We start from the raw sequence: 55,060 nt of genomic DNA, 5'->3' as shown, positions 1-55,060 counted from the left end.
CCGTCAGCTCGTTTGGCCGGTAGGCAGTACCAATCGTTCAGCCGGTAGCCCTCGGGTGCCATTGGGTCACCGATGGAGTGCCCGCAGAAGTGCCGATAGGGGATTTTGATGCGCGTCTTGTTCGTCACCTCCGAATGTCATCCGCTGGTTAAGACCGGCGGGCTTGCCGACGTGTCCGCGGCCCTGCCGGCCACCTTGGCCGCACTCGGGGTCGACATTCGCCTGATGATGCCTGGCTATTCGGAGGTGCTGGACCGGGTTGAGCATGTAGGACCCGCGATACCGCTTGAGGAATTGGCGGGCGCGGGTCGCGCCCGGCTTCTGCCAGCTCGATCTCCGGATTCTGGCGTGCCCCTATGGCTGGTCGATTGTCCTAGGCTCTATTGCAGGGACGGCGGCCCCTATCAGGATCCGGATGGCAACGACTGGCAGGACAACGGTCGCCGTTTTGCTGTGCTGTGCCAGACTGCTGCGCGGGTCGCGCGCGCCGCAGCGGGACTCAATTGGCAGCCGCATCTGGTTCACACGAATGACTGGCACACTGGACCAGTGTCGCTGTTGCTCGCCGACACCGCGGGATCGCGTCCAGCGACTATCTTCACCGTTCACAATCTAGCCTTCCAGGGCCTGTTCCCCGCGGAGGAAATGCCGAAACTGGGCCTCCCCGCAGACAGCCTCTCGCCCGAGGGAATTGAATTCTATGGTCGCATCTCCTTCCTGAAAGCTGGGCTTCGCTATGCCGATCGCCTGACCACGGTCGGCCGAACCTACGCACGCGAAATACAAACGCCAGAGTTCGGCTGCGGGCTGGACGGGCTGCTCCGCCAGCGCTCCGAGCATCTGTTGGGAATTCCTAATGGCGCCGATTATGGTCTCTGGGATCCCAAGACGGACCCGAACCTCCCGGCGCCGTATAGTTTGGGCAACATCAGCGGCAAGCGAGATTGTAAGGCGACGTTGCAACGCGATGTCGGTCTTGACGTGGAGCCGGAAACAGCCGTCCTCGCGTTTGTCAGCCGCCTGACAGAGCAAAAGATGGCTGACATAGTCGCTGAGGCCGTCCCGTGGCTGATTGCAGAGGGGGCCCAGTTTGCGTTGCACGGACAAGGCGACCGTGCCTTGGAAAAGCGGTTCAAGACATTGGCTGATCAGTATCCGGGCCGCGTCTCTGTACGGATTGGCTACGAAGAGCGATCCACGCGTCGCCTGCTTGCGGGCGCCGACATCCTGCTCCACCCTTCGCGTTTTGAACCATTCGGCTTGGTTCCGATCTACGCTCTGCGCTACGGGACGCTACCGCTTGTGCGAAAGGTCGGCGGGCTGGCCGATAGCATTGTCGATTGTTCCGCGCAGCGGGCCGATAGTGAAGCGACAGGGTTCGCATTTTCAGGCGTCGCCCTCGATAACCTTTTGGTCTGCTTGAGAAGGGCCCTCAACAAATTCCAGCAGCCGGTGGTGTGGCGCCGGATGCAACATCACGCGATGCGGCAGGACTTCGGCTGGCGAAACCCGGCTGACGAATATTTCAAGCTCTATCAGTCGCTGACCGAATCTCGCGCAGGGCAAGACTTCTCGGAGTCAAGGTTTGGGAATGACGAGTCGCTCGACCTGACTGTCCTGCCGTCTCCCTCGCCGATGCAAGGACGGACAGCGAGGGGCTGAACTTGCCACCCACTCAGAAAAGGAGACACATCATGAGTGACGATATGAACGCGAAAATCCAGGAGCGCGCATACGCAATCTGGGAGCGGGAGGACCGGCCCGAAGGCAAACACCTCGACCATTGGTTCTGCGCACAGTCGGAGATAGAGGTGGAAAGTGCGTCGGACGGGGGACAGTCGGCGTCCGCAGATGCCGCGGAGTCCAATTCCGGAGGGAGTGGCCGCGAGAAGAAGCGGTCAAGCTGAGCCGTTGAGGTACCGGTCGCTCCTTAAAGCCTGCCTCTTGATCGATCAAAGAGCAAGGATCGGGTTGGTGTGACCGGGCCTTAGGAAGCTTTTGGTCGGGGTTAGAGGCGCTAGGGTCTGTACCCAATAGGGATTCACATAGGGATTCACGCGCGGCGTGAGTTGTGATTCAAGGTTTCGGCGCAGGAGGTCTTGATGAAGCAACGGCAGTTGACGCGTGGGCGCAAGGGCGCGCATCGTGTCGATGACCGGCGCGTGATCTCAGGTATTGTTCATATGCTCAAGAGTGGGGCGCGCTGGCGCGACTGTCCGCCGGAATACGGGCCTTACACGACGATCTACAATCGCTTCAACCGCTGGAGCCGGCAGGGTGTCTGGCTGGCCATGTTCGAGGTGCTGACCGGCCATAAGGGGATCTGGGGCACGGTCGCGATCGACGCCACCCACATCAAGGCGCACCGCTCGGCGGGCGGCGCAAAAAGGGGGGCCTTTGCGCAAGCCATCGGCGTCTCGCGCGGCGGCCGCACCAGCAAGCTCCACGGACTGACCGACAGCCGGGGCCGGCCGCGCCTGCTCATGGTCTCGGCCGGCAACATCAATGACATGACCATGGCCGGAGCCCTGATCGAAAAGGCCGAGGGACGATACGACCGGCTCATCGCCGACCGCGGCTACGACACCAACGCCATCCGCGCCGCCATCGCGGCCCAGGGCGCCGAGGTCGTCATCCCATCCACGACAAGCCGACGCGCCCCAATCCCCTACGACCGCGATGCCTACAAGGTCCGAAACCTCGTCGAGCGTCTCTGGTGTCGCCTAAAAGACTGGCGGCGCATCGCAACACGATACGACAAGCTCGCCAGAAACTTCCTCGCCGCAGCCCCTCATCGCTGCAACTATCATATACTGGTGCAATTGAGTCCGGACCCTAGTCAGCCACGCCCCTCGCCGATCTCGTGCCGTAACGGGAGACGAGACCAACCGCGAGGATGACGAGGACAATGCCCGCCAGTTGCGTCCACTCCAGGGTTTCATCAAAAAATAGTGCACCGATCGTAAGCCCGAAAATCGGGATCAATAAGCTAAAGGCATTGGCCCCGTTGAGCGGCGTTTTCTCAAGCACTGAGAACCATAGCCAGTAGACGAGCGCAGTTCCGAGGAGGCTGAGGGCGAGCAGTATGCCAACGAAGGTAAGCGACCATGTGACCGCTGTCGGCTCCTCCGTTCCACAGGCGATAAGAATGAGGGGGATGCTGCCAATCAGCATCTGCAATCCCATGGCCATCAGGGGATCGACCTGGCCGGCGATGCGTTTTATCACGACGTTGCTTATGGTGACGCCCAGCGCGGCAAGGATGATGTAGGCAACGCCGAAGATATAGGTCTGCTGACCTGTGGCAACAACCTGAGGCGCGGCAATGATGAGAATGCCAATAAAGCCCAACAGAAGCCCGATTTTTCCGATTATTGTGAGTCGCTCATGAAGGATCAGACTTGCCAGAATTGCAGCTAGCATTGGCTGGGTGTTAGCGATCACCGTGGCGATGCCGGGCGAGACGAACTCAGCGGCATGAAACATCCCAAGGAAGCCGAGGCTTGTCGCTCCAAATCCTACGACGGCGACCATCACCCAGTGCGCCAATCGCTTCGGCAGCGGCCGGTGCAGCGCCAGCGCGAGCAGTGTCAGGGTAAGGCCCGCTAGTAGTGCCCGCATTGCGGCGAAGGTTAGATGCGGAGCGAGGTCCAGGCCGGCAGTGATGAGCGGAAAGCAGGCAGCCCAAAGTAGCATGACCAGAATGATCTGCGCGATCGTTAGGGCGGTCATCCCTGATGACTCGGTTGTTCTTGCCGTCCGCCGAGAAGCTGCCTGACGATATCATATGCAGGAGTCATGATTCCATAATGATCGGCGCTTCGCTGCCGAGGACAACTAGCCTGCGGCCCTGGATATTCAGTAGCGCCCGCCGGCTTGATGGTTTGTTCAGTTTTTTGCAGCAGCGGTGAACGCCTTTTTCGACATTCTTTCATGGCGCGAGTACACCGCTCTTCGCATAGGTGTCATGGTATTGGAGGACAATGTCTGGGTTGACGAGAAGCGCCGAATTATCTTTGTCGTCGTAGTGTAGGCGCACCAACAGATCTTTGATGAGATTGGTGCGTGCCAAGTGCTTATCATCTGCGCGCACGATGGTCCAAGGTGTGACCGGGTTATGAGTGCGCGCGAACATCTCGTTCCGAGCTTGGCTGTAAGCAGCCCAGTTCTCGATGGCCTTGGAGTCGATGGGACTGATTTTCCACTGCTTAAGCGGATCATCGCGGCGGTCTTTCAGTCGCCGCTTTTGTTCGGCCCTGCTAATGTCGAGATAATATTTGAAAAGCTTGATGCCGGATTTGACAAGCATATGCTCGAACTCGAGCACTGTCTGCATAAACTCTTCATACTGATCTTCGGTGCAAAAGCCCATCACGCGCTCAACTCCAGCGCGATTGTACCAGCTTCTATTGAAGAGTACGAACTCCTGTTGGGATGGCAGATGTGGGACGTAACGCTCAAAATACCATCCGCCACGCTCACGGTCAGACGGTTTGCCCAAAGCGACGACACGGGTCTCACGCGGACTCAGATGGCGGACAATGCGCTTGATCACACCATCTTTTCCTGCGGTGTCACGACCTTCGATCAAAACGAGGATCTTATCGTTGCAACTGATGAGGTGCTTCTGAAGCTTTACGAGTTCGACTTGCAGGCCGTGGATGGTGGTTCGGTAGTCGCCCTCCGCATTTCGGTCGCTGGCAGCTGATGGCACATTCGGCAACGCGCTCTGGATGTTTTTCTTGCTCATGGGAAAGCTCCGTGGCTAGGCAATATAGCGCGGGCCGTATCGTTGGATGGATACGGCCCGCCCCAAGCGTCGATCAATGAGACGCTTCAGCCCAAGCGGTATTACACGCTGATTCGTCTCGCCCGCCCTGAGGGCGGCAGTACGGGTCGAGAACGCAATCGCAGCAACCGGATCCGCTTACGCAACACGCCCCGCAGTGCTGCTCTATCTTTTCTTTCAGTGCGCGGCGCGCGCGATGCAGCCGGACACCGATGTTGTTGGTGGTGAGACCGAGGTCGATTGCGATCCGCTCGCGCGGTTCCCAGTCGAGGTCGGCCCGGCGAATGATCTCTGCATAGTCTGGCCGGAGCGTCAGAACGAGGTTCCGGATGCAGCAGCAAGGATTTTCAGGCTGCACTATTTCCAGTGCAGCCGCCGGTTCAGCTGTCTCTGCTTCGTATGCGATCTCGAGCCGTTGCCGCGTTGCCCGGCGCCGATAGTAATCGGTTAGCGTATTCCGTAAGACTCGACTGAGCCAAGCGTCGATCTTGGCGGTGCTTTGAGGCTTGTCGGCGGCTCGAACCACCTTGAGGCAGAAGTCCTGGAAGGCATCTTCGGCATCCTCCTGACGGCTCAGGCGCCCTCGGAAAAAGCGCATAAATTGTGATCGGCACTCCGTGAGACGCTGAATAGTAGCAACGTCGGGAGCGACGCTTTGGGGCGGAAAGGAATCCGGGCGTGGAAAGGCTGTCATGTTGGTGACTCCATGCGCAATGTTCGGTTAAGGGGTGTTGCGACGCGTGCGGAGGGCATCGAAGCCCGCCAACGCGTCGATCAGATGTGCGCAGGGAGACGAGGTGGACGGAATTGACGGTCGCTATTCGTGGACCGGTGATAACGTGGCGGCCCGGGAAGCCAACTTCCGGACCTCGGTGCGTGGAAGACAGCCGAAGAGCCCACCGGCAAGAAAGTGCAGGAAGCGTGCGAGTGGCAATGGCTTGCGGCAGGCGCCGCGCCAAGCGTTGCATCACTAGATGAATCAGAGCTGAGTAGTATATCGCTCGCCAGAGCCGTCTGCTTCCCGGACTGTGAAGGCTCGGTATGGGCCGTGTGCAAACTCAGACCGGCTAAGATAAGCAAGAGCAGAAGAAGCGTCACCCAAGCTCGGGGCGTGGTTCGTCTGAATCGCTCTTGATTGTTGTGGTACATCGATCTCGCACAGATCATCCGTTCTCGCGTTAGCCTACACCACGAATAGGGCTTCCTTCTTGATCGAGATCAAGTCGGCGATGTCTGTATGGAATTCCTGAGATCGGTGAGGAGCCCTCTTGGATTCCGCCATGTTAGTCTAGTCCGTCAGAATTTCGATCCAATCGCTCGCATTTCGCGACGCATTCCGATGTAGAGTCATTCAACATCCTCTCATCGGAAAGGCCCCGTGCCGAACGACAGGACGGCGGCTGCCCCGGCAGCCATGCCATAGGCAATTTCCGCTTCTGGGTCGCGCGCTTTTGCCAAGCCGAGGGTAATGGCCGCGACGAAGCTGTCGCCGGCGCCAACGGGGCTCTTTGCAACGACCCGAGGCGCGTCGAGACGTAGGGTGCCTTCGCTGGTCGCGAGCAGCGCACCGTCACGGTCCAGAGGACACGTGATCAGCTCCGCCGCTCCCGAACCGATTAGCTCTCGGACCGCTTGTTCCTGCGGGGCTGGGTCGCGAAGTTTTTGTTCCACCAATGTCTCGACTTTGCCGAGATTAGGTTTCACCCGGCGGACGTCGCGTGCGAGCTCCGATCCGGAGGGCACTCCCCGAGGTGTCAAGTACAAGTATGGCGCTCTTGCGGCGGGTCAGTTCCGCGACGGTTGCGTAAAATTCCTCGGGGATCCACGCGGCAGACGGCCGCTTGCGACGAGGTAGCAGTATTCGAGATCCTCCAGTGAGGTGAGGAATGCTTGCCATTCCGACTCCAGTGCCAAGGGCCCGGAGGGGACGAAGCGGGTTGCTGCGGGGGCGATCTCTTATAAACAGCGTGGCTGAGCCGAGTGTGGTTCTGGATCTAGATGCGCTTCCGGGGGATGGGGACTGCGTCGAGCAGGTTGTCGAGTAGGCCGCCTATCGCGCCGCCTGCGAGATAGCCGGCGAGCGTCGGACCACCCAATTCTTGGAGCCGCGCGCGACATTGATGCCGCCGCCACCGGGGTCGCAGTGTACTTCAAGGGTCCTTATATTCTGGATAGGATTCGGCGGTGCCATCGACCGACGGCTTCAACGTCAGTGTGACCGTCTCCATCCCATAACTCTTCAGGTCGAGTATGCTACTGGCTGGCGGGGCAGTTCAAGGGTGCTATGGCGACAGGCTTTCTCGGACGACAAGGCGTCGCGAACCTGTGGTGACAGCCGTGGTGTGGACCTGCGCGGCTATCGGAGAAAGATGGCGCTCGTACGCGTCCGTTAAGCCTCCGCATCACGACATACCCGGTTAGCGCACATGCGCGACACACTTTCTATTCAGGGGGGCGGCGCCATTCCAACGGCGAAGTTTTGGCCGCCTAACTGTAAAGTCAGCGCCATACTCAACGTCCTTATGTTCGACATGCGTGCGCGGACAGGTGGCCGTTTTCTCATGATCAACAAATCTGTAGTCCATGTTTTTGGGTTCTTCGGAAGTGCCTGTGCAGCTTGTTGGCGGAGCATCGAAGCGCCCCTTGTTTTCATGGTTGGTCCGCGACGAACCCAGAATGACTCTGACAGAGCCTATGTCCGCTGCAGGTGAGCAAGGGGAAAGCGAGAGCTTCGAATGCCTATTGACTGGCGAAACCTTCGTCACTTCGTCGCAACCGCCGAGAACGGGAGTTTCCGCAGGGCGGCAAACGTCCTGCATATGCGACAGTCCAGCGTCAGCCGTGCAGTTCGGCAACTTGAAGATGCACTGGGCGTATCGCTGTTCGAACGACGTGTCTCAGGTGCAAAGCTGACTGACGCCGGACATCGCCTGCTTAGGGATGTGCGACCGGCGCTGGAACAGCTCGAGCTTGCGCGCAAGGTAGCGAGTGCCGGTGGACGTGGGGAGATCGGTGTGCTGCGCGTGGGAATTCTCACCTCGCTCGCCGGTGGGTTTCTACGGAAACTAGTTTGTCGCTACGCGGTGCAGCATCCTGAAATCGAGGTCGATATCCGGGATGGAGGTCGTGACGAGCATGTCTATGCGATCAGGAGGCGAGATTTGGATGTGGCGTTTCTATCCGGCGAAGGCGGTCTTGCTGATTGTGAAATCTCTCCGCTTTGGAAAGAGCGTGTACACGTCGCACTTGCTGAGGGACATGAACTGGCTGACAGACGGCAGCTCGACTGGTCTGACTTGCGAAGCGAGCGCTTTATAGTAACTCGGCGTGCACCCGGACCCGAGGTGCATGACTATATCATCCGTCGGGCTGCCGACTACAGCACCTATCCGGAAGTTATGTTTAAAGCGGTGGTGCAGGAGATATAGCGCGACAATCTGGATGAGACGCTGGCGACAATCAGGATGAGATTCTATGTCGCGGCATTGGTGAGGTTATCATCCTGATTGTCGCTTGCAAGATTTTCTTCGCCTGTTGTTTGTCGTTCCGCGTCAATCATGGGGGTGTTGTTGATTGTCGCGTATGAAGCAGGCCTGCCTCTCTTGCGTTTTGCCTCCATTGCGGAGCGCCGTCTGTAGCTTTCCACGTTCATCTCGAAGATGGTCGCATGGTGGACCAGCCTGTCGACGGCGGCGAGCGTCATTGCGGGGTCTGGGAAGACCTTGTTCCATTCGCCGAAGGGCTGATTGGCGGTGATCATGATGGACCGCCTCTCGTATCGCGCCGAGATCAGCTCGAAGAGGACGCTGGTTTCGGCCTGATCCTTGGTGACATAGGCGAGATCGTCGAGGATGATCAGGTCGAACTTGTCCAGTTTTGCAATGGCGGCCTCGAGCTGCAGTTCCCTGCGGGCCACCTGAAGCTTCTGGACGAGATCTGTGGTTCTCGTGAAGAGCACCCGCCAGCCGTTCTCGATCAGTGTCAGGCCAATGGCGGCCGCGAGATGGGATTTGCCGCCGCCGGGCGGTCCGAACATCAGGACATTGGCGCCCTTGGCCAGCCAGCTATCTCCCGCCGCCATGGCCATGACCTGTGCTTTCGAGATCATTGGAACGGCGTCGAAGTCGAAGCTGTCCATTGTCTTTCCGGGCGGCAGGTGCGCTTCGGCAAGATGTCGGGCGATCCTGCGGTGGGCGCGTTCGGCCAGTTCGTGCTCCGCAATAGCGGCCAGGAAGCGGGCGGCCGGCCAGCCCTCCCGGTCAGCCTGTTCGGCAAATTGCGGCCAGAGCATCTTGATGGTCGGCAGCCGCAGGTCGTTCAGCATGATGGAGAGGCGGGCCTCATCGACGGTATGGGCGTTCGTCATGCCGGTACTCCTGCTGCATCCGCCGTTTTGACAAGCGCTTCATAGCTGTCCAGAGACACGGATTGCACGGTGACGGCCGGCAGACTGCCTGCGTGCGGTGTGAACTTCCCTCGCAAGGCGACAAGGTCCGGAAGTCCACCGTCCCCGAGAACCCGGCTCAGCTCTCTGGCCAGTTCCGCCTCACAGCCGCGATCATGCGCCAGGGCAAGCAGTTCGACTGTGATCTTGCAGGCCTGCCGTTCGGGCAGCCGGTCGATGAGCGCTTCGAAGGCCCGGCGGTATTCCTGGCGCGGAAAGAGCTTGTCGCGATAGACCAGCCTCGACAGCGCCATGGGCTTTCTGCGCAGCGAATGGATGACATGGTGATAGTTCACGACCTGGTCATGCTTGCCGTTGGCCCTGGCCCGCCCTCTGGGCAGGGTCAGCAGGAGGGTGCCGCCGGTGAAGACCTCAAGGCGATTGTCGAACAGGCGCACGCGCAGCCTGTGCCCGATCAGGCGGGAGGGCACGGTGTAGAAGACCTTGCGCAAGGTGAAGCCGCCGGTGCTGGAAACGGTGACGATCACCTCCTCGAAGTCCGTGGTGCGGCGCGCGGGCAGCCCCTGCAGATAGGACCGTTCGGCTGCGATACGCTTGCCGCGGGCAGCATTGCGGCGCCCCACGATCTCGTCAATGAAGGCGCGGTAGCCATCGAGATCGTCGAAATCGGCGCAGCCCCGCATCAACAGCGCATCCCGGATCGCGCTCTTGAGATGGCCGTGGGCGCTTTCGATCGAGCCGTTCTCATGCGCCACCCCCTTGTTGTTGCGGGTCGGCGTCATCCGGTAATGGGCGCACAGGGCATCATAGCGCGTCGTGAGATCCGCCCGCGCGTCGGCATCGAGGTTGCGAAAAGCCGCCGACAGACTGTCGCTGCGATGGGAAGACGGCGCGCCGCCCACCGACCAGAGCGCATTCTGCAACCCTTCGGCCAGGGCGACAAAGCTCTCTCCGCCGAGGATGACATGGGCATGCTCGAAGCCCGACCACGGCAGGCGGAAGTGGTAGAGCAGGTGATCCAGGGGCTGACCGGCAATGGTCACGCCGAGCGCCCCCATGTCGGTGAAATCCGACAGTGCGAGCCGGCCGGGCTCGTGAACCTGTCTAAAGATCACCTCCTGTTCCTCGCCATGCACCGCCCGCCAGGCCCGGATCCGCCGTTCCAGCGTCCGGCGGATACCCGGCGACAGGTCAGGGTGGCGGCGCAGCATCTCCTCGAAAATTGCGACCGGCCGAAGACCCGGGGCTGATTGCAAAAGCGGGACGACTTCAGCGTCGAAAATGTGCTCAAGCGGGTCCGGGCGCCGCCGGCTTCGCGGGCGCGCCCTCTGCGATGGCAGTTGGGGATCTTTCGAAATGCGGTATCCGCTCGCCCGGCTCATCCCGGCCCTGGCCGCGGCGACTTCGATGGGGTGGTCCTGTCTCAGCTTCATGAAAAGTCTCGTCTGTTGATCGGTTACATGGCGCCCCGGCACAAAGATGGTTCTCCATTCCTGAAAACCACAAGCCTACCGGGCCGACCGCGATCACAGACCCCAAAAACGAGCGAAGCGTCGTGCGTGTGCCTCCGGTCGGGCTACGCCCTCCCTACGACACACGCACGACGCAACGTCTCATCCTGTTTGTCGCGGAATCTCATCTTGATTGTCGTGCCGCAAGGAGACTCTGATGAATCTGGTTGCCCTTCGACAGGGCATCACATTGGTGTCTGCGGCTTGGGTGGATGTGAAGCTCCCCCATCTCGTACTGCGTCCGTTAACAGATCCTGCCGACATTGTTCCGTTCAGTGCCGTCTGGTCCCGCCATAACGACAATCCCGCGCTACGGCGCTTTATCAGCGTTGCGCACACGCTGGCCGGACGCGTTCGTCGTGGCTCTTCCGATTGGTCTGAGGAAGCACTTGGGCTCACGACGATCGAATCTGGATTTTCCGCAAGCGGGCAAAGGCACGATCCGTCGCCATGAACCGTTGCAGCATAGGCGCAATCAGCTTCGCTGGTTCGGGCGTCGCCTGTCCGGTCTCGCGCGCCATCACGGCGGCATAGTCGAGCAAATCACGATGCACGTCCGGTGCAAGCTCCACAGTCAGCTTGACGGGTTTGTCATCCGGAACGGATGAGAGCTTCAGTTTGGTGGTCATGACTCAGCCTCCATAGGGTTCGAGGACGAGATCGCGGGTAACGATGACGCGCACGGGGAAGCCCGGTCGGATCGTCAGTGTCGGTGCGACCTGCAACTGGCGCTGGACGATCTGCTGGCCTGCGTCGTTGATCGTGTCCTGGGCACCGTTGCGGATCGCCTGGATAAGGCGTTCGTCATCATCCATTGTGAGTTCAGCCCCGACAGCCAACAGTGTCGAAAGGCCGGCGGCCTTAGCCAGATCCCACCAGTGATAATCGACCCCATCCTCGAGTCCCGCATAGCCCTGCGTGTCAGCACCGGGCTGGCGTTCGAGAACAATCGAATGTCCGTTGGGGAAGATCAGCCGATTCCAGGCGAGGAGTACACGCCGGTCGCCGAAACCCACGTCATTACTGTACTCGCCGATGATGCGCGTGCCTTGCGGGATCAGCACCATGCTGCCGGTGGGACTGTCATAGATGTGGTGGGTGACCTGCGCCGTGATTTGACCGGGAAGATCCGAGCGGATGCCGGTAATCAGAACGGCCGGTATGACGGACCCTGCCTGCAGGATGAAGGGAGACGCCGGCGGAATGACGCGGTCGAGCGCCACGGTACGCCGGTCAACCGGGGCGTTGAGGAAGGCGAGATCGTTGTTCTGTGTGGCGCCCGGTTGGTTGCCGAGATTGAGCCCAGCAAGGTTTTGTCCCGAGGTTTCCCGGGTGGCGCCTGGTGCGGTCTGGAAGAAGACCCGGCTGGTGCGCGCGGCTTCTTCCTCGGCTAGGCGGCGCTGTTCCTCCGGATCGACGGCCGGTGCATTGATCGTCGGCGGCGGAACGGGCTGTCCCCGCTCTTGCGCATCGAGGATCGGGCGGCCGAGATCGCCGGGAAGTGGCGGACCGAGCACCGGACCGGTGTAGTCGCTGGGCAGCTCGTTTAATCCATCGGCGGTATTGCGGTTCTCGGTCGAATAAAGTTCGTCGCTGCCAGCGCCATTGTCGGGCGTCTGAAGCGCGTAGATCAGGGCGCCGCCGACCCCGAGCGCTCCGACCAGACCGAGGCCGGCGAGAACCCGGCGCGAGAGCCGCGTGACGCGCGGCGGGGTTCCCCGGAGGCGCATCGGTTCGGTCGTATCGTCGGCCGGTGCCTCGAGCGGCATATCGTCCTCCCTGGTCTTGTCGATGTCACTCATGATCCGGGCCTCCCGTCGGTGCGCACGATCCTGACGGTCTGCTGGCGATCGCCACTGCCGAGCCGCAGTTCGGCCGCCGCGAAGATGCGGTCCACGATCAGGATGTTTTGGTAGATGCGGCTATTGACGATTTCCGGCTCGCCATCCGACCCGAGGACGAAGAGCGGCGGCATCTCGCCCTGCACGATCCCGGCTGGGAAGACGATATAGACACGTCTCCCGTCATCGAAGACCGAGACCGGCCGCCAGGGCGGGCTGTCACCCTGCAATCCGTAGCGGTAGTGGCGGGCCGATGCGGCCGGGATCCTCGGTGTTGTGGGCGTGGCGCGCTGCGTGGCGGGCGGTTGCGGATAGGCCCAGGCGACGGCGGGCATGTAGGGATCGTCGCGCGATCGCAGCTCGATCATGTAGGTGCGTCGATCGGTGGTGATGACGAGGTTGGTCACGATGTCCGGTCGCGTCGGCTTGACGAGGATATGAACGCGCCGGGATGTTCCCGAGCCGCTCTCCGTGTCGCCGATGATCCAGCGGGCGGTATCGCCGGCGGCGATGGGACCGGCGCCGGTCAACGCTTCGCCTGGTTCAAGCGCGATGTTGGTGATCTGGCCGGGCGCGGCATAGACCTGATAGAGCGCCCCCTCGCTCCAGGGATAAATCTGGATGGCGTTGTAATAGCCCTCCCGGCGAGGCTCGACTCGGGCGGCCACATTGGCATTCTCGACTTGTCCCGTTGGTGTGGAAGATGCCTGTCCACCTCGCGCGACCGTCCAGGCCGGCGGCGTATGGAGCGGCCGCGGCCGTTCATCGACCGTGGGTCGCTCGACCGTGGGCAGCGGCGGCACGCTGTCATCGTAGCTGATCTCCGGCGGGCGATAGGTGGCGCATCCGGCGAGCGCCGATGCGGAAATCAGCACAAGCGGCAATGCGGTTTTACGGAGAACCGGAAGCGCGGGCTTGCGGACAATCGTGCTCATTGCCCCATCTCCCGCGACCAGTTGATGGCATTGACGTAGATGCCGAGCGGGTTGGCGCGCAGCCTCTCGGCGTCGCGCGGCGGCTGGATGACGATGGTCAGGATTGCGGTCCATCGCTCTGTCGTAGACAACTGGCCGTTCTCATAGTGTCGCTCCGTCCAGGCGACGCGGAAGGAATTCGGCGAGGCGCGAATGACGCTGGAGACCTCCACCGCGATCTGCTGACGTCCAACCCGTGTGAACGGGTCGTTGGCGCGGGCATAGTCATTGAGGGCGATTGCGCCGCGATCGGTGGTGAACTCGTAAGCGCGCAGCCAGTTCTGGCGCACGATGATTGCGTCAGCGGGGATCGCGCGCACCTGCTCGATAAAGTGTGCGAGATGGAAGGCGATCTGCGGATCGCTTGGCTCGAAGCTGGCGTCCGCGGGGCCGACAGCATGGGCTTCGCCGAGATTGTCGACTTCGACGACCCAGGGCACGACGTTGCCGGTCGTGGACTGCCAGACCAGGGCGCTTGCGAAGCCGCCGGAGAGGATCAGGCAGCCGAACGCCATCAGACGCCAGTTGCGGGCCTGCACGCGGGCGGAACCGATGCGTTCGTCCCAGACCTGGGCCGCACGCTGATACGGAGTCTCAGGCTCAGCGGATTTGCCGTAGTGGGTGGTGGATCGTTTGAAGAAGCTCATGAGCGGTTCCCCTCGGAAAGATTGACAGAACTGGCGCCGCCATGGCTGTCGCCGGAGCGCACGGCATGCGCGGCGGCCTGGACGCCGTGAGAGAGGCGCTGCGAGCGCTTCATGCGCTTCGCCCAGTCAGGCGCACCGTCGGTTGGTGTGGATGGAATGGCGGTGGAATCCGCCGTGTTGGCGGTATCGCCCAGTGTCCCGCCGCTGGTCTCGAAGGCCGACCGGGCGCCCGACTGAAAACTTTGTTTCATGCTGCCGGACGCTCTGGCCGCGGCGCTCCGCAACGGCGATGTCGCGGCCTTCGCGCCGGTGCTCGCCACCGCGCCGAAACCGGAAGCAACGCCGGCCGCGCCGGATTGACCGGCCGATCCGAGACTGTAGGCGGTTGCCGCTCCACCTGCCGCAGCGGCGCCGCCGCGCGCAGCGGCCGCCGTGCCGGAGAGCGCCATGCCGCCGCCTCTGGCGGCGAGACCCGCAGCACCCGCGCCAGCGAGGGCAGCGCCGCCCACGGCAAGGCCGGTGCCGACGGTCGCGCCCGCTCCAAGCTGCGGGCCGCCTGAGACGATACCGTTTGCGATCCCCGGTCCGAAGATGCCGAGGCCGAGCAGCGACAGTGCCGCGAGCACCACGGCCATCGCCTCGTCGATCGTCGGCGTGACGCCGCCGAAGCCGGCGGTGAACTGCGAGAAGAGGGTCGAGCCGATGCCGATGATGACAGCAAGGACCAACACCTTGATGCCCGACGAGATCACGTTGCCGAGCACCCGTTCGGCCATGAAGGCTGTCTTGCCGAAGAGGCCGAATGGAATGAGGACGAAGCCGGCGAGCGTCGTCAGCTTGAACTCGATCAGGGTGATGAAGAGCTGGATAGCGAGGATGAAGAAGGCGAGCAGGACCAGCGCCCAGGCGAAGAGCAGGCAGGCGATCTGGATGAAGTTCTCGAAGAAGGCGACCCAGCCCATCAGGTCCGAAATGGATTCGAGCAGCGGCCGCGCCGCATCGAGCCCGGTTTGGGCGACACGGCCCGGCCGAATCAGATCGGCTGCGGAGAAGCTCGTGCCGGAGGCCATCAGGCCGAGACCAGCAAAACTCTCGAAGACGATGCGGGCGAGATTGTTCCAGTTGCCGATGATGTAGGCGAAGACGCCAACGAAGAGCGTCTTCTTGACGAGCCGTGCGATGATGTCGTCGTCGGCGCCCCAGGACCAGAACAGCGCGGCGAGCGTCACGTCGATGACGATCAATGTCGTCGCGATGAAGGCGACCTCACCGCCGAGCAGGCCGAAACCACTGTCGATATAGCTGGTGAAGACCCCCAGGAAGTTGTCGATGACGCCGGTGCCGCCCATAGATCGTTATTCCTCGTCTCTGGATGCGGCGCCCGACGGTGCGCGGCCGAGGAAACGGTCGCGGGTCTCGGCCCAGACTGCTAGACACTCCGCGTCGCGGACGGCCGCTTCACCGAGTTGCTGGCAGCGGCGCTGTTCCGCGCGCAGCGGATCGACGGCGGGCGCAAACGCTGGCGCGGGAGCCGGCCGTGTCGGCTCGTCTTCCCGCGTCAATTCGATCACCGTCGCCGTCATGGCAAAGGCGACGAAGACGATCGCTCCGATCCGCGCCAGGGTCTTGCCCTCCATCGCTGACTCCTTTCCGGCCTCCTGGCCCAAGTCAGTTGTTGCCGGTGTTGAACATCTGCGCGTTGCCGGGCTGGTAGCCGCTGCCGGGCGTCAGGAAGCGCTCGCGCTGGAAGCGCCCCTGTTCGGCCGCGGCCGCGCGTTCGGCGTCCGTCAGCGCCTGGGCGCGGCCATTGGCGGCGATGACGGCCGTGAGATCGGAGAGCTGCTGCGCCTGCAATGCGAGAAGCTGGTTGCCGGCCTGGGTCGCCTGTAGCGCGCCGGTTGCGCCCTGGCTCCGATCGACCAGCGCTTCCATCTGAGCGCGGTTGGTCTCGATATTGCCCACCACGCCGGCCTGGACACGCATGGCGTCCTGTAGCCCGCCGACTGTGTTCTCCCAGCGGGAGCGCGCATCAGCCACGAGTTGCTGCTCGGAGGCGCTGATGTCGATATTGGCGTATTTCTGCTGGAAGGCCTGGTCGATCTGCTGAACGTCGAAGGCGATGTTCTGCGCCTGCTGAAGCAGGGACTGTGTGCGGCCGACCGCCTGCTGTAATTGCTGCAGCGAGGAGTAAGGCAGGCTTGTCAGGTTGCGCGCCTGGTTGATGAGCATCTGCGCTTCGTTCTGAAGCTGTGTGATCTGATTGTTGATCTGCTCGAGGGCGCGGGCTGCCTGCAGCACGTTCTGCGCATAGTTGGTGGGATCGTAGACGATCCAAGCTGCCGAGGCCGGTGGCGCCAGCACCATCGGCAGCACGGCGACCGGCGCGGCGATAAGCGCGGCGGCAAAGCGGGCCGCGCGCGAGCGGGATTTACGTGTCTTCATGGTCGGTCTCCTTCTGGGCTTGGTGGATGAGATTGCTGAGGTCGGGAATGAGATCGGCCGCCCAGTCAGCACCGCGCTCGCGCAGCCAGGCGGCGAGGAAGTCCGAGCTGCCGTGTTCGGTTAGAATGCGGGCGATCGCGGTCTGATCGGTCTTGGCGGAGGTGGCGCAGAGCGCCAGCGCCACTTCGCTCAAACCGAGCTCGAAGAGCCGGTTTCCGCGCCGCGACTGGCAGTAATAGTCGCGCTTCGGCGTGGCGCGCGCGAGGATCTCGATCTGGCGGTCGTTGAGGCCGAAGCGCCGGTAGATCGCGGTGATCTGTGGTTCGATCGCGCGCTCGTTCGGGAGGAGCAACCGCGTCTGGCAGCTTTCGATGATGGCCGGCGCAATGGCCGAACCGTCGATGTCGCTCAGGCTTTGCGTGGCGAAGACGACGGAGGCGTTCTTCTTCCGGAGCGTCTTCAGCCACTCGCGGAGCCGGCCGGCGAAGCCTTCGTCATCAAGCGCCAGCCAGCCCTCGTCGATGATGATGAGGGTTGGTGAGCCATCGAGCCGGTCCTCGATGCGGTGGAAGAGATAGGCCAGGACCGCGGGCGCCGCGCCGGTGCCGATCAGGCCCTCGGTCTCGAAGGCCTGCACGGTCGCCTCGCCGAGATGCTCGGACTCGGCGTCGAGCAGCCGCCCATAGGCGGCCCCGACGCAATAGGGCCTGAGCGCCTGTTTGAGATCGTTGGACTGGAGCAGGACGGCGAGGCCGGTGATCGTGCGTTCGCCGGCGGGCGCCGAGGCGAGCGAAGTCAGCGCCGTCCAGAGGTGCTCCTTCACCTCCGGCGTGATCTCGACGCCCTCGCGCATCAGGATCGCCACGACCCAGTCGGCGGCCCAGGCCCGCTCGGCCGTCGCTTCAAGACGCGAGAGCGGCTGCAGCGAGACGCTCTGATCATCGCCTTCGGTCAAACCGCCGCCCAGATCATGCCAGTCGCCGCCCATGGCGAGCGCGGCGGCGCGGATCGACCCGCCGAAATCGAAGGCGAAGACCTGCGAACCGGCGTAGCGGCGGAACTGCAGCGCCATCAGCGCGAGCAGCACGGACTTGCCCGCGCCGGTCGGGCCGACGACAAGCGTGTGTCCGACATCGCCGACATGAAGCGAAAACCGGAACGGGGTGGAGCCCTCGGTCTTGCCGAACAGCAGTGGGGGCGCTGCAAGGTGCTCGTCCCGTTCCGGCCCCGCCCACACGGCACTCAGGGGGATCATGTGGGCGAGATTGAGCGTGGAAATCGGCGGCTGTCGGACATTGGCGTAGACATGTCCGGGCAGCGATCCGAGCCACGCATCGACAGCGTTGATGGTTTCGGGCATCGCGGTGAAATCGCGGCCCTGGATGACCTTCTCGACCAGACGCAGCTTCTCGTCGGCAACGCGCGCGTCGGCGTCCCACACCGTCACCGTCGCGGTGACATAGGCGACGCCCGCATAGTCCGCGCCGAGCTCCTGCAGGGCGATGTCCGTATCGGCGGCCTTGTTCGAGGCGTCGGTGTCGACCAGCACCGAGGCCTCGTTGGTCATAACCTCCTTGAGGATAGCGGCGATCGACTTACGCTTGGCGAACCACTGGCGACGGATGCGGGTCAGCAGCTTCGTCGCATCGGTCTTGTCCATCAGGATGGCGCGGGTTGACCAGCGATAGGGAAAGGCGAGCCGGTTGAGCTCGTCGAGCAGTCCGGGCGTAGTCGCCGTAGGGAATCCGGTGATCGTCAGCACACGCAGATGCTCGTCGCCGAGCCGAGGCTCCAGCCCGCCGGCGAGCGGCTGATCGGCGAGCAGCGCGTCGAGATAAATCGGCGTCTCGGGGACTCGGACACGGTGGCGCTTCGTCGAAATGCAGCCGTGGAGGTAGGTCAGCGTCTCGGCGTCATCGAGCCACCGGCATTCGGGCATGAAGGCGTCGACCAGGCGGAGCACGCGATCGGTGCGGTCGGCGAAGCCGGTGAGGACCTGGTGTGGATCGACGCCTTTGGTCTCGCGGCCTTCATAGAGCCAGCTCTCGGCGCGCGCGGCATCCTCGGCCGGCGGCAGATATGTGAAGGTGAGGAAATAGCTCGACTCGAAATGCGCGCCGGCCTCTTCGAAGCTCGCCTTGCGCTCGGCATCGACCAGCGCGGATGCGGCATCGGGAAAGCGGCTGTCGGGATAGAGGTTCGAGGGGTGGCGCTGCGCTTCGACGAAAATCGCCCAACCCGAACCGAGGCGGCGGAAGGCGTTGTTCAGCCTGCCGGCAACAGCGATGAGCTCCGCGGGAACCGCGGAATCGAGGTCCGGCCCCCGGAAGCGCGCCGTGCGCTGAAAGCTGCCGTCCTTGTTGAGGACGGTGCCCTGGCCGACCAGTGCTACCCAAGGCAGGTAATCGGCGAGCCGGGTGTTGCGGTTGCGGTATTCGGCGAGGTTCATCATCGCTGCGCCTTCCCCCTCAGACGGTCAGATGCGCGGGAATGCGCAGATGGCGGCGGCCAACCTCGACGAAGAGCGGATCGCGCTTGGCGGCCCAGACCGCCGCGATGTGTCCGATCGCCCAGATCGCGATGCCGACCAGCCAGAGCCGCAGACCGAGACCGACCGCACCGGCCAGCGTGCCGTTCATGATGGCGATGGCGCGCGGCGCACCGCCCAGCAGGATCGGTTCGGTCAGCGCCCGGTGAACGGGAACTGAGAAGCCGAGCAGTTCCCCGCTGTGCCCTTCGTCGGCGGCCATCAGATCAGCGCCCCGCCGCCGAAGGAGAAGAAGGACAGGAAGAAGGAGCTCGCCGCAAAGGCGATCGAGAGGCCGAAGACAATCTGGATCAGGCGCCGGAACCCGCCGGACGTGTCGCCGAAAGCAAGCGTCAGGCCGGTGATGATAATGATGATAACGGCGATGATCTTGGCGACCGGGCCCTCGATGGATTCGAGGATCGACTGGAGCGGCGCCTCCCAGGGCATGGACGAGCCGGAGGCGTGCGCGGTGGGCGCCGTCATCATGGCGATGACCGCCACCGACGCGGCGGTCGCCAATCGCCGGCGAGTGTTATGCAGGATCTGGTTCATGGGAGCTTTCCTTTGCGGTTGCTGTGGGAAGAGGTGCGTCCGGAGCGGCGATCGCTCCCGCGAGGCGATAATCGCCGTCGGGCGTGAGGCCCTCGACGCGGGCGAGCTCTGGGAGGCGACGGGCGGAGCCGCGTCCGGACAGCACGGCCACGAGATCGATGGTCTCCGCGATCAACGCGCGCGGGACGGTGACGACGGCTTCCTGGATGAGTTGCTCGAGCCGGCGCAGCGCGCCGAGCGCCGATCCCGCGTGGATCGTGCCGACGCCGCCCGGATGGCCGGTGCCCCAGGCTTTGAGGAGATCGAGTGCCTCGCTGCCGCGAACCTCGCCGATGGGAATCCGGTCGGGCCGCAGGCGCAGGGACGATCGGACGAGGTCGGAGAGTGAAGCGACGCCGTCCTTCGTCCGCATGGCGACAAGGTTGGGTGCGGCGCATTGCAGTTCGCGCGTATCCTCGATGATGACAACGCGGTCGGCGGTCTTCGCGACCTCGGCCAGCAGCGCATTGGTGAGCGTGGTCTTGCCGGTCGAGGTGCCGCCCGCGACGAGGATGTTAGCGCGCGCGACGACGCCGGCCCGCAATGCCGACGCCTGATCGGCCGTCATGATGCCGGCGGCGACATAGTCGTCGAGGGAGAACACCGCGACGGCCGGCTTGCGGATCGCGAAAGCCGGCGCAGCCACGACAGGAGGGAGAAGCCCCTCGAACCGCTCCCCCGTTCCGGGCAGTTCCGCCGAGACACGCGGGCTCGCCGCATGGACCTCGGCGCCGACATGGTGAGCGACCAGACGGATGATGCGTTCGCCGTCTTCCGGTGCCAAGCGCTCGCCCGTATCGGATAGACCCTCGGAGAGACGGTCGATCCACAACCGCCCGTCAGGGTTCAGCATCACCTCGACGACGCCGGGATCTTCCAGGAACGTCGCGATGGCCGGACCGAGCGCGGTGCGCAGCATCCGTGCGCCGCGTGCGATCCCTTCCGAATTGTGATGTGAGGCTGCCATCCGATCCCCAATTCCAGCGGGGACAAACGGACGATCCCCATGCGGGGATGATTAAAAGAGCCTGAGTTATGGCTGATTCAACAAGGAATTAGCGGCGTCGTAGTGTAGCGTGTGAAAACAGGAGAACGGCGATCCGTTCCTGCCCGGCTGCTTCCGGAAATTGCGGAAGATTTGCGAGTTGCTCGGTTCTTCGATTGACTGCCGTTGCAGAGTGCGGCTGGATTTACCTCATCTCACACGAAGCCATGTCATCATTCCGCCGGCGGAATGTTCCAGCATGTGGCAGTGAAGCAGCCAATCACCGGGATTATCGGCGACGAAGGCAATCTCGACGCTCTCGTCACGGTCCATCAGCAGTGTATCCCTCAGCGGACCTGTCGTGCCGTCGCGCAAGACCTGTCTGAAATGGTGTCCGTGCAAATGCATGGCATGCGGCCAAGCCGTATCATTGACGATGGCGACCTTGACTGTCTCTCCTGCGCGCGCTTCGAGAAGAGGATTATCGGGCATGTCCGCCATGCCGTTGAATGCCCAGACCTTGCCGGCACTCACCAGTTCGGACATGCCCATCATACGGCCGGACATCGTAGCGCCTCGCATTGATCCCATGGCGCCTCCTTCCATTCGCAATTCGATGCGGCGCGCCTCATTGACCGCACCGAGAGCAGACACCGGATTGGCTGGCAGGGCGTTGGGTGCAGGCAATCGTTCGGCATGCGCTTCGCCGTCGACATCGAAGGTCGCCAGTGCATAGCCGGAATTGCCCTCAAGCCCTACGAGATAGGCCTTCTCGTCAACGGTTGCGGTCACGTCGACAACGAGATCGGCGCGCTGCGCCGGGGCGAGAGTGAGTTGGTCGAAGCGCCGGGGTGCGTCCAGCGGCATGCCGTCGAGCGCGACGATCCAGCCTTCTAGACCCTGAGCGGCGACATTGAAAATTCTGGCATTTGCCGCATTGATGAGGCGAAGGCGTATCCGCGCATTGCGTGCGACCATGCGGCGCCAGCCGCCCGTGCCATTGACGGTCACCCAGTTGCCGATGCGGCCCGCATGGGCCCAGTCATGCATGTCGTTGAAGCCGCCGGCGATCTGCCCGTCTTCGGAGAGGCGCCAGTCGTCGATCAGCAAGACCTCATCGAGATCGACCTCCGGCGCACCGTTGGTCTCTTCCACAATCAGGGCGCCAGACAGGCCGCGCGCCATCTGCTCCCAGGCCCGGTTATGCGGATGGAACCAGTAGGTGCCGGCATCCGGCAGCTCGAAGTCGTAGAGGTAGCTGTCGCCCGGCGCGACGACGGACTGGGTGAGACCGGGGACGCCGTCCATGGCATTGTCGATGCGAATCCCGTGCCAATGAACGGTTCCCGGCTGGTCGAGATCGTTGCGGAACAGCCGGCGCAGACGCTCGCCCTGACGAAGCCGGATCGGAGCACCGGGAACGGCGCCGTTGTAGGACCACACCGCCGTGTCCGGATAGTCGGCTGGCGCGATGCGCGCAGTCGCCGCACGCGCCGTGAGTGTTTCGGCCGCCTCCGTCTGCGCATGCAACGGGCGCGGAAGAGCCGATGCCGCCGCAGTGGCGACCAGGCCGGAGATCATGGTTCGTCTTGTTAGATGCATGTCGTCACTGTCTCCACTACTCGATGCTGTTTGCCCGCTGCAGCGCGCGGACATAGGCAACGATCTTTTCGACCTCGGCTCGGTTCACCCCATCGACGGGCGGCATATTTCCGAACCGCCAATGATGGGCGCGCACGCCATTCTGTACCGCCAGTTGGAAGGCGATGTCGGCATGGTGGTTCGGTTCATAGATGCGATGGACGAATGGTGGGCCTTGATCTGTGCCCGTGGCGTTCTCGCCATGGCAGACGGCGCAGTTGGCTGCAAACAGGTCTGCGCCATCGGCGGCAGCGCCTTCCAGATCGGGCAGGCGCACGGTCGTACTGGCTTGCGACGATCGGGCCGGCTCGTCCTGCGCGGGCAGGAACCAGGCTCCAACACCGGCCACGATCAGGGCGATGGCTCCCACTGCCACGATTTTCTTGTTCACTGCGTCGCCTCGCTTCCCGAAAGATCGTCGAGTATGGGGCAATCGGGACGATCGTCGCCGTGGCAGCGATGGATCAGCGTTTCGAGCGTGCGGCGGAGAGTCTCAAGCTCGGCGATCTTGGACGTGATCCGGTCCAGGTGATCGCTGGCTATGTTTCTCACGTCGGCGCTTGCCCGGTCACGATCCTCGTAGAGCGACATTAGGGAGCGACAGTCTTCGATCGAGAAGCCCAACGATCGCGCGCGCGACAGGAACGCCAGTTTGTACACGTCGGCCTCGCTGAAGGCGCGGTAGCCGTTCTGGCCGCGCTTCGGCCGAACGAGACCTATGTCCTCATAGTAGCGGATCGTCTTTGCGGGCAGGCCGCTCGCTTCGGCGACGTCTCCAATGTTCATGGGCGCATCCTCCTGATGCACGGTAATATAGGGATTCCAGCTACTGGAAGGTCAAGCCCCTTTGCGACTTTGGAACCTTCCTGCGCTGGAAGGTCGTTAATTAGGGAACCGAACAAAACATGGAGGCAAAGCATGCATTACGGCCGCTTCTTCGCGATGATCGCCACATCGACCGTGGTGATGTTCGGATTGATGTATCTGAACACCTATCTTCTCAGCCACGTCTTCTGGTCGGAGACCCGGGCCTATATGGCCCTTGTGATGGGCGCGTCCATGGCGGTCATCATGCTCGCCTTCATGCTGTCCATGTACGCGAACCGTACCGCGAACATCGCCATTTTCGCCGGTTCGGTTGTCGTCTTCGCTGCTGCACTATGGCTGGTGCGCAGCCAGGTTACCGTCGAGGACCGCAGCTACATGAGCGCAATGATCCCGCACCATTCGATCGCGATCATGACGTCGAGCCGCGCCAACATAACCGATCCGCGGGTGCGCACCCTGGCCGACGACATCATCTACGCCCAGGACAAGGAGATCGCCGAGATGCGCTATCTGATCGCCGGCATCGACGCCAACGGGAAGGCCACGCAGCGCGCGGCGACGACTCCGGCGGAGCTTGTCGGCGCTGAGGAAGCGCTCGCCAGTGAAGAACTTTCCAAGGTCGATCCGGAGTTCCTGACCGAGGACGAGATCGCTCGGGTTTTTCCGGATGGCGCAGCCTGCCGCTTCACCTATACCGAGGGCAGCCCGCCCGTTCTGGTCGCGGGCGAGATCGCGGAAGGATCGGCTGCTTTGGTCAAGATCAGCGGCGACCTCGTTCGCCTCGACGCAAGCGAAACCGGCCCCGAAGGGGGCACGTTCACCGCCGAGCCGCTCTCGGCTGAACTGCATGAGACCGACAGCGGCGATCTTTACGATCTGGTAGTGACGGCCGGCGCGGAGTACGAGGCCGGCTTCCGCGGCCAGTACGCCTGCGCGGGCTCCTAGGAGGCGGTGATGGCGAAGCATGGAACCCGGACCGCGCAACTCTATCGCATGGTGATGCCCGATCACCTCTGCCCCTACGGCCTGAAGTCGAAGGATCTTCTCAAGCGTCGGGGCTTTGAGGTTGAGGACCATCACTTGACCACGCGCGAAGAGACCGACTCCTTCATGGAGGACCAAGGTGTGGAGACGACGCCGCAGACCTTCATCGGTGGCGAACGGGTCGGTGGTTACGACGATCTGCGGGTCTATTTCGAGATCGATCCGCCGCCGGAGGCGCAAAGCGACACCTCCTACAGGCCGGTTATCGCCATTTTCGCGGTAGCCGCCCTGCTGGCGCTGGGGTTGTCTTGGAACCAATACGGCACGGTGCTGACGCTGCGGGCGCTTGAGTGGTTCATCTCGCTGTCGATGACCATTCTGGCGATCCAGAAATTGCAGAATGTCGAGAGCTTCTCGACCATGTTCCTGAACTACGACCTGCTGGCGCGCCGGTGGGTGCCCTATGGCACGATCTATCCGTTTGGCGAGGCGCTGGCCGGTATCCTGATGACGGCCGGCATCCTCGCCTGGATATCGGCGCCGGTGGCGCTGTTCATCGGCACGGTCGGCGCTGTCAGCATCTTCAAGGCGGTCTACATCGACAAGCGCGAGCTTAAATGCGCCTGTGTTGGGGGCAGCTCTTCGGTGCCGCTCGGCTTCGTCTCCCTGACCGAAAGCCTCATGATGATGGCCATGGGCATCTGGATGCCGCTCAAGGCATTCCTGATCTGATCCATCCGCCGACCCTTGACCCTCCAGTTGCTGGAACCTTTAAATAGATCAGCGACTCGGCGTCACTCGCCGACACTGGGAAAAGCGATTTCGAGCGGACGATCATGACGGACTACAAAAAAGACAGCATTACTTTGCCTGGCGCCATCGCCATGGGCACCGGGGTCATGATCGGGGCGGGGATCCTCGCTCTGACCGGGCAGATGGCGGAATTGGCCGGACCTCTGTTTCCGCTCTCCTTTATTGCCGGCGCCATCGTCACGGCCTTCAGCGCCTACACCTATGTCAAAATGTCGAACGCCTATCCCTCGGCCGGTGGCATCGGCATGATCCTGGTCAAGGCCTACGGGCCGACGACCGTCGCGGCAGGCGCGGCGCTTTTGATGGCGCTGTCGATGGTCATCAACGAGAGCCTCGTCGCGCGAACCTTCGCCGCCTATGCGCTGCGGGGATTGGGGATTGAGCCCACAGGCTGGCTGGTGCCGACCATCGGCGTCGCCGTCATCGTCTTCGCCTGGCTTGTGAACGTGTCGGGAAACCGGTCGGTCGGGTTGCTGTCTATTGTGATGGCGTTCCTGAAGGTTTTCGGGATCGCATTGTTCGGCGTTGCGGCGCTTTGGGCCGGTGGTTTTTCCTTCGAGGCGACGGGCGGCGAGACCGGGGCGGGAGGGTTTCTGGCTTCAGCTGCGCTCGCTATCCTCGCCTTCAAGGGGTTTACGACGATCACCAACAGCGGCGCCGAGATCACCGAGCCGCACCGCAATGTCGGCCGCGCCATCGTGGTCTCGATCGCGATCTGCGTCGTCGTCTATCTCCTTGTGGCTTTCGCGGTCGGCTCTAGCCTGCCGCTCGATCGTATCATCGCCGCCAAGGATTATGCGCTGGCCGAGGCGGCGGCACCGGCCTTCGGGCAGGTTGGTTTCTATCTGACGGTGGCTCTGGCCCTGATTGCTACGGCGTCCGGCCTGATCGCCAGCGTTTTCGCGGTCTCGCGCATGCTGGCCATGCTGACCGACATGAAGCTCGTGCCGCACAGCCATTTCGGTATGCCAGGGGTGATCCGTGATCATACGCTCGTCTACACTGTGGTGATCGCCAGCCTTCTGACCATCTTCTTCGATCTCGGCCGGATCGCCTCGCTCGGCGCGTTCTTCTATCTGGTGATGGACATGGTCATCCACTGGGGTGTGTACCGGAACCTCAGGCATGACATCGGCGCCCGGTCATGGATCCTGCTGACGGCGATCACGCTCGACGCGGTGGTGCTCGCAGCCTTCGGACTGATGAAGTGGCAGGCGGACCCGGCGATCGTCTTCATTGCCGTCGGCGGGATTGCCGTCGTCTTTGCCTTCGAGGCGGTATTCCTGCGGCTTCGTCCGCCGTCGACCGGTCACATGCATCATTCGGGCTGAGCTGGAAGATAAAAGGACAATCAGGCTCTTGACATTCCAGTTACTGGAAGCACTACCGTGTGCGCCAAGTCAGTCAGGAAGCATTCGAAATGGCGCAGCATTCTCAACAGCATCACGACCAAACGTCGCACAATCACGATGGCCACGATCATGCCGGCCATGATCACCCGGCTCCGAAAGCCGGCGAAACGGCAACCGATCCCGTTTGCGGGATGACGGTGACGATCAAGCCGGAGGCGCGCATGCGAGACTTCGGGGGTGACACCTTCTACTTTTGCTCCGATGGCTGCGGGACGAAGTTCGATGCCGATCCGTATTTTTACGCCTCGGGCAACGCGGCGAAGGTCGGCAAGCGTGCGCCGCAGGGCACGCAGTGGACCTGTCCCATGCATCCGGAGATCGTGCGTGACGAACCCGGCGCCTGCCCGAAATGCGGCATGGCGCTCGAGCCGATGGTGCCGTCCGACGAGCCAAGCGAGGAACTGACCGATTTCACGCGGCGGATGTGGATCAGCGCCGCCGCTGCGGTGCCCCTGGTGATCCTGACGATGGGTGAACTGGTCGGTCTTCCCGTCCGCGACTGGATCGGCCATCAGATCGCGATCTACTTAGAGTTTCTCCTCGCCACGCCGATCGTGCTGTGGGCGGCGCTGCCGTTTTTCCAGCGCGGCTGGGACTCCGTAAAGAACCGATCGCCCAACATGTGGACGCTCATATCGCTCGGTGTCGGCGCGGCCTATCTCTACTCCCTCGTCGCGACCTTCCTGCCCGGCGTCTTTCCCGAGCAGTACCGGATGGGGGGCATGGTCGGCACCTACTACGAGGCCGCGGTCGTCATCATCGCGCTGATCTTCGTCGGTCAGGTGCTGGAGTTGCGTGCCCGCGAGCGCACCGGCGACGCTATCCGGGCGCTGATGGACCTTGCGCCCAAGACCGCGCGACGCATCCTGTCCGACGGCTCCGAATATGACGCGCCGCTGGAGAACATTGTCGAAGGCGACCTGCTACGCGTACGCCCCGGCGACAGCGTGCCGGTCGACGGTGAAGTGGCCGAGGGCCGGTCTTCGATCGACGAGAGTATGATCACCGGCGAGGCCGTCCCCATCGAGAAAACCGAGGGCGACCGGGTGACCGGCGGAACGATCAACAAGAACGGCACGCTGGCGATTCGCGCGACGGCGGTCGGCTCAGACACGGTGCTTGCGCAGATCGTCGACATGGTGGCCGGGGCGCGCCGTTCGCGCGCGCCCATTCAAGGCCTGGCCGATCGGGTCTCGGAAGTCTTCGTACCGACGGTCGTCGGCATCGCCATCCTCGCCTTTGTCGTCTGGCTTTTTGCCGGACCGAGTCCCGCCTTCGTCTTCGCAATCGCGGCGGCAGTGTCGGTCCTGATCATCGCCTGTCCCTGCGCGCTCGGGCTTGCAACGCCGATCTCGATCACCACGGCGGCGGGACGCGGCGCGCAGGCCGGCGTTCTCATCAAGGACGCCGAGGCGCTGGAGCGCATGGCGCGCGTCGACACGCTGATCGTCGACAAGACCGGAACGCTGACCGAGGGACGGCCGAAGCTGACCGATGTGGTCGCCCTTGGGGATATTCCGGAGGACGACGTTCTCGCATTGGCGGCAGCCTTGGAGCGCGGTTCCGAACATCCCTTGGCCGAAGCCATTCTCGAGGGCGCGCGGGAGCGGGGCGTGCCACTCGACAAGGCCACGGACTTTGAAGCCGTCACCGGCAAGGGCGTGACGGGAACAGTGGGCGGCCGCTCCATTGCGCTCGGCAACACCGCGCTAATGCAGGCAATCGGCGGTGACGCCGCTAGCGGTGAGGAGAAGGCCGACGCGCTGAGGACCGAGGGCAAGACCGCCATGTTCGTCGCCGTAGACGGCACCCTTGCCGGTATCGTCGCCGTGGCGGACCCCATCAAGGAAACGACGGCGGCCGCGATTCGTGATCTGCATGCGCAGGGTTTGCGCGTCATCATGGCGACCGGCGACAACCAGCGCACCGCGGAGGCGGTGGCGGCAAAGCTCGGCATTGACGACGTGCGCGCCGGCGTTCTGCCGGAAGGCAAGAAAGCCTTTGTCGACGAATTGCGCGCGGCGGGCCGTTCGGTCGCCATGGCGGGCGACGGCGTCAACGACGCGCCGGCGCTCGCCGCTGCCGATGTCGGCATTGCCATGGGCACGGGCGCCGATGTTGCCGTGGAAAGTGCAGGGCTAACACTGCTGGGCGGCGATCTCACCGGGATCGTACGGGCGCGAAAGCTCGCGAAGGCGACCCTGCGCAACATCAAGCAGAACCTGTTCTTTGCCTTCGTCTACAACACGGCCGGCGTGCCGATCGCAGCCGGTGTGCTTTACCCCGTCTTCGGCCTGTTGCTCTCGCCGATGATCGCGGCCGCCGCCATGTCGCTGTCGTCGGTCTCGGTGATCGCCAACGCGCTCAGACTGCGGCGGCTGGACCTCTGAATTCGGAATTGAACGCGTTTTGCTCAAGGTGTCAAAATGGCTCCACTCTCACGTCGCAGTTTCCTGGCATCCGGCGCTGCCGCCGGCATCATGGCGTCGCTTCCCGGCACCGTGTACGCGCAAGCTTCCACCAAGGCCAATGCGCTCACATTGCGCGCCGTGCGTCGCACGATCGAAGTCGACGGCCGTGCCGCCTCGGTCCTGGGTCTTGTCGACGGCTCCGGAAGGCCCGGACTGATCCTCGATCCCGGTCAGCGCTTTCGTGTCGACCTCACGAACGATCTCGATGTCGAGACCATCGTGCACTGGCATGGTCAGATCCCGCCGAACGCCCAGGACGGCGTGTCGAACACGAGCCCGATGATTCCGGCGGGCGGCAGCCGATCCTTTGATTTTGCGCCCCGTACCGGAACGTTCTGGATGCACAGCCATGTCCCGGCTCAGGAGGTCGATCAGCTCGCAGCGCCCCTGATCGTTCGAAGTGCCGAAGATCTGGCTGCTGACAGGCAGGAGGTCGTTCTCTTCCTGCATGACTTTTCCTTCCGCTCCGGCGAAGAGGTCCTTGAGGAGATCACGTCCGGCCGCGCGATGCCGCATGGCGAGGTGCAAGAAGGAAGCCACTCCATGGGAGAATTCCCTCGGCGGATCGTCGGGCATCACGAATCCGATCCGATGTCCATGCCAATGCCGAACGCGATGTCGGGCGGCATGGCGGGGATGGGCCACGACTCCGGAATGGAGATGGATCTCAACGACTTCGAATTCGATGCCTATCTCGCCAATGACCGGACCCTGGACGATCCCGAGGTGATCGCGGTCGAGCGGGGTGGACGCGTTCTCCTGCGTGCCATCAACGCGGCGTCGATGACGGCATTCTGGATCGATCTCGGATCGGTGGTCGGTCGCCTGGTTGCCGTCGACGGAGATGCCGTAGAGCCCATGGAAGGAACGCGCTTCGGCTTCGCGCAAGGGCAACGGCTCGACATCGAGATTGATATGCCAGCAGACGGATCGGTCTTGCCTGTCCTGGCCTTGCGCGAAGGCGCACCGCAAAGGACCGGTATCGTGCTTGCCCCGCGCGGCGCCGAGGTGCGACGCATCTCTTCCACGGCGGACGCCGAGCATCCGGCCTATTCCGGCGACATGACGACGGAGTTGGCGCTCCGTGCCCTCAATCCTCTCCCGGATCGGCCGGTGGACCGGACGCATATGGTCATGCTGGGCGGGCAGATGAGCCCTTATGTGTGGTCGCTCAACGGGCAACTCTGGGGCAGCCATACGCCGGTCGCGGTCATGTCGGGCGAGCGTGTCGAGATGATGTTCCACAACATGTCGATGATGGCGCACCCGATGCATCTCCACGGACACGCTTTCCAGGTAGTGGACGTCAATGGTCAGCGGATCGCCGGCGCCGTCCGTGATACGGTGCATGTTCCGCCGATGGGGATGGTATCGATTGCCTTCGATGCCGGTGAGGTCGCGCCTTGGATGCTCCATTGTCATCACATGGCGCACATGGCCGCCGGAATGATGAGCGAACTCGATGTCCGGTCGGCCTGATGCGCGCGCGGCCTTCGATCGGATCAAGCGCTGACGATGAGTAATCGGAGTGTCTTGATCGTCGGAGGCTACGGCCAGGTCGGACGCGCCATGGCGGCTCGGTTGCGGCAGATGGGCTGCACTGCCGTGACCATCGGCGGGCGGAGACGTGCGCCCGCCCAAGGCGTCGCGGAGAAGCTGGGCTATCGCTGGACGACGCTCGACCTGAACGACGGGCGAACCTGGTCAGGAGCGCTTGAAGGAATAGACGTTGTCGTCGTTTGCATGGATCAGGATGGGCCGGCCTTCGCCGAAGCGGTTCTGGAGCGGGGTCTTGGCTATATCGATATCACGGCTTCTGACGACCTTTTCCGGCAGATTGAGGCGCTCGAGGCCTTTGCGATTGCGAGCGGTGGATGGGCCGTGCTTTCCGTGGGCCTCGCGCCTGGCCTGACAAATCTCATGGCGCAGGCCTGTGCAGACGGCATGGATCAGGTCGAGAAAATAGAGATCGGTATCCTCCTCGGTCTCGGGGACGCTCATGGAACGGCCGCGTTGAATTGGACATTGGAGAACCTGCGTCCGTATCCCTCATCCGCAATCCGCAGGATCGCGTTCGGAAGCCGATCTGTTCAACGAGCATCTGTCCCGTTCGATTTCGCGGACCAGCACGTCCTGATGCGGCGCCACGGCTATGAGCGCGTGACGACGCGCCTTGCGTTCGATACGCCGCTTGTGACGGCAGGGGGATTGCGTCTTCTCGGTCACCTTGGTCGGATCCAGGGGATGCGCGGCGTTATGAGATGGCTGTTTTCAAAGTTTCGGGTCGGATCGGACCGGGTGGGATTGTCGGTCACCGCCGTTGGTCGAACGCAAGGAAAGCCGTTTCGACGTTTCATGTCATTCGAGGCCAGGAAGGAAGCGGAGATCACTGCGCTGATGGCATCTCAAACAATCGTGCTCATGCTTGATGAGCCGCCGCAGACCGGCATCCATCATCTGGAAGAAATCCGCGGGATTGATGACTTTGCTGATGGTCTGCGAGGCGAGGGTAGCGTCCTTGCCTAAAGGTAGCCCCTAACATGGATACCCGACGGTCGGCAGAAATCCTGTGATGGCCTCATTGGCATGATAGGAAATTGCCAAGGCGTTCCCGTCCGGCCATTTCACACGAGTTCGTTTTGGCCTCACCTGGCCTCTCTCTCCACGTCTTCCGGTATCTCCTGCCGAAGCTTCGGTCCCTTGGCGATACGGCGGCCGAGCGCGGTGATGAAAGACTCGTAGCGCTCTGCGGCCCTGGCGCGAGCTGCCTGGGCGGCCGGTTCCGGAAGTGCCGGCGTTGTGGTGAGCCAGAATCTAACGAAGACGGCCAGCGTTTCGATAGAGATACCGAGATCTCGTTCCAGACGGGAGATGCGCCTGTCGATCTGATCCAGCCGCTTGGCAATGACGGCCTCGCGCCTTTCAGCATCGTCGGGTGAAAGAAAGGAGGCGATCGCCGCCTCCGCGATCATCGACTGCGATTGCTCGCGCCGCGCTGCATAGTCCGACAGCATCGCCATGATGTCCGGGTCAAGATAGACTGAGATCTGCGTCTTTTTCTTTCGAGCAGACATGGGCTAGAGGTCCATCCCGTCTTTGGGGTCGAGCGAAACCTGTCGCGCCACGCGCTGCATCGTGCGGTTCATCCGACTATTGCGCGCGACTTCTTCCTGATCATCATCGAAGGGGTCGATCTCGAATTCGTTTTCGATTGGCTCCTTTTTCTCGACGGGCTGGGCGCGGCCGAGCTCCGGCTGGCGGCGCCGTTCGGAATCGGTGGTGTCCTCCTCGTCGTCAGCGCTGCCAGAGCCGTTGGCGTGTAGGGTCGGCCTGGGTGGCAATGGCAGTGTACTCCATTCGTCTTGTTCGACCTCGACAGGCGCTGCTTTAGTTGGCGGTGGCAGAATGCGATCTTGGAAACGGGGGTCCTGGTAGTAGCGAACTTTCTTCGCGCGGATCGGCGATATGCCCGCGACCATGACGATTTCGTCCGCCGGCGGGAGTTGCATGACCTCGCCAGGCGTCAGAAGCGGCCGAGCCGTTTCCTGCCGCGACACCATCAAATGACCGAGCCAGGGCGAGAGCCTGTGCCCGGCATAGTTTTTCATCGCCCGCATCTCTGTCGCCGTGCCGAGGGCGTCTGATACCCGTTTGGCGGTGCGTTCGTCATTGGTCGCGAAGCTCACCCGGACGTGGCAATTGTCGAGGATCGAATTGTTCGGGCCGTAGGCCTTCTCGATCTGGTTCAGCGACTGGGCGATCAGAAAGCTCTTGAGCCCGTAGCCCGCCATGAAGGCGAGCGCGCTCTCGAAAAAGTCGAGGCGGCCGAGTGCTGGAAACTCGTCTAGCATCAGCAGCAATTTGTGCCGCGCGGTCCTGGCCTGCAGGTCTTCGGTCAGCCGCCGGCCGATCTGATTGAGTATGAGACGGATGAGCGGCTTTGTCCGATTGATGTCGGAGGGCGGCACGACGAGATAGAGCGTCGCCGGACGCTTGGCGCTGACCATGTCGGTGATGCGCCAGTCGCAGCGGCGCGTCACCTTCGCGACGACAGGATCGCGGTAGAGCCCGAGGAACGACATGGCGGTAGAAAGGACGCCGCTGCGTTCGTTGTCCGACTTGTTGAGCAGTTCCCGCGCAGCGCTAGCAATGACTGGATGCGGGCCGACCTCGCCAAGATGCGCCGTCTTCATCATGGCGGCGAGTGTGGATTCGATGGGACGCTTTGGATCGGAGAGGAAGGCGGCGACGCCGGCAAGCGTCTTGTCCTCCTCGGCGTAGAGGACGTGGAGAATGGCGCCGACCAGGAGCGCGTGGCTGGTCTTCTCCCAGTGATTGCGCTTTTCGAGTGAGCCCTCAGGATCAACGAGGATATCAGCGATGTTCTGGACATCGCGGACCTCCCACTCGCCGCGGCGAACCTCAAGCAAAGGATTGTAGGCGGACGAGTTCGGGTTGGTCGGGTCGAACAGGAGCACGCGGCCGTGCCGGACGCGAAAGCCTGCCGTGAGCTGCCAGTTCTCCCCCTTGATGTCGTGGACGATGGCCGAGCCCGGCCAAGTCAGAAGCGACGGAATGACCAGACCGACGCCCTTGCCCGAGCGGGTCGGCGCGAAGCACAACACATGCTCCGGTCCCTCATGCCGAAGATAGTCGTCCTTGAGCTTACCCAGGACGACGCCATCGGGGCCAAGCAGACCGGCAGACTTGATCTCATCAGCTTTCGCCCATCTTGCCGATCCATAGGTGAAAACGTTCGGCGCCTCGCGAGCACGCCAGACCGACATAAGAATGGCTACAGCAATTGCCAGGAAGCCGCCCGAGGCAGCAATGATGGCTCCCTCAATGAAGATCGGAGGGGCATAGGCATCGTAGAAATACCACCACCAGAAGAACGCGGGTGGATAGTAAATCGGCCACCCTCCGACTTCGAACCAGGGCGCGCCGAGTTGCGCCTGAAAGCCTAGGCGCCAGGCGGTCCACTCTGTCGCCGCCCAGGTAGTGGTGAGGACGATGGTGAAAACGACGAGGATCTGCCCCCAGAGGATTTTCGTACCTGACATGGTTCAAGTCTCGCGCAAATATCGGAACGCTGAGCGGCATGATCAGGGACAACAAGTCCATTTTCTCACGGATCGTAAGAACGGCGACCAACGGATAAACAACGGCGGGAGGGACGGAAACTTAAGAAAACAATTCGTCAGTTGAAATGGGGCACCGATTATTGGCTGTGAAATTGGTCAGGTGATCGCAGCGAGGGACCTGCAGCGCGTACAAGGGTCTCCACGGATCAACGAGACGGCTTTTTACCGCAACATGTGGACGCCATGAACGCGCCCGGCCTCCCGCCACTCGCGCGAGGCGTCTCGGAGGATGGTGGCGGCGCCGTGGATCGCGAGCACTGCCATGAGGCTGGCTACGACGAAATCCGGCCAGCCTGTTCCGGTGCCGAACACGCCCAGAGCTGCGAGCAGAACGGCCACATTAGCGACCACGTCGTTTCGGGAACAGATCCACACAGAGCGCATGTTGGCATCCCCTTCTCGAAAGGCCGTCAACAGGAACAGACATGCGACATTCATCACCAATGCAAGCGTGCCGATTATCCCCATCGTAGCCGCATGAGGCACCGAGCCGTTGGCCAAGTGCCAGACAACGGTCGCTAGTACCCAGAGCCCGAAGATCCCCATCGACGCTCCCTTCACCCATGCCGCTCCAGCGCGCCAACGCAGGCTTGACCCGAAAACAGCCAGGCTGATGGCGTAGTTCGCGGCGTCTGCAAAGAAATCCAGCGCATCGGCCTGAAGCGCCGCGGAGCCGGCGACAAGGCCAGCCACGATCTCGGCGATAAACATCCCGGCATTGATGGCGAGGACGATCCAGAGCACACGGCGAAAGCGCGGTGAGCCGTTGTTGGACGACGAGGCACAGGTTTCGGATGAGCAGCAGGCCATAGGCGACTCCCATATTTTCGATTTTGCTCTATTCTCTAGCGTCTATAGTAACTATAGGGTCAAGCGATGCGTGACGACGGCTATCAAATTGGCGATCTTGCGCGGCACACGGGCACGAAGGTCGTGACGATCCGCTACTACGAGAAAATCGGCCTCTTGCCCGAAGCCGGGCGCAGCGCTGGAAACTACCGCGTCTATGGTCAAGCTGAATTGGACCGGCTTCGCTTCATTCGTCGATGCCGGGCGCTGGGCTTCTCTCTGGATCAGGTGAAGGAACTTGTCGCTCTGGCCTCGGACGAGGAACGCCCTTGCGCGGAAGTTGACGCCTTGACCCGAGAGCATCTCGACGAGATCGAGCGCAAGATCGCCGATCTCAAATCTCTTGCCGACCAGCTTCGTCGCATCAGCGCAAGCTGCGACGGTGCGACCCACATCTCGAATTGTCGCATCATCGAGGCGCTCAGCGAAGCGTGAGACTGATGGCGACCTGACAAGCGTCGGCGCGTCTGCGAGTACTACCGCCCCAGCCCCCGCTTGCGGCCGAAGCTCCAATCTACACCACCGTCGCCGCGCGCGACGCCGGAGATATGGCGGCCGAGATGTTTCTCCATCGATGGCGTCCAGGGCACGAGCTGGAAGCCGAGCCCGTCGTCGATCATCGCGAAGCGACCAGAGGCGAGCGTCAGGCGCTGGCGATAGGCGCCGGCGACATGCTCGCCGGCGCCTGCACGCTGGAACGGTTGTCCGGTCTTCGCCGCTAGTTTCTCGCCGACTTCGTCCAACTCGCGCCGGCGGAGCGTGTCGATGAGATTGCGGCTGAAGACGATGCGCCGCCCCTGCCGCTGGGCCAAGCCTTCCCCGATGAGGTGGTCGGCCCGCCTGTCGAGAGCGTCGCGTACTTCCCCGCCAAACCCGTTTTCTGACAGCGCGGCCGGCTCGCGCGCGATGTTCTGCCGGTCGAGCCAGGTCGCACCCGATGCCGTCACCTGCCGTTCGATGTCGAGATCGGAGCGCACCGCGAGCGCGATCCGCCGCTGGCCGCGGGAATCGTCATAGGCGCGCAGCTCGACGATCGAGCCCGGCGCGCTATCGCCGGCGGCGCTGAGATCGGCGAGCTTGAAGTGATGGGATCGACCGTCGATGCCGTCGACCACGGCATAGGCCGTGCCCTTGAGCTCGTCGTCGAGCCCGCGCTCGACCAGACGCCCGACGATGGGCGCGTCGAGGCTTTCGGCTGCCAACACGTAGTCCGCCGATCCACGCTCAATGCCGCGCTCGGTCAACGCGCGGTGCATGCGCCTGATGATGTCGCCGCGCTCCCCGAGTTCACGCAGCGTCGCCTCGGCCTTGTCGCCGATCATCCATTGACCGGGGCCGACCTGCTCGGCCAAGCCGAGTGTTTCCAGCTTGCGCAGGCGCCCGACCTTCAGCGCATGGAATTCATCCGGTTGTTCGCCCGGCGGCGGAGCGAGGTCGATCACTCCGGTGCGCCGGCTGTCGCGGGCAAGCTGACGGTCGAGTTGCGTCCAACGCTCGGTCTCGATCTGGCTTTCGAGGGTGCGGCGGATATCGAGATCGGTGCGCGGGCCAAGCTCCTGGGTGATGAGATCGCGCGCCCGGTCGCGCATGCCTTCCTTGATGTAGTCGCGGGAGATGACGAGGTCTTCACCGTCCTGGCGGCGCACGCCGCGCACGATCAGATGGACATGCGGGTGCTCGGTGTTCCAGTGATCGACGGCCACCCAGTCGAGCTCGGTGCCGAGATCCTTTTCCATCTGGCCAACAAGGTCGCTGGTGAAGGATCGCAGGTCTGACATCTCCAGCGCGTCGTCTGGCGAGACGATGAAGCGGAAATGATGCCGGTCGTCCTCGCAGCGCTCGGTGAAGGCCCTGCCGTCCGCCTCCTCCTCTCCCGGCCCGAACAGTTGCGCCTTTTCTCCGTCCCGAGTGACGCCGTCGCGGCGCAGATAGTCGAGATGGGTGCCGAGCGGCGCGGCGCGTGCCGAATGGCGAACCACGCGCGCCTTGATGACGGCGCCGCGTGAGCGCGCGGTGATGAGACGATTGGCCTGGATGCTGGCCCGCTGCCCATGGCCGAAGCGCGAGCGGTTGCCGGATGTGACGCGGCCGGAGCGCGACACGCCGCCGCCCGCCTTCTTCGCGGCCGCCAGCGCCTGGGCGATGAAGGGGCGAGCCGCCTGCGCACGCGTCGAGCGGATGCGGCCGGGGCGGACGCGGAACTCGCGGTCATCGGCCACGGCATCGCCCCGCAATGTGCGAAAAATCCTGCAAAGCTGGGAAGTAGAGCGCTTGGCGCACATTGCGCCGATGGCGGACAATGTGCGGAACGCGCCAGAAAATCCAAACAAAACAACCGACCGACCGGCGCGCAATGTGCGCCCTTTTATCCTGCCATCGGTCGGTTGTGGTGCCTGCTGCTACCCTTCGCACACTCCATGACACGCCAGAGCCCGAAATCATGCGATGAGAGCTGAAACGCGTCATCGCTCACCCCCCGTGTCATCCTGCGCAATGAAGATGGTCTTCGGGTGGGAATGATCCTCGATGTCCGATTGCACCGGCACGGAAGCGGAGGCGCCGTCCGAGTGCTTGTCCGTGACGCTATCCACGACCGTCCGGTGGTCAACCGAGCGCGGGACGAATAGCGGCGCCTCGCGCCAGTCGGGTGGCGGTGATGGCACAGCCGGAGCGCCGGGCGACGGCACCGTTGCGCCCAGTGCCGGTGCAAGCAGATCGACATAGGCGCGCGTTTCGGTGGGCAACGGACGGCCCGTCGCGAGGTGCTCGTCGTAGCGATCGGGACCGGCATTGTAGGCCGCGAGCATGGCCGGAATCGTACCATAGCGGTCGTACATCTCGCGCAGATAGGCCGCGCCCGCCAGGATGTTGTCGCGCGGGTCGAAGGGATCGGAACTGAGCCGATGTCGAACCCGCAGATCATCCCAAGTCGCTGGCATGACCTGCATCAATCCCTGTGCTCCTGCGCTTGAGAGCGCGCGCGTATTGCCTGCACTTTCGGCACGCATGACCGCGACGATCCAGTGTTCGGGAATGCCGAACCGCTGCGCCGCCTCGGCGATATGCGCGGCAACGGGATCGTCGACTTCATGTCGTCCGGCGGGTGCCGGCTGCGCGGACGCGCTGCCGGTCTCGAGGGTCGCGAGAGACAGGCCGGAAAGGAGAAGGAGGGCAATGCGGCCGCAGGGACCGCACCGCCGCAGTGCTGCTGACGGACCGATGAGCGGCATCGATCAGTCCTGCTCGTCGCGCTTCTTCGGGCGGGTCCAGTGCAGGCCCCAGTCGCGTCCATTCTCGTCCGACTGGAACAGCCGGGCGCGCACCGGAACCGCGAATGCCGGGTCATCGAGGACGACGGAGATGAACGTGCCTGCGCGGTCGCCGGTATGTTTCCAGCCGGCGCCGACTTCGGGGCCGGTCTCGTCGCCGAGATGGACGCGATAGGCCGGCGCATTCTCGCTGTCGGCGTTCTCGGCCGTGACGAAGGTGAGCGCGCAGTCGAAGGACAGCGAGCGGATGCGTCCGCTATAGCCGTCTGCTGTGCGGGTGAACTGACCGATCTGGGGCATGATGATCTCCTGTTTGGATGCGGTGGGATTGCAGGAAGGCGTGCGTCGTCACCGCGTCGGCGCGCGCCAGACGAAGCGGCCATCGCCGTCTTCGTCGGTGTAGAGAGGGACGGCCTGGCCAATGACGGTCGTCGCCGAAAGCGGTCCGAAATAGCGACCGTCGAGGCTGTCGGGGACTTGCCAGTTCATCAGGAAGAACTCGTCTTCGGCGACGGTGCGACAGCCGCTCCAGACCGGCAGCGGGCGGTCCAGGCGATCATGGTCGCGGGCTTCGCCCATGGCGATTCCGTCGACCGTGATGGTGCGGCCGATCCGGCATATGCGCTGTCCCGGCAGGCCGAGAACGCGCTTCAGGATCGGCACGTCACGGCCGATGTAACCGCGCTCGACCATGAAGTCCTCGAGCGGCTCGGGTGGCATGACCGCGACGAGATCGGGAACGTCGAGATGCTCGGCGGGGTCGATCCGATAGAGCCCGATCGGTGCGCTGGCCGACACGTTCCAGACGAGCTTGAGCGAGGTTGGAACGATTGCAGCCGCGGCGACGCACATCGCTGCGAAGCATGTCGCCTTGACGTAGCCGAAGCGGGTCATCGTTCGATCTCCCGCCGCTTGAGCCAGGCCTGATGGCGCTCCCGCGTGTAAGGACGCGGTTCCTGGCCCGCGCTCATCCGGTGGGCCACATGGCGCCAGTGATCGGGGGCGGCGTCGCAGGGATCGACGTCGGCGGCTTCCACCGCGTCGATGTGCTGGAGCACCTTCTCGACCTTCGGCCAGCCTTCGATCTTGAGCAGGATTTCCCCGCCGGGGCGCACGAAAGGCAGCGTCTGATATGCGGCGCCGGGTTCGACGGGGCGCACGATGTCGATGCGGGAGATGACGGTGCCGTAGTCGTTTGCCGCCCAACGCACGAAGGCGAAGACCGCGCCGGGACGGAAGGAGACGACGCGCCGGCGGCGGTCGATGATCCGCTCGCCGGCCGCGCGGCCGAAGCGAATCCAGTATTCGATCCTGCCCTCGATCCAGGTCAGTTCGACATGAGTGAGTGCGTCGGAAGTGTTCGCGGAGTGCGTCGGGCTTTCACCGACGCCGGGAGCCGTGGCGCCGGTCATGATGGATCTCCTTCATCATTGGGGAATTCGCGGGCGAGCAGGTCGCGCAGCATGTCGGCGACGGTGACGCCGCGCCGGAAGGCGGCGATCTTGATGCGCCCGCGCAGCTCGGGCGTGATGTCGATGGTCAGGCGGGCGGTGAATCCGGAGGGCTTGCCGTCACGGGGAGCAGCATCGGCTGATCTGATCCAGTGCTCGGGTTCGCCCGGTCGGGCGGCGAAGGCGCGGCGATTTGGACGGTCGCTCATGGTGCGAGCCTTCCGATCTCTACCGCCAGCGCCGCCACTTCCCGCGCGGCGATGCTGTCCGCGTCGCATTCGCAAGCGAGGCGGCCGGACTGTGCGGCCGACGCAAAGATGACGCGCTGGCCGATCGTCGCTTTGAGCGCGGGCGGGTCCTGGTCGGCGAGCGCATCGCCGGTCTCGCGTGCGATGATGGTTCGTGCCGGACAGCGGTTGAGGACGAAGCGCACGGCGAGCTGCGGACGGAATATCCGCGCCTCCTCGATCAGGCGCAGGATCTCCGCCGAGGCCCAGCCATCGAAGGGTGACGGCTGCACCGGAATGAGGATGACGTCTGCGGCGAGCAGCGCCGAGCGCATCAGCCCCGCGACGCGCGGCGGACCGTCGATGACGACGTGATCGGCATTGCGGGCGAGCTCCGGGGCTTCGTGATGGAGCGTATCACGCGCAAGGCCAATGACGCCGAAGCTTCGCGGCAGGCCCTCACAGCTGCGTCTCTCGGACCAGTCGAGCGCCGATCCCTGCGGGTCGGCATCGATCAGGGTGACGGTGCTTCCGCCTCGCGCCCATTCGCCGGCGAGGTGCAAGGCGAGCGTCGTCTTGCCGACACCGCCCTTCTGGTTGAGGAACGCCGCAATCATGAAGCGTCTCCCGCACCAGTACGGGCCGGATCGTTCTTGGAGACAGCGTCGTCATCGCGTTCAGAGAATGCCGTCTGGCGTCCGCGCTCTTCCTCTTTTCGGTGTGTCGGAGAGTGTTTCTCCCCAGAGTGCCCGCCCCTACAAAAGTTAGATTCTTTGTTAGACTCTAAGTTAAGGGGTCGATTTCCGCTTTCTGCGGAAGAGGTTAGATGCGGTTTGGGTTCCCGATAGCACGATGGGTCGGTTCCCGATGGCACGATAGTCCGGGTTCCCGATAGCACGACGGCTTCCACAGCCTGTCCACAGGGCGCCGGCTCGAAGGCGAGCAGCGTGCGCCCGCCCGCCTCGATCTCGAGAAACAGCGTGTAGCCGGGTAGCGGTTGTCGCTGGATGATCGCGCGCAGTTCGAAGGCGAAGCGCTTGAACGGTGAAAGGCTCCCGGATTTGACGTAGAGATGCCGGAAGTCGAACCGCCAGCCGCGCTTCTGCCTGCCGCCATGCTTGCGCACGATCCGGTACAGCCAACGCTCGATCCCGCCCGTGAGGCCGAAATAGGCGCGGTCGATGGTGAGGACGAGCGCCTCGTCCAGCACCGCCTTGTAGAACCAGTCCGGCACGATGATCTCGATTCCGTCCGGATTGCCGAACGCGTCGGCGCGCTCGGTCCATTCGTTGATCCAGGAGAAGCGGTGCATGCGCCTACCGGTCGTACGACTGCTCGGCGCACCTTCATTTCGGCTGCGTGGATTGGACGGTGGCTGGCGCAGGGTGGTTGCGACCGTGGTCGATTGCAGCCGGTCGAGCGCGGCTCTCAGCCGGCGATAGTCGCGCGCGCCGGTGCCACGTCCGACGAAGGTCAGGATTTCGTATGGGGTGGTGGCGATCAGGCGCGAAGTGCGAAAGCCGTTGTCGCGCGCCTCGACGATCTGGCTGGCCGCCCAGATCAGGATGTCGGCATCCCAGATTGTGGCCATCCCATGCTCTGGCACGGCTTCCACGCGGATGGCGATCTCACCGGTGCGGAAGTCGATCGGCTCGACGCGGTGGGATTTGGATAGGGAGAAAAACGGATAGGCCATGAGGTCCTGCGCATCGCGCGGCGCGAGATCGCTCGGCAGAGCGCGGAACAGCTCAAGCTGCTCCCGTTCCGAATTGCGGGGCCGCGTCGTCATGGGAGTAATCAGCGGCTCTCGGCAGACGACGGATCGTCATGACGTTTGGCCGGAAGGACCGTGCCGACGCCGGGGTCGGAGGTGGATTGCTTGACGCCACGTTCCGCCCAGGCCTGCAGGTCATCGACGGAGTAGACGACACGGCCACCGAGTTTGCGGTAGGCAGGACCGGTTCCGTAGGTGCGGTGCTTTTCGAGGGTGCGGGCGGAAAGGCTGAGCAACCGGGCTGCTTCGGGTGTTCTCAGATAGCGCGGCGGGATGCCGGCGGTGGCTGCGGACATGATCGTGCCTCCATGATCCTTGCTGGCGCCGCCGGATATCGGCGGAGCGTCAGGGTCACCGTGGCGGAGAAGAAGGGGCGTGGGGGAGTGCGAAGTTTCCAGAAAACAATCGCACCCTGGTCGGCGGTTAGCTCAAGTCGGGGCGGTGGCCGAGAAGCAGGCGGCGATAGCCGCCGGAGACGAGGTCGAGGCCAGTGACAGCGCGGCGCATCACCGTGTCGCGCAGCGAAGAGGATTTCCAGGTGATGGCGTTGACTGTGGCGGCGCCGAACACCGCCTCGGCGATCTCCTGATGGGTGGCGCCCGCTTGGCGTCCATCGATCGTGCGGAGCATTTCGATCAGCTGTCGCTGCCTGTGCGGCGTTATCCGCTTGTCGATTGCAGTTCCGCGTCGCAGGGCCACATCGCGGAACCGATTGATCGCATCGATGCGATCCTGAAAGTGCGGGTCGATGAGCGTCACAGCCGCGACCGGACCAGCCGGTGGGTGGCCATCAAGACAGATTGCTACGAACTGCGATGTGCCGAGGGAGAAATGAACGTAGAGGCCCTCATCCGCGGCTCTGGCGTCGGCCGTGACGATGGTGACGTTCATCGTTGGCATGGCGGAGGCATTTTGAGTTGTCAGAATGAGGACGGCCGGGTCGACGGCCGGGCTCCAGAAGATCTTTGCGTCTATGGCGGACAAGTTTGGGGCTATCGGGAAAGCGCAACCCCCAGTGCGCCGTTAGCGCGGCTGCGGCACGGTCGTCCGCTGGGTCGGAGGCTAGCGCCTCCTTCTGGTATTCAGGATTTCGCCTGAGAAACTCCCAAGCGAGTCCTTCGGGATTCAGATCGCTCAGGTATTGGTAGTTCGTCGGATCTCGCCAGTTCCTTTCCGCCACCATGCCGTCTTCCTCCTCCTCAAATCTGCGCGGTGGTACGCATGTGATTGGAAGGTCGCGTCAAAATTGAAATCAGGGAAGCCAGGCAACCGACATATGGTGATGCGTGTAGCGCATCACCCGAAGCTCGGTCAGTCGAGAGTGTTCAATGGTAAGCGGAGCGCAGGAGGTCGCGGTAACCGTTCTCGGTCATCCAATGCGCGCGGGCGAGATGTGTCTGATGAATGTGCTGAGCACGATCGGGTTGTTCTTCGGGATCGAGTCCAAAGATCGTGCGGACAGCTTCGGCCCAATGCGCGGCGTCGGCCTCCGCATCGAGCAAACGAAGATAGGTCTCAAAATGCGCGCGGTCGTAGTCGGTCAAGTGTTCGCTGTGCGGCGGCTCGTCCAGAAAGTCAGCTTGCCCCATCTGTCCCCCGGTCTCTCGGCGCGAGGCCTCGGTGCATATGGTTAACGTAAATTGACAAAATTTGTAGAGGCGCACCGAAAAATCGCTGCGAAAGGTGTGGCGCATTGCGCCTGACACCTCCGTTGTCAGGCCAGCGCTTCTGGCTTGTTAGGTCTCGCGGCATCGACAATCATCACTCCTTCGCCTCGGTCGGAGGACAGGAAGACGATGCCTGCTGCTTCCAGCGCCCGGCGAATCTGGTCGCACGTGCTCTCATGCACCTTGAGTCCGTTGACGGACTCGAGGCGCTTGAGCGCGGTCAGCGAAACCAGGGCCTTTTCAGCGAGCATCTCTTGCGTCCAACCGAGCAATGCGCGCGCGGCCCGTGCCTGTCGGGCGGTGATCATGCATGATCACCTCCTACAGACCCCGGCATTCACGCCACTAAAACGACTATAATAGTCGCCTTTGGTCGATTTGAAAGCAGAAAAACCGTTTTGAATCGGGCAATCGGCGGTTGACGGCGCATCTGATTCGGTCGGCATAAGAAAAGGTCCCGCCCGGACCAGCCGGGCGGGAGCTTGTCGGGCCTCACTCGCCGTTGCGACGGGTGGGGCGCGACCAGATGAGGCTGTAGCCGTCGTCTTCGTCGTCGAAGAGGTTGGCGTAGATCGGAGCGGTGAAACTCGGATCGTCGAGCTTGAGGCCGAGATAGTCGCGGCCCTCGTTCGACTGCTTGGACCAGGCTGCCCCGATCTCGGCGCGACCGACCAGGACGCGGTGGCTGGGAGCGTTCTCGCTGGTCTGGTTGGTTTCAGGGACAATGCGGACGTTCTTGGCCTGCACGTTGAGGGTGACGATTTCGCCGGTGTATTCGTTGCCGGACTTCTTGAAGGTGCCGATGGTTGCCATGGTAGTTCTCCTTGATCGCTGGTTTCGAGCCCGCACCACGCGGCCTCGATGGCGATCGGAGAGGCCGGAGGCGATCGACGGCGCATCGCTTGCGACCGCAGCGTCAGCGGAGGATGGCGATCCGGCGGGTTTCTTGCTGCGCGAGGAATGGCGGCGCAGCCGGCAGGGGAAGAAACTTGACGGGCGCCATTGCGCCATAGGCGATCGAGGCGAAGCCGGCCTTCGGCCAGATCAGTCCATTGAAGAGGCCGTTTGGAGCGGTCGGCTCCCAGGGAAAGGTCAAGGAGAGAGTGGCGATACCGTGCGCTCAAGCTCTTGTCCGGCGAAGAAACGCAATTCGTTCGCTACCCAGCAGGCCACAGCCCGCATCGTATTCGGCGCCATCAGACGCAAACCCCCACCCATTCCCCTGCATTGTCGGTTGCACAGGGATCGGGGCCATTTGCGCCATGCCGCCTGCGGGCGCTGATCCTCGACCGAAATCGTCGGTTCGACACTTACCGCGCGTCCGCCTCGCCCAGACTTCGATACGGGGTGCGGCGGAATCTCGGCCTCCCCTCCCGGTTCGACCGGCGACGACGCTCAGACGCTGGCGGGGGTCTGCCCGGCAGGCCCGGGCGGTGCCATGGAGGTCACGCGCACGAAGGCCGTGATGCCGATGGCCACCGCGCCGATCACGGAGAAGACGGTCTGCCAGGTTTCCGACGGCATGAGATGTTTGACGATGCCGTGAGTGGCGTGGAAACCCGCGATGGCGGCAGGTGCCACGAAGGCGAGCGCGACAGCGAGTTTCACCCACATGGGCCGGGCGAACAGGATGAGGAACTGCGCAAGGCCGAACACAAGGCCAGCGCCAACAAGTCCGATAAGGACGCTGCCCGGCAGGCCGGCTCCGGTCTGATAGGCCCACATTCCGGCCGCCACGCCGCCGAGCGCGGGCAAGGCGTAAATGGCAAGCGTGAACAGCAACCAGCAGAGGACGGCGATTGCGGTGACGGATCCGAGGATGGCAATAATCATGGTGGCGTCTCCGTAAGATGAGGTTCGAACGGTCGCGCCTCCACCACCACCGCGGCGCGATTGAAGCGTATCACATTTTTGAGTCGGGTGCGATTGGGAAGGTCCGCTTCGAGCCCGTGTTTCACCTTCAATTCTATGACGCACACGGCAGCTTTGCGCCGCAGTGAGGCCTACTTTGGTTGGCATACAGCCTGGGTTCAACAACCAAGTGGCATAACTAGCCGCGCGGTACTAACATCGCTGTCGGATCGTGCGGTTGAGGCAAATCACTATGAAAAGAAGCCCGACGATATTTCTTCAGGTAGTCATTGTGCTCATGGGAGTGGGCGCTCTTGCCGTCATGCTCCTCGAGCCTCACGTCGAGGGCGGGAATGTGAACGCGTCCCTCGTCCAGATATATTTCAATGACCCCTTCCTGGCGTGTGCATATGTGGCGTCCGTTCCGTTTTTTGTGGCGCTATACCAAGCGTTCACATTGCTCGGACAAATCGGGCGAAACAAAGTGTTCTCGCCGGGCTCCGTGCGAGCGCTGCGGATCATAAAATACTGTGCGATATCCCTTGTCGCTCCTCTTCTGGCGGCAGAAGCCTACTTCTTTATGATCGTGCGCGGTCATGATGACATTGCGGGCGGGGTTGCCATCGGTCTCTTCCTGATTGTGGTTTCCACCATCGTCGCCGCTGCTGCATACGTGCTTGAATCAACGTTGCAAAACAACTTCGATACGCGATTGAGGACGGCCTGACGGGAGGCGGTTCATTCGAACCGCCACACCGGGATGCCGAGCTTCCTTGCCTTGTCGGCGAGGTTCTCCTGAATGCCGGTGCCGGGGAAGACCATGACCCCGATCGGTAGGACGTCGAGCATCTGATCGTTGCGCTTGAAGGGCGCGGCACGGCCGTGTTTCGTCCAGTCAGGTGCAAATCCGATCTGGGTGACGTCGCGGTGATCGGCCCAGCGGGCGGCGATCTTCTCGGCGCCTTTCGGCGATTTGCCATGCATCAGCACCATGTCCGGATGCTTGGCATGCACCTGGTCGAGCTTGTCCCAGATCACCTTGTGATCGTTGTAGTCGGCCCCGCCGGAGATGGCGACCTTCGGACCGGCGGGCAGCAGCACTTCACGGCTGGCGCGTTTGCGCTCGGAGATGAAGTCCCGGCTGTCGATCATCGCCGATGTCAGGGCGCGATGATTCACCTGCGAGCCGGTGCGCGGGGACCAAGGTGAACCGGTGGTGCGCAGATAATGCTCGGCGGCGCTGTCGCGGAAAACTTCCAGGCTGTCGCGACGTTCGATGAGGCCTTGTCCGGTCTCGATGAGGCGTTCGAGCTCGACGGCCTTGATTTCGGAGCCATCCTGTTCACGCTGCCCGCGCTTCTGCGCCTGCTCGTTGTCGTCGAGCTTGCGTTCGAGCCGGTCGGCGGCGCGGTGGAACATGTTGACGGTCGACCAGAGGAGGTCATCGAGTTCGCCATCGAGGGCGGTATCCGCCATGGTGGCGATCAGGGCGTCGAAGATGTCGGAGACCGCGCCGGCGATGACGTTGTCCTCGGGGACGAGGCGGGGATCCGGACCGTGCCCGTCGTGGCGGTAGCCGTGGAGTTCCAGTTCGTTCAGTGCGTGCTCGGTCGGCGAGGATTCGTGATGGGGTTCGAAGGTGTCGTCGTCGAGTGTCATCGGGTGGCTCCCTTTGTCGGTTGGCCGCGCCCGCCGCGGCCTTCATGGCGCCGAAAGACGGCGGGCGGACCGGGCCTGCATCCTGGAGCGGCAGCGCAAGGACCGGAGCGGCAGCGGAGGATGGCGGAGGCCGGCGATTTTGCTTCGCGATGGAAAGGCCCGCAGGGCCGAGGGAAAATCGTTGGCCGCAGCCATTGCCGGACCGGACCCGCCTGCCGTCCGGTCGCCCTATCAAGAAGGCCGGGGCGCGGCCCTCTCCGACATCCATAGGGAGCCGTTGACGAAGGTTGCGACGTCACCGCCATCTCCCGCACCGCTGCCCCGTTCAGCCTGACAGAACGGATTCCATGAACCTGGCGACATCCTGCGGCGCGAGTTGAACCCGGATGGAGGCCCGGAAGGAGTCGAGACCACGCAAGCGCAGATCCTCGTTGAGATCGCCCAGCATCGGCGAGAGTGGCAGCGCTTCGATGCCGAGCGCATCTGTCCGTTCGACCAGCGTATCCCGCGCGCCGTCGCCCGCCGGATCGTCATCGCGGACGATGTAGAGTCGGCGCAGCGTGTCGGGGAACAGGATGGCGGCAAGATGAGCTGCGGAGAGCGCAGACGCCATCGGCATCTCGGGCAAGACACAGCGCAGTGACAGCATGGTCTCGATGCCTTCGCCTGCCGCCATGACCTCGCCCGCCACGCCGAAACGCACCGCGTGGCCGAGCAGATCGCCCATTGCCCGTCGCGGCGTTTCGATCGGGGCCTTGCCGAGTGTTGCCTCGCTGAACCCGTCCGGATCAAGCCAGGTCCGGTGCGCGCCTGTCTGGTGTCCGTCTAGGTCGGTGACCGATGCGATCAGCGCGGGCCAGGTCTCTGTCGGGCTATGCTCGTCGGGCCGGTAGTAGCAGCGCGGATCAAATCGTAGCGATCCGGTTTCGTGCAAAGCAGTAATGCCGCGCTTACGGAAATACGTTTCCGCGAGTGTGCCCATAATCGGCTGCGCCATCGAGAACAATCGCTTGGCCGCCAGTGGTGAACCCGTTGGTGCGGGCGATTTCCGCTTCGGTGATGATGCCGGCTCCGGCTCGGGATGCGGCAGGCTGAGAAACCGCCGCGCCTCGTCGGCCACGTCTCTGAACTCCGTCAAACCGCAGCTTTCCCGGATGACATCGAGCAAATCACCATGTTCACCCGTTGCGGCGTCGGTCCATTTGCCCACGGCTCCCTTGCCGGACTCGGGGCCGGTCAGGCGCACGAACATCGAGCGCCCCTTGGTGTTGCGCACGTCGCCCACCATCCAGTAGCGGCCCTCGCGCCGCCCGCTGGAAAGATATTCGCGGCACACGGCCTCGGCCTGCCGGCCGAGACGATGTGCGAGGTCTGAAGCGTCGCGGGTCATCAGGCTGCCTCCCGCTCGGCGATGCGTTCGACCGGGAACCGCTCCAGCAGCCTCGCGAGGACCGCTGCGCCGGAGGCGTCGGTCGGGACGAACAGCCGGAACTTCCACGAGATGATCTCGCCGAAGAGGCCATAGGCCTTGAGGCGGTCGCGCATCGTGTCGGTGAAGCCGGTGAGCTCGATGCGGTTCGCACCCATGACGCGGGCGCGGCGAAGCTGAAGCCCCTCGGCGAGGTCGAGGATCGTGCGACCCTCGGTCAGCGCGGCGAAGGCGTCGTCCGCCGAAAGGCTGGTGGTGCCTGTGGTCGCCGCGTTCGCGGCCCAGGCCGGTGAGACCTTGCGGCCGATGATCCGCTCGCCATCGTCGGTCTGGAGCCGGTAGACCCGCGTCGATTCATTGGGCAGGCGCTTCCAGATCGGCAGCAACAGTCCGGAAACGATGTGGACGGTGCTGTCTGTGAATTCCGGTACCGCCGCCACTTCGGTGTCCCAGATGCGGGCAAACGTCTCGCGGTCGGTTTCGACCCAGTGGGTGTCCGCCATCATCGTGAGCGGGACCTTGGAGGATTCCATCGGCCGGATCAGGCGCACCCGGCGTTCGACGACACCGTCGTCGTCGATCACGCTGGTGGTCGGGACACGCACAGCGGCCCGGCCCGATCGCTCGTTGACCAGCAGGGCTGCACGCGAATCGGTGAGATGGTCGAGCGCCTCGTCCAGCGTGACGGGATGGTTGCGCTCGCGCTGCGCGACGGTGAGCAGCGTGGTCTCCGCGCCGGTCGCGGGATGGGTGTGGATTACCTGCCGGTCGGTGACAGTGAACTGTTCGCCCCTGAGCGTTTCCAGCCCGACATCATAGGTGCCGCTGGCAATGGCGCCCTCGATCAGGGCGGTGAGGATCTGCTCGAAATGCGCGAACAGGATGTTCTGCAGATCGATGGTGAGCGCCAGGAGCCGGTTGAGGAAGGTGGTGATCGGCGGCAGGTCATCTTTGATGCCGGTATCATCCATCAGCTTCAGGCCGGTCGAGGCCTCGAAGGTCTGGAGCGGGCAGCCTTCCACCTTGCCGCCGACGATCATCAGGTAGAGCCGGCGCAGCGCATCACGCGCATAGGCGCTTTCGAGATTGTCCTCGGCGCGGAACAGGCCCTGGCCGCCGGTCTGGCGCTGGCCGCGGGTGATCGCGCCAAGCGTGTCGAGGCGGCGGGCGATCGTGGAGAGGAAGCGCTTCTCGGCTTTCACATCGGTGGCGACCGGCCGGAACAGCGGTGGCTGCGCCTGGTTGGTGCGGTTGGTGCGCCCCAGGCCCTGGATCGCCGCATCGGCCTTCCAGCCCGGTTCCAGCAGATAGTGGACGCGCAGCCGCTGGTTCTTCGCCGCGAGGTCGGCATGGTAGGAGCGCCCCGTACCCCCTGCGTCCGAGAAGACGAGGATACGCTTGACGTCATCCATGAAGGCCTGGGTTTCGGCGAGGTTTGCCGAAATTGCTCGGCCCTCGACGGCGAGGCGATCGGCCGTGGCACCGGCACCCGGCTTGCGGACGATGCGGCGCGAGCGACCCGTGACCTCGGCGACCATATCGGTGCCGAAGCGCTGAATGATCTGATCGAGTGCGCCGGGAACCGGCGGCAGCGAAGCGAGCTTCTCGATCAGCCTGTCACGCCTTGCGACGGCCTCGCGGCTTTCGACGGGCTGGCCGTCACGGCTTACCGGTCGGGAGCACAGATTGCCTTCGGAGTCAGTGAACGGCTCGTAGAGCTGCACCGGGAAGGAATGGGCCAGATAGTCGAGCACATATTCGCGGGGCGTGATGTCGACCTGGACGTCGTTCCAGTCTTCGGTCGGAATCTCGGCCAGGCGTCGTTCCATCAGCGCTTCACCGGTCGAGACGATCTGGATGACGGCGGCATGGCAGGCTTCGAGATCGGCGTCGATGGCGCGGATCAGCGACGGCGTCTTCATCGCCGTGATGAGGTGGTTGAAGAAGCGCTGCTTGGCGCTCTCGAACGCGGACCGTGCGGCGGACTTAGCCTGCCGGTTCAGAGTGCCCTCGCTGCCGGTGACGTTGGTCGCCTGCATGGCGGCGTCGAGATTGTTGTGAATGATCGCGAAGGCGCCGGCATAGGCGTCGTAGATGCGCCGCTGCTCGTCGGTGAGCTGGTGCTCGACCAGCTCGTATTCGACGCCTTCATAGGAGAGCGAACGGGCCTGATAGAGGCCGAGCGCCTTGAGATCGCGTGCCAGCACCTCCATGGCGGCGACCCCGCCATCCTCGATCGCCTCGACGAATTCGGCGCGGGTGGCGAAGGGGAAATCCTCACCGCCCCACAGGCCGAGCCGTTGGGCATAGGCCAGATTGTGAACCGTGGTGGCGCCGGTCGCGGAAACATAGACGACACGGGCATCGGGGAGCGCGTGCTGCAGGCGCAGCCCGGCGCGGCCCTGCTGCGAGGCAGCCTGGTCGCCGCGTTCGCCCTTCGATCCGGCGGCGTTCTGCATGGCGTGGCTCTCGTCGAAAATGATCACTCCATCGAAATCCTTTCCCAACCAATCGACGATCTGCTGCACGCGCGAAACCTTCGATCCGCGCTCGTCGTAGCGCAGCGTGGCATAGGTGGTGAATAGGATGCCCTGCGGCAGACGGATGGGCGTGCCCTGGCGAAAACGCGACAGCGGTGAGACCAGCAGCCGTTCCTGACCGAGGGCCGACCAGTCGCGCTGTGCGTCCTCGAGCAGCTTGTCGGATTTGGAGACCCAGACGGCGCGGCGGCGGCCTTTCAGCCAGTTGTCGAGCAGGATGCCGGCGACCTGTCGACCCTTGCCCGCGCCTGTGCCGTCACCGAGGAACCAGCCACGCCGGAAACGGACAGCGTCGGCGGCGTCTTCCGCCGCGGCGGTGACCACATCGCAGGTGTCATCGACGGTCCAGGAGCCGGCGAGATGCTGGGCGTGGGCTTCGCCGGCATAGATCACGCTTTCGAGCTGGGCGTCCGACAGAGTGCCATCGGCCACGAGCTCCGCCGGCAGATGCGGGCGATGGTCCGGCTTCGGCGGCGCGACCGAGGCCATGGCGGCGGACTGGACGAGCCTGGTGGGATGCGCCTGAGAGCCGGGAATACGGATCGACTGAAGCGCGTATTCCTCGTAGATCGCATCGGTGAGATGCCCGCCCTGCGGCGGGATCCAGTCGACCGTCTCATAGGTGAGCTCTTCGCAGGTCGGGTCGGAAATGGACGATGCGATGCTGACACCACCGCGATTGCGAGGCGCGGCTGCGATCGAGCGCGATGGGATGATCGGCCGTCCGGAGATCGCCGCCAAGGAAACCGGTGCGCGGGGCGGCATGTCCGCCTCGATCCAGCCGAGCAGCGACGCGACATCGGGGGCGATACCCCGCGATGGCGGAAAGGCGGTGGGATCATCGGCCGCGATCTTGTCGATCACCGTCAGCCGGGTTTCGATGGTGGTGCCATGGCGCGCATAGACCTTTCCGTCGATCGCAGCGGTGAAGACGACGCGCCCATGCTCCTGCAACCGCATAAAGGCGTCCCGCCAGTTCGGGGTCTCAGGCGCGAAGCTAGCGCCGGTGATGGCAACCAGACGTCCGCCCGCCGCCAGGCGCGCCAGCGCCGAGGTGACATGACGATAGGCGGCGTCGGCCATGCGTCCCGAGACGTTGGCCATCACCGAGAATGGCGGGTTCATCAGCACGACGCTGGGAACGGCACTGGCATCCAGATAGTCGTCGATCTGTGCTGCATCGAAACGTGTGATCGAACGAGCCGGAAAGAGGGACGAGAGAAACGCACCGCGCGTCTCGGCCAGCTCGTTGAGATGGAGCCGGCCTCCGGCGATTTCGGCGAGAATGGCGAGCAGGCCGGTGCCGGCGGACGGTTCCAGCACGACGTCGTCCACGGTGATCGCGGCGGCCGTCGCCGCGGCGAAGCCCAGGGGAATAGGTGTCGAGAATTGCTGGAAGGCTTCGCTCTCTTCGGAGCGGCGGGTGTGCGAGGGCTGAAGGCCTGCGATCCTGGTGAGCAATGGCAACGCGGCCGCCGGAGACCCGGCTTTGCGCAGAAGCGCCTTTCCGTATTTGCGCAGAAACAGGACAGCGGCGCCTTCGCAAACGTCATAGGCGGTCTTCCAGTCCCAGGCGCCATCGGTGTCGGAGCCGCCGAAGGCGGCATCCATCGAGATGCGGAGCGCGGGCGCGTCGATGCGGCGGCCTTGTTCGAGCAGCGGAAGGAGTTGATGGGCGGCGCGGGCGAGCGCCGCCGCGGGAACGATCTCTGTCATGGGGAGAACCTCGGGAGAGCGGAACGGGACAAGCCGGGCAGTGCTCTCTCTGGACCGCACCGGCTCAAACCCGTCCCGGCAACCCTCTCCCTCTCATGGCTCGGGCGGCCGATAGGCCTCGTAGGGATTGCCGTCGGCAAGATGACCGAAAGGCGTGAAGAGGAACTCCTCGTCGTCCCGGCCGACCGCGCAGATCACATAGCGCACCGCTCCAGTCTCGGCGTCGGCGCATTCGAGCAGGGCGAGATTGCCGTCGGCGGCGGCCCGCAACAGCGTCTGGAAATTGGCGCGGGCATGGTCGGGAATGCTCATGGCCGATCTCCCTGGAGCGTGTCGGCGAGCGATTCGCCGGTATAGGTCCACGCCACAGTCTCGCCGGTGGCAAGGTCGAGGACATGGGCGCCGCCGCCGAACGCGTCGATACGGGGCCGTGAACAGGTATTGGCGTATTGGAAGCCCCACCGTCCGGTCAGTGAGAACGCTGTGGCGCAGCGTTTGACGAACTGGATGACATGTTCCGGATCGCCGGTGCCATCGTCGCGTATCCAGAGGCAGGTGCCGCCATGCTCGGGCACGATCGAGAGATCGAAACCTTCGGACGGCGGGTCTTCCGAGGCGTTTTCATCGGACAGGCGATTGTAGAGATCGAGCGCGCGCGCCGCGTTCTCGGGTGTCCTGACGTCGAGGACGCAGGAGAAGTGGGTGAAGTAGTCGGCCATTGACAGGCTCCTGAAACAAAAAGGCCCGGTGCGGTGACCGGGCCGGGTTGGGAATGATGGTGTGAGATGCGGGGCGGCCCTGGCCGCCCCGCAGGAGTGGCTATTCGGCGGCTACGGTTTGCGGCGCGTCGACCGGCTCTTCCTCGCCGTCGTCCTCGTCGGAGAGGAAGGCCGGCAGGGCTTCGGCACCATCGACCTCGGCATCCGAGGTGGTGCCATCGTCGATGACGGGTAGGCGCAGCGGTTCGGGCAACCAGCCGCTGTCGGCGAGCAGCCGTTCGGCCTCCTTCGCCATGTCCGGCTTCTTCAGGTGGTCGATGAGCTGTGCCGTCTCCTCGCCCTTGGCCTCGCGCACCGCTTCGAGGATGCGGGGTTTGGTCACCCGGCCGAAATAGTTGTCGACTGTCGGCCGCCATCCGATTTCGACCATATCGAGCCCGACGGCACGGGCGAGCCGGTCCGCCTCGTGGATGCGCTGCTGAACGCCGCGCGCCGTCGGCCCCGCGCCATAGGGATTGGCCTTCTCGTAGAGCGCGTTGACGCCGAAGGAGACGCAATGGGCGAGGAGCGCCATGCGGCTCGCATCGTCGAGACCGTCGATCTTGGCCCAGAGCGCCGCGTCGTCTTCGAGGGGCAACTCAGCCTTCCAGGCCTCGTGCCGGTCGTCGATTGTCTTCGCGGCGGCGCTGTCTTTCAGGTCATCTCCCTGGACGGGGAAATAGACCTGCCGGACCGACGCCTCCAGGCATCCCGGTGTCGAGACGTGCTGGAAGGTGTCGCGCACCAGCTTTTGGATCAGCGCGGTCATGGCGACCGAGGGATTGTCGGCCAGCGCATCGCGCAGCGCGAGGGACCGATGCGCCGTCAATTCGATCACCAGCCGTTCGGGCAGCGGCTTGATCGCATCGTCCTCCTCGTCGTGCGGCTCGGGTTCGCCGCCGACGGAAATGACGGTGCGCTGCACGGCGCGGGGCTCGGTCGTCCCATCGCCATCGCTTCCCGCATCATCGCCGCCTTCGGACACTTCATCCTCGGGGCGGACATAGCCACGCTCGACGGAGAGATGGCCATCGTGGCGGATGCTGACGAATGAACCGGCGCGGCCGATTTCGGTCGGATCGTACTGCTTCGGTCGATCCTCGAAGGCCTCGAGCACCATCTCGATCTCGCCAAGCCGTTCATCCACCTCGTCGGGCAACTCATCGGCCTCGGCATATTCGGCTTCGAGGCGGTCGAACTCCTCGCGCAGCGCTTCGCGCACGGCCCGTTCCTCGTGGGTCAGATCGACCGGCGTCCCGGTGAGCGCCCGCAAACCGTTGGTGTGGCCATAGGGCAAATCGGTTGCGACCGAGATCCATTTCCAGCCCTCCTCGGCGATGGTCTCCGCCTCGGCGGTGAGCTTTTCGCCGACCAGCCGTTCGAGCAGAGCGACATCCTCGATCCAGCCGCCGTCATCGTCCTGGAACAGATCGCGCAGGACGGTGCCGCCAGCCTCTTCATAGGCTTCGATGGTGACGAAGCGCACGCGCCGATCCGAGGCCCGCACGGTATTCTCGGTCAGCATGCGACGGATCTGATAAGGCTCCTTCGACCAGCTATGCTCGATTGCCTCCCAGACCTGTTCCTGGCGGGCATGGTCGGTGGAAACGGTGAAGGCCATAAGCTGATCGAGCGTCATGGCGTCCTCGGCATAGAGATCGAGGAGTTTCTCCGACACTGAAGCGAGCTTGAGGCGCTGCTTGACGGTGTTGACCGAGACGAAGAACCGCGCGGCGATGTCTTCCTCGCTCATGCCCTGGTCCCGGAATGTCTGGAAGGCGCGGAACTGGTCGAGGGGGTGGAGCGGTTAGGTTATGCGTCAAGTGTCCTTTTGGCTGGATAACGCTGATTCTAAGGACTTC

The 55,060-nt window shown here is 63.5% G+C and carries 57 protein-coding genes; 13 read left to right on the top strand and 44 right to left on the bottom strand.

Features of this window, described 5'->3' with window-relative positions:
- Positions 1-108: 108 nt before the first annotated feature.
- From glgA to V6766_RS13805, 3 genes are all read left to right on the top strand, one after another.
- On the top strand, positions 109-1,662 hold the full coding sequence (gene glgA, locus V6766_RS13815) for a glycogen synthase GlgA (RefSeq protein ID WP_448467325.1): 1,554 nt from the start codon (positions 109-111) through the stop codon (positions 1,660-1,662).
- 32 nt (positions 1,663-1,694) lie between these two features.
- The gene (locus V6766_RS13810; protein ID WP_448467323.1) at positions 1,695-1,907 is read left to right on the top strand and encodes a DUF2934 domain-containing protein; all 213 of its coding nucleotides are present in this window, start codon (positions 1,695-1,697) and stop codon (positions 1,905-1,907) included.
- A gap of 195 nt (positions 1,908-2,102) precedes the next feature.
- A protein-coding gene (locus V6766_RS13805) for an IS5 family transposase (RefSeq protein WP_448467321.1) occupies positions 2,103-2,826 on the top strand; the annotation gives its coding sequence in 2 pieces (ribosomal slippage) (positions 2,103-2,789 and positions 2,791-2,826; 723 coding nt in all).
- Positions 2,827-2,835: 9 nt separating this feature from the next.
- Here the strand turns inward: V6766_RS13805 and V6766_RS13800 are convergent.
- The 4 genes from V6766_RS13800 to V6766_RS13785 form a co-directional block, all read right to left on the bottom strand.
- Positions 2,836-3,732, bottom strand: a complete 897-nt coding sequence (locus V6766_RS13800; protein ID WP_448467319.1) for a DMT family transporter — start codon at positions 3,730-3,732, stop codon at positions 2,836-2,838.
- Between the two features lie 199 nt (positions 3,733-3,931).
- A complete protein-coding gene (gene ppk2, locus V6766_RS13795; protein ID WP_448467317.1) occupies positions 3,932-4,750 on the bottom strand; it encodes a polyphosphate kinase 2 in 819 nt (272 codons plus the stop codon).
- Positions 4,751-4,823: 73 nt separating this feature from the next.
- The gene (locus tag V6766_RS13790) at positions 4,824-5,483 is read right to left on the bottom strand and encodes an RNA polymerase sigma factor (protein WP_448467315.1); all 660 of its coding nucleotides are present in this window, start codon (positions 5,481-5,483) and stop codon (positions 4,824-4,826) included.
- A 668-nt stretch (positions 5,484-6,151) separates the two neighbouring features.
- Positions 6,152-6,532 (bottom strand): PfkB family carbohydrate kinase, encoded by a 381-nt coding sequence (locus V6766_RS13785; RefSeq protein WP_448467432.1) that lies wholly within the window; start codon positions 6,530-6,532, stop codon positions 6,152-6,154.
- Between the two features lie 992 nt (positions 6,533-7,524).
- Here V6766_RS13785 and V6766_RS13780 point away from each other — a divergent pair.
- Positions 7,525-8,217, top strand: coding sequence for a LysR family transcriptional regulator (locus V6766_RS13780; RefSeq protein ID WP_448467313.1), 693 nt, complete (start codon positions 7,525-7,527; stop codon positions 8,215-8,217).
- Between the two features lie 44 nt (positions 8,218-8,261).
- On the opposite strand, the gene istB is transcribed toward V6766_RS13780, so the two are convergent.
- Positions 8,262-9,155, bottom strand: a complete 894-nt coding sequence (gene istB / locus V6766_RS13775; protein WP_448467311.1) for an IS21-like element helper ATPase IstB — start codon at positions 9,153-9,155, stop codon at positions 8,262-8,264.
- Positions 9,152-10,669, bottom strand: a complete 1,518-nt coding sequence (gene istA / locus V6766_RS13770) for an IS21 family transposase (RefSeq protein WP_448467309.1) — start codon at positions 10,667-10,669, stop codon at positions 9,152-9,154. Before istA ends, istB begins: the two co-directional genes overlap by 4 nt.
- Before the next feature lie 193 nt (positions 10,670-10,862).
- Here istA and V6766_RS13765 point away from each other — a divergent pair, with 193 nt between their 5' ends.
- A complete protein-coding gene (locus tag V6766_RS13765; protein WP_448467307.1) occupies positions 10,863-11,159 on the top strand; it encodes a hypothetical protein in 297 nt (98 codons plus the stop codon).
- Here the strand turns inward: V6766_RS13765 and V6766_RS13760 are convergent.
- From V6766_RS13760 to cueR, 14 genes are all read right to left on the bottom strand, one after another.
- Positions 11,101-11,334 carry a DUF2274 domain-containing protein gene (locus V6766_RS13760; protein WP_044404299.1) on the bottom strand — a complete coding sequence of 78 codons (234 nt, stop codon included), beginning with the start codon at positions 11,332-11,334 and terminating at the stop codon, positions 11,101-11,103. The genes V6766_RS13765 and V6766_RS13760 overlap by 59 nt on opposite strands.
- Before the next feature lie 3 nt (positions 11,335-11,337).
- Positions 11,338-12,507 carry a TrbI/VirB10 family protein gene (locus tag V6766_RS13755; RefSeq protein WP_448467304.1) on the bottom strand — a complete coding sequence of 390 codons (1,170 nt, stop codon included), beginning with the start codon at positions 12,505-12,507 and terminating at the stop codon, positions 11,338-11,340.
- Entirely contained in the window at positions 12,504-13,481 is a 978-nt protein-coding gene (trbG, locus tag V6766_RS13750; protein ID WP_448467302.1) for a P-type conjugative transfer protein TrbG, read from the bottom strand. Before trbG ends, V6766_RS13755 begins: the two co-directional genes overlap by 4 nt.
- Complete coding sequence (trbF, locus tag V6766_RS13745; RefSeq protein WP_448467300.1) at positions 13,478-14,167, bottom strand: conjugal transfer protein TrbF; 690 nt, start codon at positions 14,165-14,167, stop codon at positions 13,478-13,480. The genes trbG and trbF overlap by 4 nt, the downstream gene beginning before the upstream one ends.
- On the bottom strand, positions 14,164-15,516 hold the full coding sequence (trbL, locus tag V6766_RS13740) for a P-type conjugative transfer protein TrbL (RefSeq protein ID WP_448467298.1): 1,353 nt from the start codon (positions 15,514-15,516) through the stop codon (positions 14,164-14,166). The genes trbF and trbL overlap by 4 nt, the downstream gene beginning before the upstream one ends.
- A gap of 6 nt (positions 15,517-15,522) precedes the next feature.
- A complete protein-coding gene (gene trbK-alt, locus V6766_RS13735; RefSeq protein ID WP_448467296.1) occupies positions 15,523-15,804 on the bottom strand; it encodes a putative entry exclusion protein TrbK-alt in 282 nt (93 codons plus the stop codon).
- Positions 15,805-15,835: 31 nt separating this feature from the next.
- A complete protein-coding gene (gene trbJ, locus V6766_RS13730; protein ID WP_448467294.1) occupies positions 15,836-16,609 on the bottom strand; it encodes a P-type conjugative transfer protein TrbJ in 774 nt (257 codons plus the stop codon).
- On the bottom strand, positions 16,596-19,061 hold the full coding sequence (gene trbE, locus V6766_RS13725; RefSeq protein ID WP_448467292.1) for a conjugal transfer protein TrbE: 2,466 nt from the start codon (positions 19,059-19,061) through the stop codon (positions 16,596-16,598). Before trbE ends, trbJ begins: the two co-directional genes overlap by 14 nt.
- A 16-nt stretch (positions 19,062-19,077) precedes the next feature.
- Positions 19,078-19,359 (bottom strand): VirB3 family type IV secretion system protein, encoded by a 282-nt coding sequence (locus V6766_RS13720; RefSeq protein ID WP_044409237.1) that lies wholly within the window; start codon positions 19,357-19,359, stop codon positions 19,078-19,080.
- Complete coding sequence (locus V6766_RS13715) at positions 19,359-19,691, bottom strand: TrbC/VirB2 family protein (RefSeq protein ID WP_448467289.1); 333 nt, start codon at positions 19,689-19,691, stop codon at positions 19,359-19,361. The genes V6766_RS13720 and V6766_RS13715 overlap by 1 nt, the downstream gene beginning before the upstream one ends.
- Complete coding sequence (gene trbB, locus V6766_RS13710; protein WP_448467287.1) at positions 19,672-20,697, bottom strand: P-type conjugative transfer ATPase TrbB; 1,026 nt, start codon at positions 20,695-20,697, stop codon at positions 19,672-19,674. Before trbB ends, V6766_RS13715 begins: the two co-directional genes overlap by 20 nt.
- Before the next feature lie 228 nt (positions 20,698-20,925).
- A complete protein-coding gene (locus V6766_RS13705; RefSeq protein ID WP_448467285.1) occupies positions 20,926-22,317 on the bottom strand; it encodes a multicopper oxidase family protein in 1,392 nt (463 codons plus the stop codon).
- Positions 22,318-22,333: 16 nt separating this feature from the next.
- Complete coding sequence (locus tag V6766_RS13700; RefSeq protein WP_448467283.1) at positions 22,334-22,747, bottom strand: c-type cytochrome; 414 nt, start codon at positions 22,745-22,747, stop codon at positions 22,334-22,336.
- Positions 22,744-23,142: a Cu(I)-responsive transcriptional regulator gene (cueR, locus tag V6766_RS13695; RefSeq protein WP_448467281.1), complete on the bottom strand. Its 399-nt coding sequence runs from the start codon at positions 23,140-23,142 to the stop codon at positions 22,744-22,746. The genes V6766_RS13700 and cueR overlap by 4 nt, the downstream gene beginning before the upstream one ends.
- Positions 23,143-23,274: 132 nt before the next feature.
- Between cueR and V6766_RS13690 the strand changes: the two genes are divergently transcribed.
- The 6 genes from V6766_RS13690 to V6766_RS13665 all read left to right on the top strand — a co-directional run bounded on the left by V6766_RS13690 (position 23,275) and on the right by V6766_RS13665 (position 31,390).
- On the top strand, positions 23,275-24,129 hold the full coding sequence (locus V6766_RS13690; RefSeq protein ID WP_448467279.1) for a DUF305 domain-containing protein: 855 nt from the start codon (positions 23,275-23,277) through the stop codon (positions 24,127-24,129).
- 9 nt (positions 24,130-24,138) lie between these two features.
- Positions 24,139-24,900 (top strand): MauE/DoxX family redox-associated membrane protein, encoded by a 762-nt coding sequence (locus V6766_RS13685; RefSeq protein ID WP_448467277.1) that lies wholly within the window; start codon positions 24,139-24,141, stop codon positions 24,898-24,900.
- Positions 24,901-25,004: 104 nt separating this feature from the next.
- Positions 25,005-26,312, top strand: coding sequence for an APC family permease (locus tag V6766_RS13680; RefSeq protein WP_448467275.1), 1,308 nt, complete (start codon positions 25,005-25,007; stop codon positions 26,310-26,312).
- A gap of 89 nt (positions 26,313-26,401) precedes the next feature.
- The gene (locus V6766_RS13675) at positions 26,402-28,783 is read left to right on the top strand and encodes a heavy metal translocating P-type ATPase (protein ID WP_448467273.1); all 2,382 of its coding nucleotides are present in this window, start codon (positions 26,402-26,404) and stop codon (positions 28,781-28,783) included.
- A gap of 36 nt (positions 28,784-28,819) precedes the next feature.
- Entirely contained in the window at positions 28,820-30,343 is a 1,524-nt protein-coding gene (locus tag V6766_RS13670) for a multicopper oxidase family protein (protein ID WP_448467271.1), read from the top strand.
- A gap of 36 nt (positions 30,344-30,379) precedes the next feature.
- A complete protein-coding gene (locus V6766_RS13665; RefSeq protein WP_448467269.1) occupies positions 30,380-31,390 on the top strand; it encodes an NAD-dependent epimerase/dehydratase family protein in 1,011 nt (336 codons plus the stop codon).
- Between the two features lie 119 nt (positions 31,391-31,509).
- Here the strand turns inward: V6766_RS13665 and V6766_RS13660 are convergent, their stop codons facing one another.
- From V6766_RS13660 to V6766_RS13650, 3 genes are all read right to left on the bottom strand, one after another.
- Positions 31,510-31,938 carry a CopG family transcriptional regulator gene (locus tag V6766_RS13660; RefSeq protein WP_292060112.1) on the bottom strand — a complete coding sequence of 143 codons (429 nt, stop codon included), beginning with the start codon at positions 31,936-31,938 and terminating at the stop codon, positions 31,510-31,512.
- A gap of 3 nt (positions 31,939-31,941) precedes the next feature.
- Entirely contained in the window at positions 31,942-33,927 is a 1,986-nt protein-coding gene (locus V6766_RS13655; RefSeq protein WP_448467267.1) for a conjugal transfer protein TraG, read from the bottom strand.
- Positions 33,928-34,170: 243 nt separating this feature from the next.
- Positions 34,171-34,818, bottom strand: coding sequence for a cation transporter (locus tag V6766_RS13650; protein WP_292060108.1), 648 nt, complete (start codon positions 34,816-34,818; stop codon positions 34,171-34,173).
- A 66-nt stretch (positions 34,819-34,884) separates the two neighbouring features.
- Here V6766_RS13650 and V6766_RS13645 point away from each other — a divergent pair, with 66 nt between their 5' ends.
- Positions 34,885-35,292 carry a MerR family transcriptional regulator gene (locus V6766_RS13645; protein ID WP_292060106.1) on the top strand — a complete coding sequence of 136 codons (408 nt, stop codon included), beginning with the start codon at positions 34,885-34,887 and terminating at the stop codon, positions 35,290-35,292.
- A gap of 41 nt (positions 35,293-35,333) precedes the next feature.
- On the opposite strand, the gene V6766_RS13640 is transcribed toward V6766_RS13645, so the two are convergent.
- The 15 genes from V6766_RS13640 to V6766_RS13570 all read right to left on the bottom strand — a co-directional run bounded on the left by V6766_RS13640 (position 35,334) and on the right by V6766_RS13570 (position 45,078).
- Positions 35,334-37,076, bottom strand: a complete 1,743-nt coding sequence (locus tag V6766_RS13640; protein WP_448467264.1) for a relaxase/mobilization nuclease domain-containing protein — start codon at positions 37,074-37,076, stop codon at positions 35,334-35,336.
- Positions 37,077-37,319: 243 nt separating this feature from the next.
- Positions 37,320-38,087: a lytic transglycosylase domain-containing protein gene (locus tag V6766_RS13635; RefSeq protein ID WP_448467262.1), complete on the bottom strand. Its 768-nt coding sequence runs from the start codon at positions 38,085-38,087 to the stop codon at positions 37,320-37,322.
- A 3-nt stretch (positions 38,088-38,090) separates the two neighbouring features.
- Complete coding sequence (locus tag V6766_RS13630) at positions 38,091-38,426, bottom strand: DUF736 domain-containing protein (protein ID WP_292060101.1); 336 nt, start codon at positions 38,424-38,426, stop codon at positions 38,091-38,093.
- Positions 38,427-38,474: 48 nt separating this feature from the next.
- A complete protein-coding gene (locus tag V6766_RS13625) occupies positions 38,475-39,020 on the bottom strand; it encodes a S26 family signal peptidase (protein ID WP_448467260.1) in 546 nt (181 codons plus the stop codon).
- Positions 39,017-39,538 (bottom strand): DUF2840 domain-containing protein, encoded by a 522-nt coding sequence (locus tag V6766_RS13620; protein WP_044406475.1) that lies wholly within the window; start codon positions 39,536-39,538, stop codon positions 39,017-39,019. The genes V6766_RS13625 and V6766_RS13620 overlap by 4 nt, the downstream gene beginning before the upstream one ends.
- Positions 39,535-39,786 carry a hypothetical protein gene (locus tag V6766_RS13615; RefSeq protein WP_044406473.1) on the bottom strand — a complete coding sequence of 84 codons (252 nt, stop codon included), beginning with the start codon at positions 39,784-39,786 and terminating at the stop codon, positions 39,535-39,537. The genes V6766_RS13620 and V6766_RS13615 overlap by 4 nt, the downstream gene beginning before the upstream one ends.
- Positions 39,783-40,421 carry a ParA family partition ATPase gene (gene parA, locus V6766_RS13610; protein WP_448467257.1) on the bottom strand — a complete coding sequence of 213 codons (639 nt, stop codon included), beginning with the start codon at positions 40,419-40,421 and terminating at the stop codon, positions 39,783-39,785. The genes V6766_RS13615 and parA overlap by 4 nt, the downstream gene beginning before the upstream one ends.
- On the bottom strand, positions 40,418-41,593 hold the full coding sequence (locus tag V6766_RS13605; protein ID WP_448467255.1) for a replication initiator protein A: 1,176 nt from the start codon (positions 41,591-41,593) through the stop codon (positions 40,418-40,420). The genes parA and V6766_RS13605 overlap by 4 nt, the downstream gene beginning before the upstream one ends.
- A gap of 8 nt (positions 41,594-41,601) precedes the next feature.
- On the bottom strand, positions 41,602-41,874 hold the full coding sequence (locus V6766_RS13600; RefSeq protein ID WP_044406460.1) for a helix-turn-helix transcriptional regulator: 273 nt from the start codon (positions 41,872-41,874) through the stop codon (positions 41,602-41,604).
- A gap of 127 nt (positions 41,875-42,001) precedes the next feature.
- Positions 42,002-42,469: a DUF2285 domain-containing protein gene (locus tag V6766_RS13595; RefSeq protein WP_448467252.1), complete on the bottom strand. Its 468-nt coding sequence runs from the start codon at positions 42,467-42,469 to the stop codon at positions 42,002-42,004.
- Entirely contained in the window at positions 42,426-42,761 is a 336-nt protein-coding gene (locus V6766_RS13590) for a transcriptional regulator domain-containing protein (protein ID WP_448467250.1), read from the bottom strand. The genes V6766_RS13595 and V6766_RS13590 overlap by 44 nt, the downstream gene beginning before the upstream one ends.
- A 142-nt stretch (positions 42,762-42,903) precedes the next feature.
- Positions 42,904-43,272 (bottom strand): DUF2285 domain-containing protein, encoded by a 369-nt coding sequence (locus V6766_RS13585; protein ID WP_448467248.1) that lies wholly within the window; start codon positions 43,270-43,272, stop codon positions 42,904-42,906.
- Positions 43,273-43,292: 20 nt separating this feature from the next.
- Positions 43,293-43,553 carry a helix-turn-helix domain-containing protein gene (locus V6766_RS13580; RefSeq protein ID WP_044406454.1) on the bottom strand — a complete coding sequence of 87 codons (261 nt, stop codon included), beginning with the start codon at positions 43,551-43,553 and terminating at the stop codon, positions 43,293-43,295.
- Positions 43,554-43,737: 184 nt separating this feature from the next.
- Entirely contained in the window at positions 43,738-44,058 is a 321-nt protein-coding gene (locus V6766_RS13575; protein ID WP_044418038.1) for a DUF736 domain-containing protein, read from the bottom strand.
- A gap of 582 nt (positions 44,059-44,640) precedes the next feature.
- Positions 44,641-45,078 carry a hypothetical protein gene (locus tag V6766_RS13570; protein WP_448467246.1) on the bottom strand — a complete coding sequence of 146 codons (438 nt, stop codon included), beginning with the start codon at positions 45,076-45,078 and terminating at the stop codon, positions 44,641-44,643.
- 271 nt (positions 45,079-45,349) lie between these two features.
- Between V6766_RS13570 and V6766_RS13565 the strand changes: the two genes are divergently transcribed.
- Positions 45,350-45,823 carry a DUF2975 domain-containing protein gene (locus V6766_RS13565; RefSeq protein ID WP_448467244.1) on the top strand — a complete coding sequence of 158 codons (474 nt, stop codon included), beginning with the start codon at positions 45,350-45,352 and terminating at the stop codon, positions 45,821-45,823.
- 11 nt (positions 45,824-45,834) lie between these two features.
- On the opposite strand, the gene V6766_RS13560 is transcribed toward V6766_RS13565, so the two are convergent.
- The 6 genes from V6766_RS13560 to V6766_RS13535 all read right to left on the bottom strand — a co-directional run bounded on the left by V6766_RS13560 (position 45,835) and on the right by V6766_RS13535 (position 54,951).
- Positions 45,835-46,755 (bottom strand): DUF2493 domain-containing protein, encoded by a 921-nt coding sequence (locus V6766_RS13560; protein ID WP_448467242.1) that lies wholly within the window; start codon positions 46,753-46,755, stop codon positions 45,835-45,837.
- A gap of 325 nt (positions 46,756-47,080) precedes the next feature.
- Entirely contained in the window at positions 47,081-48,145 is a 1,065-nt protein-coding gene (locus V6766_RS13555; RefSeq protein ID WP_448467240.1) for a DUF7146 domain-containing protein, read from the bottom strand.
- Complete coding sequence (locus V6766_RS13550; RefSeq protein WP_448467238.1) at positions 48,145-52,440, bottom strand: strawberry notch-like NTP hydrolase domain-containing protein; 4,296 nt, start codon at positions 52,438-52,440, stop codon at positions 48,145-48,147. Before V6766_RS13550 ends, V6766_RS13555 begins: the two co-directional genes overlap by 1 nt.
- A 93-nt stretch (positions 52,441-52,533) precedes the next feature.
- Complete coding sequence (locus V6766_RS13545) at positions 52,534-52,752, bottom strand: DUF6117 family protein (protein WP_448467236.1); 219 nt, start codon at positions 52,750-52,752, stop codon at positions 52,534-52,536.
- On the bottom strand, positions 52,749-53,159 hold the full coding sequence (locus V6766_RS13540; RefSeq protein WP_448467234.1) for a hypothetical protein: 411 nt from the start codon (positions 53,157-53,159) through the stop codon (positions 52,749-52,751). Before V6766_RS13540 ends, V6766_RS13545 begins: the two co-directional genes overlap by 4 nt.
- A gap of 100 nt (positions 53,160-53,259) precedes the next feature.
- Positions 53,260-54,951, bottom strand: a complete 1,692-nt coding sequence (locus tag V6766_RS13535) for a ParB/RepB/Spo0J family partition protein (RefSeq protein ID WP_448467232.1) — start codon at positions 54,949-54,951, stop codon at positions 53,260-53,262.
- Between the last annotated feature and the right edge of the window lie 109 nt (positions 54,952-55,060).

The organism is Martelella sp. AMO21009, from assembly GCF_053484295.1.
This window is presented reverse-complemented; position numbering and strand designations above follow the sequence as displayed.

What these genes read in the sequence shown, in the direction of transcription:
- V6766_RS13810 (WP_448467323.1), top strand. Translation starts at nt 1,695, where the DNA reads ATGAGTGACGATATGAACGCGAAAATCCAGGAGCGCGCATACGCAATC.
- cueR (WP_448467281.1), bottom strand. Translation starts at nt 23,142, where the DNA reads ATGAACATTGGAGACGTCGCCGAAGCGAGCGGCCTGCCCGCAAAGACG.
- V6766_RS13665 (WP_448467269.1), top strand. Translation starts at nt 30,380, where the DNA reads ATGAGTAATCGGAGTGTCTTGATCGTCGGAGGCTACGGCCAGGTCGGA.
- V6766_RS13585 (WP_448467248.1), bottom strand. Translation starts at nt 43,272, where the DNA reads ATGCGCCACACCTTTCGCAGCGATTTTTCGGTGCGCCTCTACAAATTT.
- V6766_RS13630 (WP_292060101.1), bottom strand. Translation starts at nt 38,426, where the DNA reads ATGCCCCAGATCGGTCAGTTCACCCGCACAGCAGACGGCTATAGCGGA.
- V6766_RS13660 (WP_292060112.1), bottom strand. Translation starts at nt 31,938, where the DNA reads ATGTCTGCTCGAAAGAAAAAGACGCAGATCTCAGTCTATCTTGACCCG.
- V6766_RS13540 (WP_448467234.1), bottom strand. Translation starts at nt 53,159, where the DNA reads ATGGCCGACTACTTCACCCACTTCTCCTGCGTCCTCGACGTCAGGACA.
- V6766_RS13690 (WP_448467279.1), top strand. Translation starts at nt 23,275, where the DNA reads ATGCATTACGGCCGCTTCTTCGCGATGATCGCCACATCGACCGTGGTG.
- ppk2 (WP_448467317.1), bottom strand. Translation starts at nt 4,750, where the DNA reads ATGAGCAAGAAAAACATCCAGAGCGCGTTGCCGAATGTGCCATCAGCT.
- V6766_RS13560 (WP_448467242.1), bottom strand. Translation starts at nt 46,755, where the DNA reads ATGACACTCGACGACGACACCTTCGAACCCCATCACGAATCCTCGCCG.
- trbE (WP_448467292.1), bottom strand. Translation starts at nt 19,061, where the DNA reads ATGATGAACCTCGCCGAATACCGCAACCGCAACACCCGGCTCGCCGAT.
- V6766_RS13765 (WP_448467307.1), top strand. Translation starts at nt 10,863, where the DNA reads ATGAATCTGGTTGCCCTTCGACAGGGCATCACATTGGTGTCTGCGGCT.
- trbF (WP_448467300.1), bottom strand. Translation starts at nt 14,167, where the DNA reads ATGAGCTTCTTCAAACGATCCACCACCCACTACGGCAAATCCGCTGAG.
- V6766_RS13760 (WP_044404299.1), bottom strand. Translation starts at nt 11,334, where the DNA reads ATGACCACCAAACTGAAGCTCTCATCCGTTCCGGATGACAAACCCGTC.
- parA (WP_448467257.1), bottom strand. Translation starts at nt 40,421, where the DNA reads ATGATTGCGGCGTTCCTCAACCAGAAGGGCGGTGTCGGCAAGACGACG.
- V6766_RS13670 (WP_448467271.1), top strand. Translation starts at nt 28,820, where the DNA reads ATGGCTCCACTCTCACGTCGCAGTTTCCTGGCATCCGGCGCTGCCGCC.
- V6766_RS13580 (WP_044406454.1), bottom strand. Translation starts at nt 43,553, where the DNA reads ATGATCACCGCCCGACAGGCACGGGCCGCGCGCGCATTGCTCGGTTGG.
- V6766_RS13600 (WP_044406460.1), bottom strand. Translation starts at nt 41,874, where the DNA reads ATGTCCGCAGCCACCGCCGGCATCCCGCCGCGCTATCTGAGAACACCC.
- V6766_RS13655 (WP_448467267.1), bottom strand. Translation starts at nt 33,927, where the DNA reads ATGTCAGGTACGAAAATCCTCTGGGGGCAGATCCTCGTCGTTTTCACC.
- V6766_RS13545 (WP_448467236.1), bottom strand. Translation starts at nt 52,752, where the DNA reads ATGAGCATTCCCGACCATGCCCGCGCCAATTTCCAGACGCTGTTGCGG.
- V6766_RS13680 (WP_448467275.1), top strand. Translation starts at nt 25,005, where the DNA reads ATGACGGACTACAAAAAAGACAGCATTACTTTGCCTGGCGCCATCGCC.
- V6766_RS13590 (WP_448467250.1), bottom strand. Translation starts at nt 42,761, where the DNA reads ATGGTGGCGGAAAGGAACTGGCGAGATCCGACGAACTACCAATACCTG.
- V6766_RS13675 (WP_448467273.1), top strand. Translation starts at nt 26,402, where the DNA reads ATGGCGCAGCATTCTCAACAGCATCACGACCAAACGTCGCACAATCAC.
- V6766_RS13620 (WP_044406475.1), bottom strand. Translation starts at nt 39,538, where the DNA reads ATGACCGGCGCCACGGCTCCCGGCGTCGGTGAAAGCCCGACGCACTCC.
- V6766_RS13625 (WP_448467260.1), bottom strand. Translation starts at nt 39,020, where the DNA reads ATGACCCGCTTCGGCTACGTCAAGGCGACATGCTTCGCAGCGATGTGC.
- V6766_RS13615 (WP_044406473.1), bottom strand. Translation starts at nt 39,786, where the DNA reads ATGAGCGACCGTCCAAATCGCCGCGCCTTCGCCGCCCGACCGGGCGAA.
- V6766_RS13720 (WP_044409237.1), bottom strand. Translation starts at nt 19,359, where the DNA reads ATGGCCGCCGACGAAGGGCACAGCGGGGAACTGCTCGGCTTCTCAGTT.
- V6766_RS13535 (WP_448467232.1), bottom strand. Translation starts at nt 54,951, where the DNA reads ATGAGCGAGGAAGACATCGCCGCGCGGTTCTTCGTCTCGGTCAACACC.
- trbG (WP_448467302.1), bottom strand. Translation starts at nt 13,481, where the DNA reads ATGAGCACGATTGTCCGCAAGCCCGCGCTTCCGGTTCTCCGTAAAACC.
- V6766_RS13570 (WP_448467246.1), bottom strand. Translation starts at nt 45,078, where the DNA reads ATGATTATTGCCATCCTCGGATCCGTCACCGCAATCGCCGTCCTCTGC.
- V6766_RS13790 (WP_448467315.1), bottom strand. Translation starts at nt 5,483, where the DNA reads ATGACAGCCTTTCCACGCCCGGATTCCTTTCCGCCCCAAAGCGTCGCT.
- V6766_RS13565 (WP_448467244.1), top strand. Translation starts at nt 45,350, where the DNA reads ATGAAAAGAAGCCCGACGATATTTCTTCAGGTAGTCATTGTGCTCATG.
- V6766_RS13685 (WP_448467277.1), top strand. Translation starts at nt 24,139, where the DNA reads ATGGCGAAGCATGGAACCCGGACCGCGCAACTCTATCGCATGGTGATG.
- trbL (WP_448467298.1), bottom strand. Translation starts at nt 15,516, where the DNA reads ATGGGCGGCACCGGCGTCATCGACAACTTCCTGGGGGTCTTCACCAGC.
- V6766_RS13595 (WP_448467252.1), bottom strand. Translation starts at nt 42,469, where the DNA reads ATGAACGTCACCATCGTCACGGCCGACGCCAGAGCCGCGGATGAGGGC.
- V6766_RS13605 (WP_448467255.1), bottom strand. Translation starts at nt 41,593, where the DNA reads ATGACGACGCGGCCCCGCAATTCGGAACGGGAGCAGCTTGAGCTGTTC.
- trbB (WP_448467287.1), bottom strand. Translation starts at nt 20,697, where the DNA reads ATGGCAGCCTCACATCACAATTCGGAAGGGATCGCACGCGGCGCACGG.
- V6766_RS13800 (WP_448467319.1), bottom strand. Translation starts at nt 3,732, where the DNA reads ATGACCGCCCTAACGATCGCGCAGATCATTCTGGTCATGCTACTTTGG.
- V6766_RS13650 (WP_292060108.1), bottom strand. Translation starts at nt 34,818, where the DNA reads ATGGCCTGCTGCTCATCCGAAACCTGTGCCTCGTCGTCCAACAACGGC.
- V6766_RS13575 (WP_044418038.1), bottom strand. Translation starts at nt 44,058, where the DNA reads ATGGCAACCATCGGCACCTTCAAGAAGTCCGGCAACGAATACACCGGC.
- V6766_RS13780 (WP_448467313.1), top strand. Translation starts at nt 7,525, where the DNA reads ATGCCTATTGACTGGCGAAACCTTCGTCACTTCGTCGCAACCGCCGAG.
- V6766_RS13645 (WP_292060106.1), top strand. Translation starts at nt 34,885, where the DNA reads ATGCGTGACGACGGCTATCAAATTGGCGATCTTGCGCGGCACACGGGC.
- glgA (WP_448467325.1), top strand. Translation starts at nt 109, where the DNA reads ATGCGCGTCTTGTTCGTCACCTCCGAATGTCATCCGCTGGTTAAGACC.
- trbK-alt (WP_448467296.1), bottom strand. Translation starts at nt 15,804, where the DNA reads ATGGAGGGCAAGACCCTGGCGCGGATCGGAGCGATCGTCTTCGTCGCC.
- trbJ (WP_448467294.1), bottom strand. Translation starts at nt 16,609, where the DNA reads ATGAAGACACGTAAATCCCGCTCGCGCGCGGCCCGCTTTGCCGCCGCG.
- V6766_RS13755 (WP_448467304.1), bottom strand. Translation starts at nt 12,507, where the DNA reads ATGAGTGACATCGACAAGACCAGGGAGGACGATATGCCGCTCGAGGCA.
- V6766_RS13555 (WP_448467240.1), bottom strand. Translation starts at nt 48,145, where the DNA reads ATGACCCGCGACGCTTCAGACCTCGCACATCGTCTCGGCCGGCAGGCC.
- istB (WP_448467311.1), bottom strand. Translation starts at nt 9,155, where the DNA reads ATGACGAACGCCCATACCGTCGATGAGGCCCGCCTCTCCATCATGCTG.
- V6766_RS13715 (WP_448467289.1), bottom strand. Translation starts at nt 19,691, where the DNA reads ATGAACCAGATCCTGCATAACACTCGCCGGCGATTGGCGACCGCCGCG.
- V6766_RS13635 (WP_448467262.1), bottom strand. Translation starts at nt 38,087, where the DNA reads ATGCCGCTCATCGGTCCGTCAGCAGCACTGCGGCGGTGCGGTCCCTGC.
- V6766_RS13705 (WP_448467285.1), bottom strand. Translation starts at nt 22,317, where the DNA reads ATGCATCTAACAAGACGAACCATGATCTCCGGCCTGGTCGCCACTGCG.
- V6766_RS13550 (WP_448467238.1), bottom strand. Translation starts at nt 52,440, where the DNA reads ATGACAGAGATCGTTCCCGCGGCGGCGCTCGCCCGCGCCGCCCATCAA.